Raw genomic sequence first — 56,295 nt, forward strand, 5'->3', positions numbered from 1 at the left:
CTTGTTCGAACCACCTTTGTTTGGGCGTTCTGGGAAGGGATTCTGGCTGGGTTGGTGATGGTGGGGGTGGCGATCAACTGGGTCAGGTTGAGTAACGATCCGGAGAGTTGGGCTGCGATTGATGCGGCATCGCTCTCTCAACGCTTCAGTAAAGCCTTCAAGTAGTGCTGATAGCCAGGCTTCCGTTCCTAGCGGAGGCTTCGACTAACCGACGTGGGATGTACATGGAAATCGATGGGGTGGAGCGCGAGCGCCGTCGTAAAGCTGTGGCAGCAGAGATCGCTTGTCTAGCGCTCGACGGAGGGCGGCTTGCAGCTGAGCGCTTGGCACAGTTGCAGCGCTACGTGGATGGCCGAGTTAGCCTCCAAGAGCTTCGAGCAGAGCTGATTGAACGTCTGCGATTAGATGATGAGGGAATTGCAGATGAAGACGAAATGCGTCGAGCCTGGGGTGACCTTGAGTGATTCGAGTCTCTCGACCGTAGGCGGCTAAAGCCGAATGACCGAGTTCTCGATCTCGATTTTGATTTACTGCCCCATTTGGACGCAACGGAGACACGATCAGCGTCGAACAGGAACCAACTGATCCGATGAAAATTTTGATTTACTCAGATCTGCACCTGGAGTTCGCCGACTTCCAGCCACCTGCGACGGAGTCCGATTTGGTAGTGCTGGCTGGCGACATTTCGGTGCGTAGTCGCGGGGTGGTGTGGGCCAACGAAATCTTCAGCTGTCCGGTGATTTACGTCTGTGGCAACCATGAGTTCTACAAAGGCCACATCGATCGAACGTTGATGAAGATGCGCGATGCGGCCGCAGAGCACGTACACATCCTGGACAACCAGTCTCTGATCATTGGCGACACCAGGTTTTTGGTGGCAACGGCGTGGACAGACTTCACCGCGACCGGGGACTACAAAGCGGCAATGAGGGTGTGTGCCGAGTGGATGAACGACTTCAAGCGCATCCGCATTGGAGAGGGCTACAGCAAGCTGCGTCCTGTCGACCTGATTGCTCGGAACATCACCACTCGAGAATTTCTGGCCGTCGAGCTCGCCAAGGGCTTTGAGGGAAAGACGATGGTGATTACGCATCATTGCCCTCTTCGAGAACTGGCCGGCGATGGCCATGAAGGTCACCTAGGTGCAGCCTACTTCAATGAATGGCACGACCTGGTTGCCCTGGCTGACGTTTGGATTTTCGGTCATACGCATCATGCAGTCGACTCAATCGTCTCGGGCTGCCGGGTCATTTCAAATCCGCGAGGCTATCCAGGGGAGCGCACTGGATTTTCACCGGATTTTACCATTGAGGTTTGACAAGGTTACGCCTGCAGGTGCGGGCAAATTGAGGTTCAAAAAGAAAGAGCTCATGTCAGCTGAGATCAACATTGAGTATCACGGCAAGAGCCTGTCGAATTTTCAGCTCAAGCGGATTTTACGAGCGATGGCTTACAAATATTCGCCACCTGTCACTGCTTACTTGAGCGATGTCTTCATCTCGTCGCAGTGTGCTGTCGGGATCGTTTTTGGTCACACCTCTCCCGGGCAGTTTGAGCAACGGGCGGATGGGCACATTCTGCAGACGTCCCCGATTCAGCTCCTGAAGAAGGTAGGGCGTTATTGGTCGATCACGACTGCGGAAGGAAGGTACGTGTTGACGTCATTCAAAAAGGGAATCGGTAGGGAGACCCTACGAGTTCTCATTGCGGAGCTCGTTGAAACAACGTAGCCAGGCGCTTCCGTGCGCAGGATGAACGACGCTGCCTAGGTCTCCGGGAGCAAAGTTCGGCGTTGGTGGTTGCTACTCAGGATTTTGTAATCCCGGATGCGGTCGTTGGAGAGGTGACCAGCATCCACCAGTCCTCGAATATAGCCTTCGGCTTTGCCACGAGCTTCACGCAGATCAGCTACAGAGGTGCTCTGGCGGATGTCATCAACGATCTGTTGCCAGCGCTGACTCTGCTGTAGACCGATGGATTCGGCGGAACAGACGGGAGCATTCAGAAAGAGTTTCGTAATAGCCAGAAACGGGTGGATTGCACAAGTCGGGTGCTCCTCGAGCTAAATATGGCTCGAGGTGATTATGCGCACGCTCAATCGCCTGTTGTTGGCCAGCCCATAAAGTGTCCGTTCTTCTTGCATCGAAGCTTGCGAGATGGGGGCACCAAAATGTGAGGTTTCACATGGTCAAACGCAGGACGCCGCTTTCCTCATCCAAGATCGTCGACACACCTTTAGCTGCCATGCCCAGCAGCGTGATCAAGGCGATGCAAATCGATTTTGGTTGGGATATCACAGCTTTTCTGTCATCAGTCGAGTACGGTAGTGGACAGCTCTTTCTGATGGGCTTCGTATTCAGTGATCGTGAGAAACGATTCGATGATGGTGATCCAATTCGAACCTCCTTCATCATGGGAACCCAAGAGATCCAGGGCTATCTTGTGGTTCAGACGCTGAGTAGTCGCTATGTAGTATGTGACTGGGCAGGTGAGGGGGCTCGAGGGGGCTCCAAAGTTCCTCACTGAGGAGGGTGTGAAGGAATGCTTGTTGCTCAATTAGTTGGTGTATCTCGCATTTCGTTTACTGGCGCCCTCGATCATGGCCCTCCCTCATTTACCGTTATAGTGGCCAAATGGTATGGTCTATTCATTGTCGCTCTTCGCGACTTGCCGGCATTAGGAGAAGCCAGCTTGGGAGCTCTAGGAAGTTCGTCTCAAACCTCGCCGTATCTTTCGAGATTCGCCACACCAAGGACAGGGGAAGACAGCATCCCTGGCTACTACTCCTCTGAGCTCAACATGTGGGCGATCGATTCGCCGGCGGGTGTAGTCCCCATCATCACTGATGGAGTTCTGAATGAGCTCATGACCAAGACCAAGGTCAACGCAGAACAAGATGATGAGGCGTGCTGGCAGGTTGAGCTCCTGACCAAAACCTACCAAAAGGTTGAGAGTGACGACGACGATCCCTCCCCCTATCGTGGGCAGTGCTCTTCTGAGCTGCGTAATTTCGACACCAGCAATCACCTGCTGCAGCTAGTGACCAAGACAGATGCGAATACCGAGCGCGATGATCGGTGCGAGGTCAATCATATTCTCGAGCTGATCACCAAGACCAATGTCGAGCTGGAGCGTGACGACAATGGCGATCCAACCTTCGGGCTCGACACTCGCTACTACTCAGACTGATCTGGACGCGCATCATGTTGCTGCTGGTTACGAATCGTCGTGACATCACGATGGACTATGTTGTGGCCGAGCTCCGCCGGCGCAGCGAACCTTACATGCGACTCAACACCGAGTTGCTTCCACAGGCGCTGTGTACGATGGCGGGGCATCAGCGTGATGCTTGGTCAATTTCACTGAATGGTGGGACTGTCCAGGGAGCGCAGATTTCAGCGGCCTACTTTCGTCGACCAGGAGCACCGGCGGTATCTGGCCAGGTAGAGGATGTGGGGGAGCGGGCCTATGTCGAGGCGGAGTGGAGCAGTTTTCTCAAAAGCTTGTACTCACGTTTGGAGGGGCGCTGGCTTAACTCTCCTGCCAAGATCTTCATGGCTGAAGACAAGCCGATGCAGCTGCTGTTGGCTCACGAAATTGGCTTCCATGTCCCCCAGGCTTTGATCACAAACGACATATCCTCAGCCCGTGCCATTACTGAGGCCGGCCAGGCCATCGGCAAGCCGCTTCGCCAAGCTGTGCTCACGGGTGAGACCGAACGTGTCATCTTTACCACTCGCCTCGGGCAAATTGAAGATGACCAGGCCGACGCCATCGCGTTGACTCCCTTTATTGTCCAGACCGAAGTCCTGAAGCAATACGATGTGCGGGTTACGGTGGTTGGTGAACGAGTTTTCGCTACGGCGATCTGGTCTCAGGAAAACCCCGAAACGGAAACTGATTGGCGTCAGGGAAACCGTCCTGATTTGCGGCATGAAAGAATTGTTCTCCCTGAGTTCGTGCAAAGGCAGTGCATCGAGCTAGTGGCGCACCTTGGACTCCGATATGGGGCCATTGACCTGATCTGCGATCGCTCCGGCAAGCTCTGGTTCTTAGAGATAAATCCTAACGGCCAGTGGGCCTGGATTGAGAACCTCACGGGGTATCCGATAGCGTCTGCAATCGTGGATGAGTTGACGGGGAAAACGGTTTCTCATGCTTAAGCAGCGACTCCAGTGGCTCTGGCCAACCATCATTCCATTGTCGCCCGATGAGCAGCAGGGGGACAATCAGTGGCGCCGTAGCATGGCGTTGTCCGTGCGCGATGGTGATTGGTCTCGAGACAGTGAAGTGATTCTAGAGGAGTCCCGTCGACTGTTTGATGCGGAGGTTGATCGACGTAAAGGGGCTGACGCCAAAGCTGGTATCTACCTCGCTGCGATCACGGCGCTGATACCTGTCTTAGTGTCTTTGATACCCAGCTTGTGGAACGACAAATCAAGCAAGTGGCTGAGCTGTCTGGGGCTGTTTATCTTCGCTTGGGCTGTTGCCTATCTGTTGAGAGCAGGGGGCTGGGCGTTTAAAACGCTCAAGGTCGATGGATTTGATGTGGTGAGCCCAGCAGATCTAGCTCAGAGCTGGAAAAAAGGATCACCAAAGGCAGCGTTGGCTAAGGAGCTATCCCACGCTGTTCTTAACAACTACCCCAAGGTGAACCGGAAAGTGACGGGCATCAAAATGACCCATGAATTTCTTCTCCGGGCTTTTCTGACCTTCACGATCTTGATGGTTTTGCAGGTGGCGTGGCCGGTAGGTACTTGGGTTATTGGAGAGGTTACGAAGCTGATCAATCCGGAAGTGATAGCCCCCCTGATCATGTGCTTTTCGTAATGCGACTAAGCCTACGGCTCGAAGGTGCGGCTGATTCCTAGGTAGGAAAGCTCATCAAAACTTAGCCAAAAAAAAGTGGCCACCACCCGCGTGGAGGTGATGCCCACATGGCACTGAGCTTCGTCAGAACATTGCCAGTCCGGTCAGAGGGGGAGTAAGGCGACTAGCCTTACTTTTGAGCTGACCATCCTCCAAGATAGAACTGGCCCACCTCGGTCTGGCCTCGTTGTGATACTTAACAGACGATTCAACAACGAGATCTGCGGTCGTGCATCACAGGGTAAGCATTAGCAGGGAGACCACAGACTGGTCAGGTTCGAGGTTTGTTCGATTGCTCCGCATGCGATGGGTTGCCCGCTACCCGGAGTAGGCGTTCCGTTCATCAGTGGATAGGCCGCCTGGTCTACAGGCAGATGCTGTAGCGTTGCTCTATTTCAGGAGGCAGCTAAGCTTGTAGGCTGCAAATAGCGCAGCGGTGGCCTATTTCGCCTGCGGCATAACCAGTTCGCCGCGTTTCGCCTGTGGGGTGGTCGTCCCATGGAAGAGAACCTGCAACAACGTGCCGAGCATCTCGTAGGGCTCCGTACACAGAATCCCGCGTGGTTGATTCTCGCCTCGCCGCGAGCACCATTTTTCCTGGCCAGCCTTCGGATGCTCCTTGAGCTTGGCCATGATGGTGTCGAGATGAGCGACGCGCTCCGATCTCTAGCTGACACCTTCGCAAATTGCCCTGATCCTGAGTTTTACAAGATCGAGCGTGGGGCTGAACTTCAGCAAGCAAACCGAGAGCTCAGGGAGTGGATCAAGCGCCGGCTGATAGTCGAGCGTAACGGGCGGATCTACGCAACAGACTTCTTGGAGTCAGCTTTTCGGTTCACTGAATCTCTCGAAAACCGCGTAATGACGTCAACTGCCTCTCGGTTGTCAGTTGTGCAGCGTGAAATTGAGAATCTCGAGACGCACTTGAATTCGGATCTGAAGAGCAGGACGCTTGCACTCAAACGGCGTATCAAGGAGCTTCTGGCTGAGCTGGAACGAGCTAAAGCTGGGCTCATCCCCGTACTTGATGAAGAGAAGGCCATCGAAGGCATCAAAGAAGTTTATGCCCTCGCTATGAGCTTGCTGGCGGACTTCCGAAGGGTGGAGGACTCCTGGCGGGATGCTGACCGATGGCTACGCCAGTCGATTATCAGCGAAAGGTTCCACCGAGGAGAGGTCGTCGACAACCTGCTGAATGGCCAGGAGGCCTTGCTCAACACGCCGGAAGGCAGGGTCTTCGACAGCTTCCAGCAGCAGTTATGGGCTCCACTTGAGCTTGAGCGTATGAGGCATCGCCTTCAGAACATCATGCGCCATCCAGCTGCTACCAAAGCGCTGACGAAGACCCAACAGGTTGAATTGCTGCGGTTGGTGCCGAGGCTACTCCGAGAAACAGAGCTGGTCTTACAAGCCAGGGCTCGGAGCGAGCGAGACGTCAAAAGCTTCATGAAGACCGGGCTTGTTGCTGAACACCACCGCGTTGGGCACCTACTCAACGAATTCTTCAGTATGGTCGTGAACATTGATTGGAGTCGCCAGTCGGTGCGGCACCTGCAGGTTCCTCTACCTCCAGTGGGTACGGCATTGGTGAAGGTACCGGTGGTTGAGCGACTGCGCTTCAAAGGTATCTCCGGAGAGATAGTTCCAGAGCTTGATCTCAGCCGGCGCTCTGCAGATCTCGAGGAAATTGAAGAAGAATTCTGGCAGTCCTTCGATGGGCTAGATCGAGATGCATTCATCAGAGAAACCTTGAGAATACTGGCTGAGCAGCAGCGCCCCCTTTCACTTGTGGAGCTGGCCTCGCTTCTTCCTCCGACCCACGATCTTGAGTGCTTCACGATTTGGATCACCATGGCTCGGGAGGTTGGAATTGACGTGTATGAGGATCAGACCGCTCCGTTTGATCTGACTGACAAAGACGATCGTCAATGGCGCTTCCATCTGCCCTTCACCCAACTTGAGAGCGAGAAGCTTCGCGATATCAAATGGGAGCTTTGACATGCCTAGCATTTTTGATGAATTGACAGGCAGGCCAGGTGAGGACGAAGACCGCGATGAAGATTCGGATCTTGAGCCGGAGCTGGATGATGACCTGGAAAACGACGAATCAGACCTGGAAGGTGACGACCTGCGAACACCCCGGGTCGTTCGAGAGGTGGTTCAGGAACTGTTCAAAAACGGATTTATCGAAGAGGCCGACTACAAGCGTCTCTACCGTGCGGCATTGGCGAATGCTGAGCAAGTGGAGCAAATCTTCGAACCCTTCGATCTTGAAATTCAGTATGACGAATTTCGAGGCCTGGCCTTTGTCAGGGTGCGCCGTGAGTCAGGTGAGATCGCCGAGGGCTGGACGCATCCACTCATACGGCGGCACCCATTCAACCTAGAGCAGACGCTGCTAATCGCTGTGCTCCGACAGCATTTAATTGAGTGCGAGATGGAAAGCGGGGTTGGGGCGGCTATCCCTCAAATGACAGTAGACGACGTCATCACACAGCTGCGAGCCTATCTCGGGGAGCCTGGTGCAGACTTCAAAGATCGCCAAAGGGCGGTGAAGCTGCTTATTCAACTGAGGAGTCATCATCTCATTTCTATGAGTGAGCATAGCGATCACTTCACCATCCGTCCGCTGATTGCTCACGTGGCAAATCCCGAAAATTTGGCGGCATTGCTCCAGTGGCTGGAAATTCACGACCTCAGTGCCGATCAGCTCCCGCCAATGGGTGAGGAAGGAGAGGACACCGATGAATAATCTAGAGAGGAGTCCATCTGGATACTTACTGAGGGAGCTGAAGATATTCAATTGGGGCAGCTTCAACGGTATGCACCTAGCGCCCATTGACCCCGCTGGGACATCGTTGGTTGGTGTAACTGGTAGTGGGAAAACGACGATCATCGATGGGTTTATGACATTGATTTGCCTGAGTCCCCGCTACAACCTTGCCTCGACCGGAGGGAATGATAGTGATAGGGACTTGGTGTCGTATGTGAGAGGAATGCCATCGCTGGGCGAGGGGCAGAATCTAAAGCAGAAAGGCACCCGCCTCGGGCAAACAATGTCAGGAATCTGTGCCACCTTCTCTCGAGGAGAACAGCTGGTACGCCTTGGCGCCGTGTTCTTTTTCGAAGGCACCAGTTCCGCGACAGCAGAGCTAGAAAAAAACTGGATTTACTGTACCAACCCGGAACAAAGCCTAGAGTCTTGGCTTGAGACTTTCCTCGACGAGGGAAAGCGTGGCCTGGAGCTGATTGAGAAGAACACCCAAGGTTTTTGGGTTCATTCTGTTCGAAGGGACTACATGGCGCGTGTCCGAGCCCAATTCCAAGTCAGTGACAACGCCCTCTCGTTGTTGAACCGCGCAGCTGGCATCAAGCAGCTCACCGACATTGACGCGATTTTTCGTGACCTTGTGCTGGAAGACCGGGCCGCCTTCAAACGGGCAGACGAAGTCGTAAAAAGCTTCGACGACCTCAACGTCATCCACCAGGAGCTGGAGACTGCTCGGGCTCAGGAGCAAAAGCTCAAACCCATCGCAGAACTGTGGGTTCGCTACCAGAAACAAGAGGAAAGCCTCGCAGAGCTCAGGCTTGTCAGCGTGCTAGCACCGATATGGTTCGCTGAGCAATCGCATGATCTCTGGTCGGCAGAGAAGAGGAGGTTGGAACAGGAAATAGAGAAGGCGCTCTTCGTAATGCATCGCCTCGGTGATCAGCGCAACGTGCTGAAGCAGCAATGTGATGTCTTCCTGCAAGCCTACTTGCAGAAGGGAGGCGCTAGCATCGATCAACTGCAAAGACGTGTGGAGGAATGGATAGCTACCAAGCGTGTCCGAGCAACCACTTCCGCCCAATATCAGTCACGGATGCGTAGGTTAGGCCTTAGCGAAGAGCTATCAGAAGAAGGGCTGAGGCAAAACAAAGAGTTGGCTCATCGGCGTTGTGATGCTTTAACACAGCAGATTTCAGAGCAACGCTCCGAAGCATTCCAGCTTGGGATCAACGAGTCAGATATTCGCGCTCGCCTCCAGGCCCTTCAACAGGAGGTTGAGGAGGTCAAACAACGTCCAGGTTCAAACCTGCCTACTGGGTACCATCAGTTCCGTACCCAGCTAGCGGATCACTTGGAGGTGGATGAAGCCCTGTTACCCTTTGCGGCAGAACTGATCCAGGTGAAGGCAGACGAACAAGAATGGCGTGGGGCAATCGAGCGCGCGATCGGTGGGCATAGGCTTCGCGTGATGGTTCCTTCTGACAAAGCCAAGGCAGCGCTGCGCTGGGTCAACGGGCGCGACAACCACCTGCATGTAAGAGTGCTTGAGGTGAATCTCGATACCCCAAGTCGCGAGATCTTTCCGGACGGTTATGCACGGAAGCTCATTCTCAAGCCGCATCCGTACAAGAAAGCAGTAGAAGCTCTGATGGCGGAGTTAGATCGCCATTGTGTTGAAAGCTCAGATGCGTTGCTGGCCACCCCCCAAGCAATGACCAAAGAAGGGATGATGTCAGAGCAACCCAGCTTTTTTGAGAAGCGAGATCAGCGCTTGCTGAGCTCTGACTGGTTCACAGGGTTCGACAATCGAGATCGGCTGACGTATCTGCATCAGGAAATCTCTGATTTTGACGGCCAACTGGAACATGCCCATGAAGCGCTTTGTGCTGCTAGGGATCGCCTGGGTGATCTCGAGGAAGCGAGCAACGCCTATCAATTGATCAACGATGTTGAGTTCGATTTCATCGATCTCCATGGGGCCGAGAGTCAGGTTATTGATCTCCAGGGGCAGCTTGAATACCTGACTCGCCCCGGCACAGACGTCTCTACTGCCAAATCACAGTTGGATGAGGGAAATCAGAAGGCAGCTGTGCTCGAGGCGTCGTTTTTCGACGCGCGTGATGTTCATACCAGGCTGGTGGTTCGGCTCAGCGCAGCTATACAGAAGGTCAACGAAACACAAGAGAAGGCCAAATCGGGGCTTTCTGCTGAGCAGTGTGCGAGCCTCTCCAAATACCTTCCTATCATCAGCCCCGAAGAGCTGAGCGAGCTCAGCAATTTGGAGATGAACTGCTATCACGAGCATTCCAAAGCTATTGAAAAATCGCGCGATCGACTCGAAGAGCTTGAAACCGAATTGATCAGGAAGATGGCTGAAGCCAAGGCTGTGGATAATGGTGCTTTGGTTGAAGTAGGCCTCGAGGTGGCTGACGTACCCGAATACCTTAAGCGCTTGACCCTCCTGACTACTGAGGCGCTGCCGGAGAAAGTCGAGCGCTTCCTCACCTACCTTAACCGCTCCTCCGATGATGGCGTCACTCAGCTTCTGAGCTTTGTCGAGCAAGAGGTCGTGATGATTGAGGAGCGCATTGAGGAACTTAACAGCACCTTACGTCGCGTCGAGTTTCAATCAGGAAAATACCTTCGCCTCGTTACCAGCAAGGTCATTCATAAGGATCTGGTCGCTTTGCAGTCAGCGCAACGGAGACTTAACACCGCTCGCTTCAAAGATGATGTCGGTGAGACCCACTACCGAGCGCTCAGGAATTTGGTTGAGAACCTCAGGAACGCCTGTGATCGGAAAAAGACGACTGGCGCGCGGGCCATACTCGATCCAAGGTACAGACTGGAGTTCTCCGTTGCTGTGGTAGATAGCGTTACGAGAGAGGCAACCGCAGGCAGGAAGGGCTCGTATGGTGATAGCGGCGGGGAGAAGGAGATCATAGCGTCCTACATCCTCACCGCTGCTCTCGGGTACGCGTTGTGTCCTATCGGTGAAAGCAAGCCGATTTTCAGCACCGTGGTGCTCGACGAAGCCTTTTCTAGAACCTCTGTGAGCGTCGCTGCGCGGATCATTGCGGCCCTGAATGAATTCGGACTTCACCCGATTTTCGTTACCCCCAATAAGGAGCTGCAGCTTCTCAAGGTGCACACCCGGTCTGCCATCATCGTTCATAAAAAAGATGGAGCCTCGACGATGCTGTCTATGAGTTGGGAGGAGCTGCAGAACTATTCCAACAGCAGAAAAAACAGGGGCGTCAAAGACGGCGCCGGTGGTGACGCTTGAGCCTAGGTGAAACGTATGAAGTCGCCAGAAGATCTGCGGCAGAGGCTGATACAGCTATGGCTTAAGCCAGGTGTTCGTTCCAAACAGCTTCGCAATCCTGCCTCTTGGCCCTGGGAGCTGAACATCGGTAAGCCTCCGCCCCGGTGTTTCAATACTCGAATATCAGAGGTTCAGAGACACGTAGAGGCCTGGCGTGCCGTGAAAGTGGGCAAGGTTGAGTGGTCGAGAGTTTCTTACAGAAATGGAGCTGACACAATTCTCGTCCCTAGTAAGTGGTGTCTCCGAACCCCTTCAGAGTGGGTGGCCGCGACAGAGGATAGGCCAACCATCGAGGAATTTGAGGCTCTGGGGTACCTGGTCGAGCATGTCCCTAAGCACTTCCATACCTTACTCATTCAACGACGGCTTCTATGGAAGGGTAAGCCTAGCGAAGAGGTATTACAGGCTGCAGTACTGGCTTCCCAACTGACTCCAGGGTGTGCGAAGGGGCAGCCTTTGCGACTGCTTTCTGGATACGGTGTTGATACCAAATTCTTTGAGCGAAACGAGCTGCTACTGAGGAAGTTCCTAGATGTCCTGTTTGAAGGGGAAGCCTCTGAGCAAAGCCTGTGTGGCTTTCTGGACGCTTACGATGAGACAAACCACTGGGTATTGGTGGTGCCTCTAGAGGACGGGCTTTTGCCCTTCAAACGACAGAGGGTGACAACCTCAGAACTTGCTCAGGTGGAGTTGCCTGGTTGCAGGCTTCTGGTCGTAGAGAATGAAAAATCTTATCACCAACTCCTTGATGTACCTGGAACAGTCGCAGTCTTGGGGTGTGGCCTCGACTTAGCATGGCTCGACTCCCCCAAACACCGCGAGAAGGCTGTGGCCTACTGGGGGGATATGGACACCTGGGGGCTGCGTATGCTCGCGCGGGCCCGGGTAAAACATGGCAAGGTCACCTCAATGTTAATGTCCAAAGCTCTCTTCGACGAATACAAGCGTGGCTCAGCCGTGAGGGAGCTAGTTCGAGCACAAGATACCGCACCGCCTGGACTGACGGCATCTGAGAGCGAGCTGTTCTGCCATTTGGTGAAAAGCTCAAAGGGAAGGTTGGAGCAGGAGTTCATTCCAAGGCAACTGGTGCACAAGGCTTTGCAAGCCTGGGTGAGTTCAAGCAGCAATCCTTGAGGAGGCCGCATTGAATACCTCGAGACCGATACGGTTGTGCAGGCGGTGCTGAATATAGTGAAAAATGCCCAAGAAACTGTGGGGGCATTCGTTCCCTTCAGAAGCGAATCCCTCACCAGGTCATCATGTATTCGCTTCATGCTCAGCACCTTTCAGCCGGACTGCTACACCGACTGCCAATCGACGAGTTGCCACGGCTGCTGAGGGCAGTCGTGCTGCAAAACGATTTAAATTGTAGCCTGCGTTGAGATGTTGGAGTGGCTGCAAGGATGAAGCGGGGCGGCGGGCGCCCCTCAGTGGTTCCAATCGGAGATTCTACAGCAGAGCTTCTTTTCCACGGCTCTTAAAGAACCTTTGAATCAGCTTGGTCAGCCGCGATTTGGGATCGCTGACCACAATGCCTTTACAGGCTGCAAGAAATCGATCCGCCACATCGCCGAAACTCGAGGTATACGAGTCCTTATGGATCAGGAACTGCATGCTTTGGTACATAATCGCTTCGAGGTCATTGCCGCGTGCCGCGCGAATTTCAAATGCGTAGTCCACTGCACTGATGGTTCTAAATAGATGCTCTTCAGCGGTATTCCACCCTCTGCTTGTGCGTATCAGATTGCATGCATCCACAAGCGTTGTAGCGTTCGAATGACGAGCGTAGGCATCATTGAGCACTGCTTCGACTTCAGGACGCAGCGGTCTGGACAATTCCCATGGTGAGTGTTCGAGGCCTTGCGGATATGCTTTGTTCAAGGCCGTTGACCAGGCGTTCAACAGCTTTTCGCTTAGGGTGGTGCTGCCCGTGAGCTCCTCAGCAATGTCAATTAAATAGCTGAGGGTTGGTGCTTCGATGAACTGTGCTTCAGGAATCAGTCCCCCAAGCTCTTTGCTGAGCTGGATCTCATCGATGTTAGGGTGCCAGTTGTAACGCTCGAAGAAGGTTGAGACCTTGTTCATGGCACTCAGAACTCTGCCATCTTGTTGATAGCGATCAATCAAACCGCTGACCTTTTTGGTATCCAGCAACCCGGTTTGGAGAACCTCGACTACGAGCTGCTCGAATTCACCGCCATTGTGGATTTTTAGTTTGCGCAGCAGGGAGTCCCATTGGCCCTGAAGCGCGTCTTCCTCGCTCTCCTCTTGGTCACCATTCTGACTACGAACGGCCTTGGTCATTGCCGAAACAGCGGCGTTATGACCCAGAACGTATTCAAAGGTCGGGCCGTTAATTAAGCCTTTGTAGTAAATGGCGCTTAGCAGCGTTATTGCTGGGATGACGCGAGCGATAACGTTCTCGGAAAGCTGATAATGCCCTTCAAGCAACCGATTCGCCACGCGGATAATCCTACAGAGGATGCGAATGTTCGTAATGCGGCAGGCTACCGTCGCTGTCCTCAGCTCGTCAGACCAATCAGTGCTAATAATGCTTTGTGCAATGTTGAAAGCCTCCTCCGGAGAAGTGTCAAGGCGAAGCTCCTGGTCGATCACCTTCTCCCTGAACTGCTCCCATATTTCTTTGTCTTTGAGCTTGTCATCATTTAGCACTACAAGAATTCGGCAGCCGTAACTCTGTACGCATTCATCGATAAACCCTAATATTTCATCGATGCTGAGCTTTTCGTGCTTTCGTTCAATGTCGTCAATGATCAGAAACTTTTCTTTGAGGAGACTCGGGAGGGCGAGGAGCGGGAGGTCGTCCAGTGCACTGAATCCGCGATGAAAGGATTGAGCTATTTTTTTCATCCCAGACATCGCAGCGGTGACCTGGGCTAGTAGCACGTTGTCGTCCTTCAGTTTGGGAAGTAGTGCTTGAGCGACCTTGATCTTTAGATCGCCTAAGGCACCTACACCGAAGAGTGATACTGCAGCAGAGTTTTTGATCGCATCATCTCGAGACTCATCTCGAACCTGCCTCCAAAGGTGCGTCTTCCCTGTACCCCATTTACCAGAGAGCGCAATGACACTGTTCTCAGGATCGTTCAGGGCCTCTAGGAGGTTTTGCTTGCAGCGCTCGATGGTCATCACGGCTCCTTGTGGGCGAGGTAGATTGGTAGTCCGAGGTAAATGGAGACAGTTTGGATGGCCTTCAAGGGCGATCCATAGTTCGAACATCAGGATTGGGCGTTCAGGGCATAAGCCCAGATGGCCTGGGTGGCCTTGACTCACGGTAGCCTTCGGTGTTCAGGCGGTTCATCAGCAGAGACAAACGGGCTGATCCATTCGGCGGCAAAGCCGCCCCGGTAGCTTCACAGGCCTATGCTTAAAGGGTTGGACTGTCTTAGTGGAGGTAGTGCCGCCATGTCCGATCCATTCACCAAACCATACCTGAACCCTCGCACTGGCAAGGCAAGCTCGGGAGGGGCCGCAAGAGAAGGGCGCATCAAAACGCTTGGAGGCGTTGACGAGATCATTAGCCAAGCCGTAACCAAGGCGCTGATAGCGAACGCGGATCAGATTCAAACCGCCAGAATGCCCGGGAAGTGAGATTAGCCAGCCATGTTGGGTAAAGTGATCGAATTCAAGCCGCCCGCAAGGCAGAAGGAGTCAACCTCTCCTGCCAGAAGTAGCTTGGCGGATGCAATCCTTCAGCAGTTTCTGACGGAGGCTGACGCACCCGCCAGATGCACCCATGCGCCGGCGCAAATCTTAGCGTTCCAAGACGGAAGAGGCAGAGGCCTGAGAGTGGCCTCGCAGGTGCAGATACACCTCACGTCACCCTTCACCTTGGCGTACTGGCTGAATGAACTGCCCGACCCGTCGACCTCACGTCTTAATGGGTAAATAGCACAAGGAGTACATATGTACTCCTTGTGTGTTTTTGGGTAATGGCCCATCACCTCAGAGGTGGATATCAGACTGAGCCAGGCGCTCAGCCGAGCTGTCAGCAAAGAGACCAGGTCTCACTGCCGAAGAGTTCTGGCTTGCTCGCCGTCGCACTACGAAGCTTGGCGCATAAGGCGAGGGCCCGCCCCACCTGATCAAACTGTGGCCTCGCCTCCAATCTCAGGCATGCCCTGTAATAGTTCGTTGAGCCCAGTGAGGTTTTGCTGATGGCCTGCGAAATCCGGGCTCCAATTGTTAGGCAGCACGTAGGCTTCTGATTTGCCCATCCGGCGCTCTTGGTCGGAAGACCAAATCTCCACCGAACCGTTGCAGTAGATGAGGAATTTAAACTCCTCTAGGGAGATCTCGGACTGGATGTCGCTTCGACTCTCCCGTGTCGCGTTGAGTAAGCCACAGCCCTGGATTGGATCGATGATTAGTCGTTCATTTGTGAAATCCATCCAGAACGCGAAAAACGCTCGCCCATTGGCGGACTCAAGCTCGATGCCTACCTTTCCATCATCCATACAACTGGCTGTCATGTGCATGAGGCCGAGGTGAACAGCTGTTTGCCCCTTACGAGCCATCACATAGAGCTCGTCAGGAAGTTCGTAATCTCGGCCCTCGGTGAAGGCACCTCTACGAAGCCCTTCTAGCTGCTCGTCGTCAAACAACGCGCGAAACCCCTCAAGCTCATACAGGTGATCGCGTTCATATGCCGACGGTGGCGGTACACCGAGTCGCTCATCCATCGCGAGCTCCGCGAGATGGCGCATCAGCGGTTTGTCTAGGTGGATTCGCTGGTGGTCATCAGGATCGTCTGGATCGACGATATCCTCGCGCTCAGCATGTGCGATCGCGTGACGTCCTTGGGTGGCCAGGTACTCGGAGATGTTGTCACCTTGCGCCTGCAGCTCTTCACGCCGGGAGATCGCATCTCTGTCCGTCATTCGGGGCAGTGCCTGCTCAATCCATGGCCCTCGTTCCCGGCCATTGGGAAGAGAGCGTGCGAAGGCCTTGTAGAAGCCTAGGAAGGAGTAAAACGGATTACCGAGTGATAGCCCTTCACGGTAGTAGGCCAGCGCCTTCCGAGCCTCACCGCTCTGTGGGACATGAAGGTTCTCGCCCGAGAAATACTCGGTAAAGGCGTTGTTGAGCATCCTGCCCACACGATGGGGGTGGCTACCTTCACTCCACATCACGATGTCCACTTTCTTGCCTTCACGCCAAGCGATGGCCGTGGCTAGGCGCATGACAGCTGCACGACCCTCGTTAACCGTTAGTCCATAGCCATTTGCTCGAATCGCGATCGCAGGAAGGCTGCGGTGCTGGTCGTCGACTACTGCCGACTGCAGAAGGAAATCAAGGTTCTCAAATCTGACGAGTTGAGGGCTGTTTGGCCAGAAGACCTGGGTCTCTAGCCCTCCCACCACCCATTGCCCTCGCTGGTTCTGGTACCGCTCGGCTAGTTTGAAAGGATCGTCCGATGCCAGCATCGAGGAGCTCCTAAAAGTTGTTGGCGGCAGTGTGTCACTCCAGATTATATTCAATGCGCATCAACGGGGCGAACGGCTCGCATCGAGTGAGGGGAGATTACGTAATGACTAAAGGAGCGTGGTTATGCTGAGTCAATCTGTGATAGAGAAAGCTTTTGAGGATGTCAGCGATACGATAAACAGGGAAGCGGCAAAAAGTAAGAGTTTCAAGTTTGAAATGAGCATTTCTAGAGGGGATGACTCGTCGGCTGAATTCTATAGCTTGATGAACGGTTTGGAGCAACGTCTGCTTGGGCGCTACAAAGGGTACCATGTGCGTGCTGAGATGAGTCAGTGTGTCACCGCAATTCAGATTTATGTCGCTAGCTTAGATTGAGAGAGCAGGAAAATGTCAATAACTTGGCCGGAGCTTGACGGTTTTATATCTGAGGCTATACGAGGCAATATTATCCAAGCGTCTAGGCGGCTAATATTTACCCACTGCAATGAAGAGCTGGAGCAGCGGGGGGTTTACTTTGCGGACGTGCTTTATAATTTTGGTGGGACTGGGCTTCTGATAAAATATGAGGAGAAATTTTTTCTTCTCACGGCGCAGCATGTTATCAATTCTCACTACTCAGAGCCTCAGAATGAATCGCCATTTTTTACAAATGCTTTAGCGAAAAGTCAGTGGGATGACTTGAGTAAGCTCTTGTACCCAATTCGAGGCTGGAAAATTGGATCCTTGATCGAGAGCGATATTTCCTGGATTGATGATGAGGATATCGTGCTTGTAGAGATGGGGCATCCGATGCCTGGGGGATACCCCGAGCACTTCTTGGATCTTGATACTCCAGGTGATGTTGTTTGCGTGAGGCAAGATGAGTTCCAGGAAGGATTGATATTCCTAGCAGCGGGGTACCCGATTGAGGAAAATCACGTGATGCCTGCTGAAAATGGTGAGCACGACTTTGCAACCAATCTTCATCGGGTAACTTATCCTGGTTTCTGTGCAATGGAAAACGGGAAGCCATACATCAGGTTTGAACGCGAGTATACTCATGAAGAGATGAATGGGTTGAGCGGTGGCGTTGTTACAAATGTAGAACCTAACGCTGAGCAGACCCGGTGGGTGGGGATGATCCAAAAAGCTGGTAATGGAACGCTTCGTTTCTATCCGGCGTATCTGATTCTGCCTGCAATTTTGAAATATCGAGATGCGCAGACGTATGTTATTGATCCGGCAGCCAATCTCGTAGATTTAGAGATGCAGGCTAGTCCAGAGGCGATTCAAGGTCGGAAAGAATTCAACGAGATGATTAGGCAGATGGGGGAGTGCAAACTCCTCAAGCAGAATAGTGGTGAGGTTTAGCTTTGCTTACCTAGCATAGGCTTCTAGAGCCTTGGGTATTACTCAGGGCTGACTGTGAGGTGTAGGTTCAGGGACGCGGCCCATAGTGCAGACTGGTTTTCCATGCCTAGTGATCACAAACGCCCAGCCGAGCTCAACGAGCCGAAGGATACGACGCCATCGGCGCCGAGCCTGGCTCATGCTAATGACCTGTTCTATGCAATCACCCTATCCAAATAGCCTGCGTAGCAAGGCATTCGGTCTGGCTTCCGGCATGCTTGCTACAAAGCTCATCGAGCTTGGCGTTCCACCGCTCACCATTGACCAGACTTCGGCCGTGAAGAGCATTTACCAGTTTCTGCTGCTTACCACGCCCTCTTGCAACTCCAGCCACATTGAAGTCACCTGCTTCACGATCACTTCAGCTGCGGTAACTTGAATCTGTGACTCGATGAGCTTGTTTCCGTTCAGAGCAGTCTTGAGTTGCTGAGCTTTGTCCTCAAGCATTTACAGCTTTTCAACTAGACGCTCTGCTTGATCGAGTGATGCCAGTACCCCATCAATGTAAGTCGTGTCGTCGTGAATGCAGTAGATCGCTAGCGAACCATCACCGCCACCTGTGATGTCCAAGACGACGACGTTACCGAGCCTTAACAGTCGGGGCACCCAGGTGTGGCCTGTACAAACTCACCAGGCATCCGGTACGCCATCTCGATAGTGCTTCTTGATCCGCTCTCGTCCCCAAAACGCCACGTCCTCAAACGCGTGGTTGTTCAGTTGAGCTAAGAACATGGGCCAGGTTATTCCTCCTGGTACATCTGCGTGCACCACCCCAACGATACCGTTCTCGGTTTCGATTTCGATTGCTAGTGGGAGGCTGCTCAGCTTATCGATGATCATGCTTTTCGATTTGTCAGCGATCGTAAGCCACCAGCTGGCACCATGAGTTGCATTGCGGGCCATTGGATTTTCACGGTAAGCGTCGATCAGCATCCTTTCGACGGTGTAGAACCAGGGGTCACCCAGGAGCTTCACGCCGTCCAGCACGCCGGGCCCGCGATCAATCAGGTCAACTATAGGGGCCAAGCTGGGATGGCCACGGTAGGTTTGAACCAGGACACCGGGTGATACCCAGTCCAAAGGCCAGGCAGCTTGAGATGCCAACGGTGAGGGTGAGGGTGGCTCTAGATGTGTTAATTTCTGCGGCTCAAGCGAGTCACATATAAAAAGGATTTCGTGTGGATAGGGATTGGGTAAGAGCCTTCATTGAGAATTTTGCGTCAGCCACTATTGGCGATATGGACATCCCTAAGCTAGTTAACGGGAAAACCCTACACACGCCCAATCGGCTTTTCAAAATCAGAAGGTGCGGCGAGTACGCACTCAAGAATTTGGCTGAGAAAACTCTCTATCTGAGCGTAGCCAATGAGTTCAACGACCCATACGACACTGCCTTCTGGATTGACTACCGTAAGCTCGCTGCTTGGGAAAAACTCGATGAGCTTGGTTTCAGCGATGGGCAGGTCGCCACTGCTCTTGTGTCCGATGATCCCATTGCAGCGGTAGTAGCACTGGCATCGGCTCAAGAGCCATGCCCCCTGAACGTTGACCAATGGCTTCACGAAGTTGGGGTCTTGGCGCCGAATCACCAAGCTGGGCAGCTTCCCAACCTCATTGATCAGCTCAAAAGCAGCTACAAAATCTGCAGCCTGAGTGAGCGCATAGATTCGGTACTGATGTGGAGCCACTACGGCTGCGACCATACTGGATTCGCCATGGAGTACGACTTCACACGGCTTCACCGGAACGAGCTTCCCACCCTCACGCTATGGCCGGTTGCCTACACAGATAAGCTGTTCGACATCACCCACATCCTCAGAGCCCACCGCTTGGGCAAGGACTACAACGAGCTTTTTGGCATTGCTGCATCGTTGTGCAAGGCTGTAGATTGGCAATACGAACGTGAATGGCGCTGGGTAATTCCAGATGGCGATAGAGAGGTCAAAGGCTTCAACCGTCGAGCGCCTCTCAAGGCTGTTCATCTCGGGGCTAAAATCTCGGATGCTCATGCGCTTGAGATCTTGAACATCTGCAGCGAAATCGACATCCCGGTCTACAAGGTTAAGCTCGCGCCCAATGAGTTCCGGATGATTTCAGTGCCTACTAGCCTCGATGATTGGTGTTCCATGAATGGACGGCAGCAGGGTAACATGCCTCGGTAGTGGATGATGCAGAAGTAACCATTTTGGAGCGATCTGACAGAAGAAGGCACTGACACGGCCTAAGTGCTGAGGTGGTTACTGGTTCGAGGTGGCAGGCATGGCGAGAACTTCACGAGCCGCAGCAGTACGCGACTCGTGAAAGCCGATCGGAATCTACGATTCGAGCCCCAGCGCTTGTCTCATTCGTATGATCGCCATATCCGCCTCGCCGTTGGGCAGCGTCTCTGCTCGGTAGGGTACGTCAACACGTGAGCCTGGAGGTACTTCAGTCAAGGTGACCTCGATCCCAGCCGTCCTAAGTGCATCCACAATGACCTCTACGATTGGATTAAGGCTGGTAAGGCCATTCCAAGAGGTTCTTGTTTCCCATGCTTCCCGCAGTGCACCTAACAATGCATCGAAGTGCTGGGTCAGATCGCTGGGGACTTGGCAGCGTTCCTCAAGGTCGACAGGTTCGTCAATGCCATCCAGATGACCCATGAGGTAGGCCACCATTTTCAGTGGCATTGCGGTTTCGCGCCCTGTCTCTACCAACAGCCTGGCAACGTCGCCATGCATCCTGAACTCTTTGATCGTGGTGCGCGCCCTGTCTACAGCGCCTTCGAGAGATGTTTCTAGGCCTTGGACATAGCTATCAGTCACGAGCGTTCCCCGACTGATCAAAGCGCTAAGTCGGCAGGCTGCATATTCTTCCCAGATCGTGTGAGCTGTGTCCTGCAGGGTGCTCGTAGCCCAGTCCCCCTGATGAGGTTCCAGCATCACTCCCGGGGAATGATTCTCGAACCAGCCTGCTGTCTGAACGTGGCCTAGCTCATGCGCGAGAATGTTGGCCGCAGCCCAAAACTCATCACTCTCCAGGTCTCGTAAAGCCACATCGAGAAGGATGCTTCCTTTCAGCACAACGTGCATCTTGATGGCGCCATCCCGGCGAACCCTAAGGCATTTACCGACTCCCACGAGACCACCTTCGTTGGTGTATTGCTTAGCTATTGTTGACTCATAGCCCAAGTTCAACGAATCCAGCGCTGCATCGTAATCGAAGCCAATCGTGACACCGTCCAAATTCGACAGATCCATGACTCGACCACAGGTAACGACGACGTCACTGACGGCAGAGATGAATTTGTCTTTCCATTCAGCACCCTCAGGAATATCCCTAAAACTAATCTTGCACGACGCAGGAATGGAGCAGGGTGGTAATGGCTGTTCTGCAGCGTGAGTGTCTTCAGTCACGTTGATGCCTCCGTGTTCACTCCGACGATTCCGCCGGAGCAGGTAGCCTTGTATGGAAAAAGCGCCCACGACTGCAGGGCGCTTACTTCAACGAGAGACGATAATTCAGAGAGTCAGTTTGCGAGTCCATCCGTGCGTGGCGTAATCAAGGGTCACAATGGCAGCCGCTTCGGACGCCACTTTGTGGAAGGTGTTGTCCTTGCTTTTGTCACCGTAATCGCTGATGCCGCGTACCACCAAGACGGGCACGCTCTGCTTTTCGCAGGCTTCGAAAACGCCATATGCTTCCATCTCGGCGACCACTGCTTTGTCGTGAAGCCCTTGGAAACTCTCGAAAAGCTTCGGGTCTCGAATCAGTAGTTCGCCAGAAGCAATGGTTGCTGGGGATACCTTCAGATGGGCCGCGACGTCGCCGGCTTTGGACTCAGTCGGCATCGCGAAACCAAGCTCGCTCGCAAGTTGTTGCAGGCGATCAGGTAGGGATGCGGTTGCGAAGTAAGCGTTTAGATCTTGCTGGGTAGAAAGCCCAGGTCGAGGCATCTCCGGTCGCGCAGCAAGCTTGCCACCGGCGAGCGCTGCCGCCCCTTCGTAGTACACGACGCGCTCGGACAAAATGACTTCACCGAGGCTCAGCTTTTTACGCCGGCCCGCTGCAATCCCCATCATCAGAACCTTTTTAGGCTTCAGCTCCGAAAGGAGAAGCGTTGTGATGGCGGTTGCATTGACGTTGCCAGCATTGCCCAGAGAAGCGATGACGCAAGAAAGTGGGCCGTCAGCTCGCTGAATAGTCACTGGCCAATAGTGGACACCGTGGGCGGTGAATCGCGCTGGAACATCTTCGCCGACACCGAACACTTTTTTTGCAGCTGCCAATTCAATGGCAATGGCTGTGATCACCAGAAGGTCAGGAGACCGTGCCGCTTCTCGGGCCTCAATTTCAGCCTGGAAGAGGCCTACGGAGAGCTCAGCGATTTTGTCCAGATCGTAGATGGGTTCCTGCAAAGACATGCTATCCAGACGTCCCTTCACTTGCTCGCCGGTGAGGGGGAACATTGTCAGGGGCTCTTTGAAGAAGTTTGCGTGCAGGCCGAGCGCTCCTTGGCCGTCCTCGCTGAATCCACCCAGCTGGAGGTCGAATGGCAGCACGGGAAACTTATGTCTGCGCATTTTGCGGGCGCGGTCTGAGACGCCCTTGCCGCCACCCAAGGCGATCATCGCTGTGGCGACTTCAACTTGTTCGTCTCCAATGTTCCCGCCGGTGATCACGTCGTCCTCGAGGTAGATGATCTCCGCGAAGTCTTCAGCCGAGAGCCGGCGGATCAGCATCCGCTGTTCTGGAGTCATTTTTTCCTGCATGGACGACTTAGAGGTCACGATTTTCAGCTGACGGGCAGGGGTGCAACCAGCCAACAACTTTTCCACCTCGTACACCACCGTCCAATCGAAGGTCAGCGGATCGCCTCCCTCATTGCTAGGAAGCCCTGCGAGGTAAACCACCAAGCCACCCTGTGCGGCCAGGACACTTTTGGTGACCGCGCGAGTGAAGTCGTGCGCGAGATCGATCGAGGCCTTCTCTGTCTGCTTGGAGATGCTGCCCGCAATCAGAATGAATTCATTTTCAAGCGTTGCCATCGTGACAATTCCGGTAGCTGAGGTGTTGAGTGTTGGCTGATTTTTGGGGTGTTAATACTGGATGAGGTCTTTGATCTCATCCCTATTCTTCAGCGCCAGCTGGATGACCTCGGGCCTCTGATCGGCTTGGTCTTCATTCAGGTTGAGCTGGAACAGAAGGTACAAGAGAAGGGCTCGGCGACACTCGACGTGCATCTCACCGTTCTCCATCAGAAAGTCGGCCTCGATCAATTTTCGCTGGGCGGGGGTGAGGCCAGGGTGGGGGGTGAGAATCACATCCACCATTCTGTTCCAGGCGTAGTCTTCATCGACCCGATCACGATCTTGCCCACCAGATTTGCAGTGTTTGATACGGGTCAGAGAAAAGTCCCGGAAGGCTTTGCGTTTGTGGCAGTACGCGCGAACGTGCCAGCGGTTCCCATCGTGTACCAAGGCATGGGGTGACAGTAGCCGCTCCCCACCTTCGGGGTCGTTCATAGACTGGTAGAAGACCTCAACAAATTCTGTCTCGCGAATCGCACGGAGGATTGCCCCAACGATGTCTGCGTTCAGGCGACGGCCTAGCTTGGGCACGGCTGCGACAGGGGATTGCCAGCCCAGGAAGCTGCCGTAGGGGATCTCTGGCTGAACGGCGACGCGCAGCAGATCATCTAGGTACCGCTCCACTGAGGTGGACGAGAAAACCGCTTTGAATGTGTCAGTCGCCCTGTAAACCCTGGCCCGGGTGTCGTACTCCAGGTTGCTCTCAGCGAGCTTCGAATACTCAGTGATGTCCAGCGAAGCTTGTGGCACCGAGATGCCAAAGAAGTCCGTGAGGCTGCTTCGGTTGATCTGGCCATCCCATCGCAGTCGATAGTCGATGAATTCCAACCGACGTTCCTGGCCCCAACGTGCTCCTTGCCGTCCCTTGCTGGTGGGTTGGTCGTCCGTGGGTTTGGCCTCGTTTGTCATGATCGAACCTCAATAGCGTATAAAAACTAGACTGCAAATAAAAACTATGCGTATAGTAATAATACGCTAGAGGGCTGCGGTTCGCAATTTTCCTTGCCGAATTCTTCGGATGGTGCTGGGAGGGTTGAATTGCAGTGAGCCGTAAGGGCGATTCGGGCCTTGTGCTCGAGTGGCCGCGCCATCTCATCCGTCGGCATGTGGTGTAGCTGCTGGTAGGGAGGCTTTGCGACTAACACAACATTTCTAGGAGGGGATGGCACATGCCACTCACCAACACTCAGATCAAGTATTACGACAGTAACGTGCTGCGCCTGCCGAAGGAAAAGCGGGAGACCTACAACGCCCAAGTCGACCGGTTGATCGCAGCGCTAAAGGATAGCCTGAAGAAGCAGGACAAAATCACCATCAAGAAGGTGGTGAAGGCCGGCTCATTTGCCAAGCACACCATCCTGCGGCCCAACGCTCAGAACCCCGCCGACGTGGACGTGGTTTTCTACATCAGTGGCCAGAAGGTGGATGAAGAGACCTTCGCGACCCTCAGCCAAAAGATCTACGATGCGCTGGTCAACCTGTACCCCAACAAGTCTGTTGAAGACTTCGAAATCCAGCGCAAGGCAGCGAAGGTCACCTTTGTGGGTACCGGGCTGGAGGTTGATATCGTTCCGGTCATCGAGAACCCGAACAAGGACGGCTACGGCTGGCAGTTCGACCGTATCGATGGCTCGAAAACTGAAACCTGCGCGCCGTGCCAGGTGAAGTTCGTAAAGGATCGGAAGGATGAAGATCCAGACTTCCGCATCTTGGTGCGCCTAGCCAAGCGCTGGCGTACCTGGAAGGAAGTACCACTCAAGTCCTTCCACGTCGAGCTGATCATGGCCCACGTGCTTGAAGTGAACGGCAAGGCTGGCTCGCTGGAGAAGCGCTTCCGGGACTTCCTGCTGTACATCGTGCAGTCCGGGCTCAAGGAGGTCATCAAGTTTCCTGAGAACGGCTGGGTGCCGCAATTCAGGGATACGGTAGTGATCATCGATCCGGTATGCGACACGAACAACGTCGCGAGTCGTATCACCGAGGACGAGCGCAAGGAAATCGTTCAGCTCGCCGAGGAGTCGTGGGAAACCGCGAACTTCGCTTCGATGGAGGATGACTTCGAGGTGTGGAAAGAACTGTTCGGCAAGGGCTTTAAGGTGGAGGACGCAGCATGAGTTCTACCTCCACCCAAACCAGCACCTTCACCACGACTGATATTGAAGCGGTCATGCGGCGTATCACTGCTGACCTCGTAATGATCGCGTCCAGCAGCGGTGCGATCACTGAAGCCGAGGCTCGTGAATGGGGGCATGACATTGAGGTTCTGGCCAAGTACGGCTACCTCGAGTATGTCGATATCACCTTGTCGAGCTACGGAGTCGAGTACAAGGCTGCTCGATTCTACGTCAATGAATCTGGCTCGCTTGCGAACCAGCGGCCAGGAAATGCCCTCTGGCCAAGACTCTCGAACCCAGAACTGCGGATCGTTCTCGCCACCACTGACGCCTACGATGCGAGAGCTCAGGAAAAGATGGCCGGCAAAATGAAAGGCAGTTGGTCGACCAGTTACGCAGATATTTCTCACTCTCAGCTGACCCAGAGTGGTGGGCGTGAATACTCCAGCAATGGCTATGGCATGGAACGTAAGGACTATACCCGATGAGCACTACCACCGTTTTTGACTCGGCCATTGAGCTGCCGGACATCCAGCTGACTGATCGCGAGAAAGTCTTGCTCGGGTTTGCTGGCCGCTATGAACGTGTGCAGAACCAACTCCAGCTGTTGCTGAACCAGGGCCAGTTGTCCGAGTGGAGCAAGCAGTACCATAAAAGTGTGCTGCCGATCTGCAACCTCGTGGCCGATCAGTATCCCCTGGTGATCTTCCATGGCGACGTCGGTACCGGGAAAACTGCAACAGCGGAGTGCATTGCTAACCGTATCGTCCGAGACTCTCGCGCTGAGGACTCGGTACTGTTCAAGTTGAGCAACCGCGTTCGTGGTTCCGGTAAGGTCGGCGAGATGGGCACTTTGTTGACGCAGGCCTTTGCAGAGGTTGCTGAGGCTGCGGGTAAGAAGCGCCGGGCAATTCTGATCATCGACGAAGGTGACTCGATTGCGGCTTCCCGATCGCAAAGCCAGAGTCACCACGAAGACAAGGTGGCAGTAAACACCTTGATTCAGGGCGTCGATGAGCTGCGTAAGTACGGCGGCCGCATCGTGGTGATCTTGTGCACCAACCGACTTTCCGTTCTGGATGCGGCCCTTCGCCGTCGTGCTGCCATCGTTGAAGAGTTCACTCGTCCGGATGCAGCAGAGCGGAAAGAGTTGTTCAGCATGGATCTTGCGGGTATGGGCCTTTCGGATAAACAACTGACCGAATTGGCAACTGTCACCGGTGAGCGTAACGGTCAGCCAGCGTGGACTTACTCTGATATCCGGACTCGCCTGTATCCAACGGCAATGGCGAAAGCCTTCCCAAATCGTCCGCTGGAGTTTAAGGATCTGACCGAGTCGATTCTGGAGATGAAGCCATCCCCGGTCATGGAAGACAAGTAAGCGGCTGATGGTTTGATTGGGACGGAGGAGGGGGCTTCGCTCACACTCTTTACCGACTAGTTCAGTGATCTTTCCAGGGGCTTGGTGTCTGGTAGTGGTACGCGCGGTAGTCATCCAGACATCAGCTCAAACGGAGTAGTTATGAAAGCCGAAAAAGAAATATTCGTCTCGGTCGACATCGAGGCATCGGGCCCTATCCCGGGTAAGTACAGCATGCTGTCGATCGGCGCGTGTCTGGCGTCGAATCCGGCCTTGCAGTTTTCATGCTTGCTGAAGCCCATTTCCGAGGCGTTCGTTCCGGCTGCACTGGAGGTCACAGGGTTGTCGCTGGAGAAGCTTCGCAAAGAGGGCTTGGAGCCTCGTGATGCAATGGCACAGTTCAAAGCGTGGGTTGAGTCACTCGCCGGCGCTGGCCAGGCGGTCGTGTTCGTAGGGTTCAACGCTTCCTTCGACTGGAGCTTCGTGAACTACTACTTCCATCTGTACCTGGGTGAGAACCCCTTTGGCATCGCAGCACTCGACATCAAGTCAATGTTCTTCGGTACCGCTCAGTGCACCTGGAAGTCGACTCGGTCGAGTGAGATTGAAAAGGTTGTGAATCCTGAAAACTCTGGCAATCATGATGCGTTGGACGATGCTGTGTACCAGGCAGAGCTGTTCAATTTGATTCGAGAGAAGTTGGTAGCTAGTAAGCGTTCATAGACTTTTCTGGAGGGGGGGCTAGAACTCCACCTTGCCCCGACCTGCCTTGACAGTGCTGCGCCTGGCTTTTCCTTCGAGGCGGCGGGTCTTCGAGCCGAAGTTCGGCTTGGTGGGACAGCATTTCTTCTCGGTCTTGCCGGCAGTGATGATCAACTCGGTAAGACGCGCCAGTGCGTCAGCGCGGTTCTGCTCCTGGGTGCGGTACTGTTGGGCCTTTATGATCAACACGCCGTCGCCGGTGATGCGACTGTCACGCAGCGCCAGCAGCCGCTCCTTGTAAAACTCGGGCAGTGACGAGAATGTCGAAGCGCAGGTGCACGGCGCTGGACACCTTGTTGACATTCTGCCCACCTGCGCCTTGCGCTCGGATGTATGTCAGGTCGATGTCGGCATCTGGAAGATGCACGTTATTAGAGATGGTCAGCATGGCATGGCCCTTGTGATTGCCCTCCATTATCACAGCCTTCGCCGCTTGCCCACATAACAAAACGCGTTGACCTCAACCACACTGATCGAGACGCCCCACTCCGCCATTGCCAATTCTGTGGCCTAGAGCTTGATCGGTAGGCTCGTCAGGCACCCTTTGTCGTGACGCGCAGCGATGCGTGGATCGCGCTTTCCGCGCAGCGGGCTCGTTGTTGCTCTTCGACTGGGCGTTCAGCTTGGCAAAGTACCTTTTGCAGCCTATCGCGCCTTTTGGTTGTGGGACTCTCCAAGGAGGTCTGCTGGCTGATAACGCCATTCCAGTGTTGCGGTGCTAGCGGGTCATATTCGAACCCATGATGAACTCGACCCCACCATACCTGGGCAGGAGGGCCCAGATGCTCGCGTCATGGTTTGATCATGGCTGAGGGTGCGCATGCGAGGGGCTGGCCCTCGACACAGTGCTCATTCCACGATGCCTGGCCCGCGAGCGATCCAATCCTGGCGAGTAGCTATCATGAGGTGTGTACTGAGAACTTGGCAGCTTTTGGACTCGTATATGACGTATCCCAGCAGACCAAGAAAGGTTAAGCATGAGCCTGGGGAGGCACGGATGGCATCTGCGATACACGACTATCAGCATTTCGTACGCTGGCTTCACGAACCAGCGACTGGGGCATCGGATGATGCGCGGCGTATGGGCAATCTGGTACTGCAGCATTTCGACTCAATCAGTTCTACATCCCGTAATCGCAGCCAGCGGGCCATCCGCATTGTTGAGCTCGCTCGGGGCCAATTCGCCGAAACCAACAACGGGTTGCCCTGGTTGAACGCTATCGCGGCGGGGGGCGGTTGGCGTTGGCGAAGCCTTTCCGAACTCACGATCGGCCCGTTTCGAGGATTTCGAAATCCTGAGACGTTTGATCTCACCAAGCGCCTGATTTTGTTCTATGGCCCTAACGGCAGCGGAAAAACCAGCCTGTGTGAAGCGCTGGAGTACGCATTGCTGGGTGCTGTGGATGAAGGGGCCCAGAAGCGTATCGATGCCGGGCAATACCTGCGCAATATCCATGAGAATCGCTATGTTGCTCCCCAGCTTCGGGGTATCAACTTGGCCGGCCAGCCCATGACGATCGATGCTGATGCAGACGCTTATAGGTTCTGCTTCATCGAAAAAAATCGGATCGACTCGTTTTCAAGGATTGCGGCTAAGCCTGCTGGCCAGAAGACCGAGCTCATCGCGGCGCTGTTTGGTATGGATCATTACAACGAGTTTGTGGCGCAGTTCAATGAGTCGCTGACGGATCAACTCAATTTGGCGCCGCTGAGAGCCCAGGAGCTGGAGCTCCGGCAAAACTCCATTGCCAATGACATGGGAGTGGTGGCGGGTGAGGCGATGGCAGGAGCTGAATTCCAGCGAGTCGAAGAAGCTTACGCTCATCAGTATGCGGGTGACATGTCCTACAGGCAGCTTCAGGAAGCCGTGGGTCTTTTCGGTGTGCCTGGACGGCTTCAAGAGCTGGAGCTAACGCTCAATCAGACACCTCCCATGCTGTACGGGGTCAGCCAGCAGAACCTGTTGGCTGCCTACCAGAGAGCTGATGAAGCTCACAATGAAGTTGAATCGCTGTCGCAACGGCTTGCACAGCAACATAGCGATGTTGATTACCAAGCGCTGTTCACTGCTGTTCAGCGTTTGCAGGCCGTCTCCCCCGATCGCTGCCCGGCCTGCGATACACCATTACAAGGGGTACCACATGCGCAGGTAAACCCTTACCAAAAAGCCACGCAGGGCCTCGAGCAGTTGCGTGAGCTGACGGCGCTGCAGCAAAGCTACCAGGCTGCGATAGGGCGCCGAAGGGCCGCATCCGATGCGCTGAGTGCTTACCTGACCCACTTTGCTCAACGCGCGACCCCAAGGACTGAAAGTGAGAACACGATAGCTCGTTACTTGGCATCTCCCGGCGTAGTCGCAGACACCGCCTGGTGGCGACTAGGCTATATCCAAATCGAGGGTGCTCCATCACTTGCACAGCAAGCTGTGGATTGGGCAGCGCTCTTGGAGCAAGAGGATGCTGCGACTCAACAGAATCTTGCACGCAGGCAGTCCCTAGTCGCTGAGCGAGATCGGCTGAACGGCGTCCGAATAGCATTGGCCGAGCATGCCGCCAGGAGGCAGCAAGCCCAGACGCTTGTCGCCACTGCAAGGCAACGAATTGTTGAGTTCGAGGCGCAGAACGCTGAGCTGATCGCAGCAGCTGCAGCTGAGCGCGAATTGATTATCGCTGAGTCGAAAATCCAGGTGGCTTATGCCGAGTTCTTGGCTCTGCTGCGAAGACACCGTTCTGAGCTGCCTGGCACCCTAATGGCAGGTTTGAATGCGCAGGCGTTGGAGCTTTATAACGAGTTCAACGTGCGCGATGCGGACGAGGACAAACTCGCCGAGTTGCATCTGCCGTTAACTGGCGAAGGACGGATAGAGCTGTGTTTTCGTGGAGCTCCAGAGCGCCTAGTCGACGCTCTTCAAGTGCTCAGTGAGGGGCATGTCAGATGCCTGGGACTGGCGATACTGCTGGCCAAGGCATCGAGCATTCAGGCGCCGGCAGTGATCTTTGACGATGCAATCAATGCGATCGACCACGAGCACCGACAAGGGATTCGGGAAGCTCTTTTCGAGAGCGAGCGGTTCGCAAATACCCAGATCATTGTCACCTGCCACAGTAACGAGTTCATCAAGGATATCCAGAACCATGTTGAGCAGAGCCAATGGTTGGCCTACGCCTTCATACACCATCAGGGGAATTATCACCCCCGAGTGATCCGCAACGTTCCACCTCAGGCATACCTTGTATTGGCCAGATCTGCAGTTGATCGTGGTGATCACCGGGCGGCATTGCAGTTCTCCCGGCAGGCACTGGAAATGCTCACTTCGAAGATCTGGAAATGGTTGGGGAAATGCAGTCAGGGAGTACTCACCGTCCAGTTAGCCAGGGACGGAGATCAGCCCAGCCTGAGCAACCTGTGCACATCTATCTGCTCAAAGCTGCGAGGGGCCAATAGCTTCGAGCATCCCGATAAACAGCCGCTGATAGATGCGCTGGTTCAGATTCTGGGCATTGGTGAACAGACACTGGTCTGGGGGTACCTGAACAAAGGCACCCATGAGGAGGCCGACCGAGAAGATTTTGACGCGGGCGTGGTCGTGCAGGTGGTTGCGCTGCTGGAGGGCATTAACACCCTTCGTCTGCGTGGGCCATGATCTCGTGGGATCGTGATAGTCCCTGCCTTCTGGCGTCGCCGCAGCGGGCAGGGGGGCTCAAGACCTGACGTACAGGCCAGTATCGAGATGAGCCACTCAGCGGCAACAGATCTTCTGGGCTTTCTCAGACCCACAGGTGCAATCACTTTCGGTCTCAGTCGCCATACTAAACAAGATCGGGGCATTCGTGGGTTGCTGGTGTGTACCTGGGGGGCTGTTGGCATAGGGCAGGAGATCAAGCGATGATGGCACTCCCAATGTGTGGAGGTGCAAGGTGCCGATCAGCAACAAGGATGTCATCGAAGCGTTCATCGAAGACTTTCAGTCGATGCACGAATCAAATCACCAGCCCAACGTGAAATGCGATTTTGACGGTGACCCGGCAGTCCTTGCCGAGGTGGCGAATGTTGGAGGTATCCCGACACTGAGGTTCTCCTACCGCTTCGCTGACGATGCTGTGAGCAATCACGCCGACCTGTTTTATTGCCTGATTATCGCTGGCCATGAGCTTGCTCATTGGGCCAATGCTCATACCAAGCACCTGGACAAGGATGACTTGGACAGCAAGGCAATCGAGATGTGGGCTGACTTCTTCGGCTCCCGGCTGGTACTCACCGCCGTTGCAAGGTGTCAGAAGGTTCAAACGATAATTCGGAACATGCGCACTCCTGCTTTCGATGCTGAGCGTGAGAATGCCCTGCTGCCGGCATACGGGGAAGCCCTGCGCCGTGTGTATGACCGCTTGTTCGCGCCTGCTAGCGCATCGCCCAAGTACCCATCGGCGATCGAGCGTGTGCAGATATGCGGTGCCGGCGTAACGTCGTTCTTCTACCGGCATTTGGGGAAAATGCACCAAGGGATGACAGTCTTGGCGCTGAGGCGGGTGATCCTCGAACCTTTCGCAGATATCGCCGACCTCTTCTCGGGGGACATTGACCTAGAGGAGAGCGGAGCTTTGGCGTTTCGCAACATCGAGATCCATCTTGGGCTCAAGAAGGGCAGGCCGTTGATCACTCCGGGCATACTCCCCCAGTTCAACCAACTGGTTGGTACCCATTACCTGGGTCACAGCGAGAACATGGCGCACCGTGAACAGCTGCGTGAGAAGGTTCGGGCTTGGGGAGTGGAGATCTAAGCTTTCGATGATTTGACCGGAAGCGGGCGTTCGCTTGCGCGCACATCACCTGGTGAGCGAGACTACTGGAGCACCTCGCTCATCTTCACCCCAAGCACCTGAAAGTCCCGAAGGCGGTGGCTCAATTGGGCTCTATCCTAATTGCGGTGGCCTCAGGCGGGCACGCCCAGGGTTACTTCAGCTTGCAGCGCAGCCACTTGAAGAAACGGGTCATGCTATCCAAACTGCGGTAGAAGCGGTCAGCCTCCATCAGGAAGCCCAATCGCTTTCGTAGCTGAGCCTCCTCGCTGATCACTGCCATGTGCATGCTCGTATCCACCAAGCCTACTACCACCATCCTCTGTCCAACCTTGATGAGTTGGCTGTGGCGATCGATGTCTGCTGCGTGGTGCTCGAAGTGTCGGCGGTTGAACTCGCGATGGTTCATCAGTAGCAGGGCGTACGCCCCGAATGAGTTCAATGGTGTGACGGTGACCATCGGCTTGCTGTGGTGCACGATGGCCACCAGGGAGCCCCGCCTCCCTCGTGGCCCATGCCGGCAGTAATGCGCTCGGCGGACGTTTAAAATGACACGTCAATTTATGCAAAACTCGACAGCGAGGAACGCGGGGGAATTGAGCATCTTGTGTTAGCTGGTTGCCGCTACCTGGCAGGCGATAGTGGGTGAGGGCAGGCAGCTTTCGTGCTGCCTGGTGGTGTTGCGGGCCAGGTTGATCAGGGTGGCAAAATGCTGGGGTTTCTCGGATCATCGGCTAGGGCCTCTTCTTAACCCCCATGTGGATGACCCTACGCCGACCTGACAAGGACACTGGAATGCAAACCCAGCAACCGACCGTCATCTATCTCGACAGCTGCGACTACTCCAACTTCAGCCATCCTTCGCTCGACGCAGCAAAAGCCGAACAACTTGCTGCGCTCAGGACACTCAAAAAGCGTGGCGGAGTACGGTTTGTGTACTCCGGCGCGCATATCTCCGAGATGTCGCCCCTGGATCAGCAATACGCCAACGCCGCTGTGGCACGTACCGAGCTGATGGTCGAGCTCTGTGGCCGTTCGACGATGATTGCCTACGACCGACTGATGCGGGCGGAGCTGACTCGCTTAGTAGAGCGTGACCCGCACCCAGTGAACGTCTTTGACAGCAACGGTGGCTGGTTCCCCGACATGGGCTCATTGATAAGTCCGCTGGATAATCTGGACTTGAGCAGACGGTTAAATGAAGACCCAGATTGGAAGCAGTTGAACCGCCAGCAGCGCAGGATGGCCGAGGCCACCATGATGAAAAAAGGTGGTTTCCGAAGCAGCTTCGAGCAGCGTGCTGGTGAGATGGATATCAGCGAGTTGCTGGCCAAGATCCCCATGCGACCTAAAGATGCTTTAGTGATGAAAAGGTATGTAATCGGCAAAGCGACGCGGCAGCAGGCTGAGAAGGCCTTTCTCGAAAGCCTGCGCGACCCGACTTTCATGTCACAGTGGTTCATCAATCACCACGATGAGATGGGCGCTATTATCGAATGGGTCAGGCGGCCTGCCCAGGAACTCCTCGACAGCTGCAGTAAAACACTCTCGGAGCTCGCCGAGAATCTGACTAATCTGTCCGAGGCTGAACGCGCAAACGCTATGAAGGGAGCCAGCGGTGAGCGCTGGACGAGGTTGAAAAAGCAGGGAGTGATCGATGTCGTGAACAGATTGATCGCTCGTCTATTTCCCGATGCGCCGGCATGTGAAGACGCTGCGCTGGTTGAGCAATACTGCCCTGGCATCTTCGTCTGCCTGAACGGATTCTACAATTCGCTCCAGAACTCGCTGGGGCTGAAAGGGCGCGCGCTGAAAGGCAGTGATTTCGTCGACATCATCCATGCACTTTACATTCCATACGTCTCGTTCTTCCGAGCAGATCGTTACATGTGCAGCGTGCTGCAGCCGTTGGCCAAGCGCTTCGGAACGCAGGTTGTGGAATCGCCTGCGACACTCCTCCAGGCTATTGATACAAGGGATGCATTAGAGCCCGGCACTTCGTAACTCGGCAGAGGTAGATAACGGCCTCCTAGCAGCGAACCGGAACCTGCTCTTTAGAAAAATTATCGCTGAGCCATAATTTCAAATAATTCCCCAGCCTGTAGATCAGCCCTCCGTTATTTGGCAGCTGACCCGACCTGAAAGGAGCACAAGCGATTTAGCGTGGTGGCGTGTTAGTCGGCGTCCCGCCGAATTCTCGAAGGGGCTGTTGGTATACATCTGCACACTTCCGTCTCAGCACTGCATCGGTTATTCGGGCACGAGCCCGCCTAAGGCTTTACGCTCGCCGCTACCAGCTCCGCTATGTCTTGCCGCACGGCATCAATGTTGTCGTCGAGGGTCGTCAGGACACCGTTCACATTCCCAGCCACAGTGCTGGCTCCTCAGCGGCTGTCCGTAGCTCTTTCATGATTAGCGTGTCCTGGTGAGGTTGGCAGCAGACGTTGTATCACGGTTTTCCATCTGCAACAGTGAGAGTCGGCCGGGGTAGTAGGCATCACCAACGGACTGGCTCATCCACACGTTAGCCTATCAAGGCGCTGTAGCAGGGTTAAGGAATGATTTGGTTTCTCGGCGATGTTCATGGGCGCTTTGATCATGTGATCCGACTGGTGAAGCTCCATCGTCCCGAGGCAGTGGTCTTCCTCGGTGACCTCGAATGCAGCTTGCCCTTGGACATTATCCTGCGACCGATCCTTGATATCACTGAGGTCTGGTTCATCCACGGTAACCACGATACTGACAGGCCGGCCTACTGGCATAACCTCCATGGAAACAGCCTTGCAGAACGCAGCTTGCATGGCCGGGTCGTGGAGATTGCCGGCCATCGCATTGCAGGGCTAGGTGGCACATTCGAAGCCCAAGTCTGGTTGCCCGGTAGCCCCGATACGGGAATCCAGAACTATCAGGGTTTCCTCGATCACCTAGCCTTCAGGCCGCAGCATGCAGATATCGTAGCGACGAAAATGCAGCACGCGCTATCAGCAATCTTCCCTGACGACTACTTCACGTTAGCCATGGAAAAGGCGGACATCCTGGTATGTCATGAGGCCCCCACTTGCCATCCTTATGGTTACTCAGAGATCGATGAGCTCGCCCAGGCAATGGGTGCGAAGATGGTCGTGCACGGCCACCATCATGACTGTCTGGATTACAGATCTGAATGGCCTCGGCTGGGATTTGAAGCTTACGGCGTGGCGTTCAGATCCATCATGACCGTCAACGGCGAGGTCATCAGCTGACTGGTGGTGAGTGAGCTTTAAGAGCTTGGCTTGCGGTCAAACAATGAGGAAATTTGTGTTAAAGACAGCAGGGCATGGAGTGACTGTGTAGTGCGGCGAGGAGAGGATGAACCTTTGGATGAGGCTTCATGACTGCGGAGTGATTTACACTGAGCACTCATACGATTGCTCATCAGGCCGGTGCCTGGGCCGCCGGTGGGTAGGCCTCCAGCCAGAAGGCACGGCTGGCACAGAGCTTCATGTGTGCGACCTATGCCGGAGAACACCGCTAATCCGCCAGCCCTTTCTCACTCCAATCGAACTGGAAGGCCTCGTCCAATGCAAATGCCAACGGCACAAAGGCCCGCACGGTTTTGTATTGTTCATCCCACCAGTGGCGAATGCGGCGTGGTTAGCGAACTACGTCAGTATGGGTCAGGTGTGAAGCTCAATATTCCCGTCATCATGTTTTCAGCTTGTAATTTACTTGAGCATTTTTGGCGGCGCTCTAAACTGTCGAGGACTTCAGGTGAATTTAGGTGAGTCGCCAAGGCCAGCTTATTAAGCAAGGTGCGGAAGTGCTCTAGTTGCTGGAATTCAATTGAATCGATTTCAATAAATCCATGGTCTGCGTGTCTGGATGTTAACGTCTGAAGCCGCGCATCTATCCAATGGTCAATATCATGGGCGGACACTATATGTAATGTGTGGCCTCTGTTCGAGATGTCTTTGAGCATGGGGCGTATCCGCTCGGAAATGTGATGGCTATTAAAGTCTGCCTGTGGAGTGTAAGTTGGGTCTAGTCCCGGTTCGCACATTTTTATAGGTGCCCATTGTCTGATCGGGTCGTCAGTACGCCCGGAGAGGCAAATGCTGAGCCAGTGTCGTCTAATGTAGGGCCTGTGCTGACCCGAGCTGAGCCGCTATTGGCTAGCATTGGGACAGATGTTTTAGTGATATACACTATTTTTCTGGGGGGGTATTTTGTGTTGATTCTGAAGCTATACCAAGAAACAAGTTATGTCGGTGATATACGCCGACGGTAAATTTCTTTCGAAATATCCTGATGCTCACACCCTTGTGGGGTTGCGCTGAGTGTTGCTCCAGGAGCGATACTTAAGAAGTAGATGCAGTCTGTGAGTGGGAGGGTGCTGTATGAGAGATAAGGTTATCACCCCTAAGCCGATAAGGCCGGCTAAAAAAGATAAAAGTTTGCTAATCCGCATGACCGCTGATGAACGTACCATTTTTGATGAACGACTCAAGGAGTCGGGCTACAAAGCTGCTGGAGCTTTTGTCAGGGACTATATAATCAATTCTAAACCGAAGCGCAGATACGTAATTGTTCCTCAGGCTCAGAAGGCCAACGAGCATCTCGTTGAGCTCGCACAGATGATCTTGGATGAAGAAGAGAAGGAGCTGTTAATAAAAAAGATAATGCACGTTGCCGTTAACATTTTCGGAGAGCTAGAAAGGATTAAGCTTGCTGGAAATGGAGAGGAGGGTGAGAACTATGATTGGTAAGGTTTTAAGGTCTTCAACTGGGTCTAGTACCAATCGTATAAAGTACGTTTATGGGGCGAAGAAACACGATCACGAACTTGCTGGAATTAAAACCATCGATACAAACTGCTTTGCTTTTTTTCCGGAAATTGGTATGCGGAAGGGAAGTGTGGAGGATCTCGGTTGTATGATATTGGACATGGATGTCGCCACAAAATTGAAGATTGGCGAACAAGGGAAGCCGAAGAGGAATTTGAAGCCGATATTCCATGCGGTTCTCTCGCTGGATGTCGGCGAATCGCTCACGGATGAGCAGTGGCAGGTCGCTGTGCGGCACTACCTGAAGATGATGGGTTTCAGTACTTCGAATAAATACGCGGCAGTCCTTCATCCGGATACTGGGAATCAGCACGTTCATATTGTAGCGAATCGCATTCGCTACGAGCCTGGCTTCAAGATGGTTCATGATAAAAATAACTTTGAATTAAACCTTCAATCGATAAGCGATATAGAGTGTCTGTTTGGACTCAGAAAGGCCCCGAGACCAGAGGAGAGTTGGAGCGTTGCTGTTAGAAGTAGAGACGTGCAGGGGGCCGCACGGGCCCACTCCATGCCCTACAGATCCCGTCTTGCTGCAAGGGTTGGAGCTTGTGTCGAAAGTACCAAGGAACGTAACGGAGATATTATCAATCTCGTTCGGGCTTTGAGGAGGCAAGGCGTCTATGTTCATCTGCGATATGACAGTCAAGGCCTGCCGAGGGGAATCGCATATGAGTTCGACGGGCGTGTTACTTCCGGAAAGGTTTTGAAAAAAGCTCGATTTACATTTCAAAAACTCACCTTGCAGGAGGGCATCAGGTATGAGCCGCATATGCTTCTACAGCTACAAGCTGAGATTTCAAAACGAGTTCCAACAAGTAAAGGAAAGTCTAATCCGGCAGAGCAGCGCTACTGGGTCAACGGAGGTTGGATCTACATGTACTTCGTCCCGGAAAACACCGCTCGCGCACCCTTTATCAAACTAAAAGTGAAAAAATCCGGGGCTCAGGTCAGGCAGGAGATCACCTATGAGGAAGCGATGGCGCTTATCAGGGCAATTTTACAAATCCTAGCCGCGCTTTTTGGTGCCGACGCCGGCTACTCGGCTAAGCCCGGCAACCCAAGGGGCAAAGGGTACGCCGAATACGATCAAGAGAAAGAATTCCCATTCTTGCTTTCCAATGAGCCTGATGGCGATCCACTGCATTCCCCTCTGGCTGTCAAACTCTCATCGTCGGGTGTGGGGCAGACAGCAGAATTGGCATGAGTAGGTGACCTGAGGTTTAGGACAAAATTAGTACAAAACCCAGGCCGGCTTGGGCCGCTGCAGGCCATTTATTTCAGGGCCTCCTCCCGAATTTATCGGCCTGGAGCGGCCTGGGAAGGAACCCGTAAGGGTTCGAATCCCTTCTTCACCGCCACTTTCGTAATACCGAAAAGCCCCTGGAAACGATGAGTTTCCGGGGGCTTTTTGCATTCCGGCTTTCCATGCCGGTGCTCCCTCGAACCGCAGCGATGGGGCCCGTAAGAGCCCCGCCCCCCTCAGAAACTGACCGAAGCCGACACCCGCGCCGTTCGCGGCGCGCCCTGGAACAGGTAGTTGTCGCCCAGGTAATCCCCCACATCCCGCCAGTAGCGCTTGTCGAAGACGTTATCCACCGTCAGTCGCAGCACCGTGTCGTACCCGGCGATTCGCGTGCGGTAGCGGCTGCCCACGTCGAATACGCTGTAGCCGCCGACCGCCACCGTGCCTTCCTGGTTGGCGTACTTGCTGGCGCTGTAGCGCAGGCCGCCGAGCAGGGCCAGGCCGGGTACGCCGGGGATGCTGTAGTCGGCCTGCAACGCCGCGCGCAGTCGCGGGACGTTGAGTGCCTGATGGTCGTCGTAGGCATCGGTGCCGCTGTCCGCGACCCGGGCACGGATCGCTGCGGCGCTGGCGTTGATCTGCAGGTCCGAGGTCAGCCAGCCGCTGGCACCCAGTTCCAGACCGATGTTCTTCTGCTGGCCTTGCTGCACGTAGGTGAAGTTGCCGGCACCGTCTGGCTGCGTGTACTGGTAGGCCTGCCGCAGCTGGAACAGCGCGGCGCTGAAGCTCATGCGCTGCCAGTCGCGCTTGACGCCCAGTTCGATCTGGTGCGAGGTGGTCGGGGCGAGGATGTCCTGGTTGTTGAGGACGAACCAGGGCGCCACGCCGCCGGAAGAGAGGCCCTTGCTGTAGCTGGTGTACACGGAGATGTCCGGCCGCGGCTTGTAGATCAGCGCGGCATTGGGCAGCAGTTGGTATTGGCGGGTGTGGCGCAGTGAATCGCCGGCCTGATTGAACGCTTCCTCGTCCAGGCGCACCACGCGGGCGCCGATCACGCTTTGCCATTGCTCGGTGAAGCTGATCCGGTCACTGAAGAACAGGCCGTACTGGCGGCTGTCGAGGCGGCGCTCGGTGTGGCCGGGCGTTTTGTCGGACGGGATGACCGCGGGCGTGTCCTGATAGATGTTGGGTTGGCCCGAGATCAACCCGGTGGCCTCGTTGAACATCGGACGCTGATCCACGGTACGGCGCTGCGCGCTGGTGCCGACGGTCAACTCATGGCCGACCCCCAGCGCATCGAAACGTCCGGCCAGGGTTGCCTGTGCCTCATCGGTGCGCCGGGTGTCGTCCGGGCTGCGGAAGTCATAGATGTCGTAGTCGCCTTCGGGGCTGAAGGTGTTGCCCAGGCCCGGGCAGTTGCTGGTGTAGTAGCAGCCCCAGGCAAACGAACTGTAGTCATCGATCACCACCCGACTGCGCGACGCGCTCAGCGCCCCGGTCCAGGCCTCATTGAAGCGGTACTCGAAACGCCCGCCAAGATTCAGCGAGTCGGATTTCACCGGTCTGGCCCAGTCCTGCCAGGCCAGGCGGTCCTTGGGGTCGATGCCGTGGGGCAGGCTGCTGCCGCCGAGCAACTGGTAGCCCGGCACCGAATACTGTTCGCGGCTCTGGTACTCGACATCCAGTTGCAGCAGGGCATCCGGGCTCATCTGCCAGTCGAAGGCCAGGGAGGCGAAGTCGCGCTTGCCGTCGGCGTGATCGACGTAGCTGCGGATGTCTTCATGGGCCAGGTTGGCGCGCAGACCGAACTGGCGCTCGCTGCCGAACCAGCCGCCGAGGTCGGTGGCGATATAGCGTTCGCCCTCGGCGCTGCCGGAGACCGTCAGCGACCGGACATCCTCCGCGCGCTTGGTCACGTAGTTGATCACCCCGCCGGGTTCGGACACACCGCTCTGCAGGCCGGACAAACCCTTGAGCAGCTCCACCTGCTGCTTGTTCTCCAGCGCCACGTTCTGTTCGCCGGTGATGGTCTGGCCGTTGATCTTGTAGCTGTGCGCCGCATCGAGGCTGAAGCCGCGCACATTGAAATTCTCGTAGTAGCCGATCGGCGCGTAGGACTCGCCCACCGAGGCGTCGCTCTGCAGCACTTCGCTGAGCAGGCGCACCTGGCGGTCCTGCAGCAACTGTTCGGTGAACACCGAGACCGAGGCCGGGGTGTCCAGCAGTGGCGCGGAGGTGAAGCCGGCGACCTGAGCCTGGCGCGACTGGTAGCCATCGCTCCAGCTATCGGAAACCGTGACCGGAGCAAGGGTGACGCTGCCTTCGGCGAAAGCGTGCGGGGTGCTCAGGGTCAGGCCGACCGTGAGCAGGCTGAGGGGCAGGCGAGGGCGTTGCAGGGACATGCGGCAAAACTCCTTGAGGGCCCGCAGCGGGCGCGCCGTTATGAGTCGGCAGCTACCCCGAAGCTGAAAGCCCGGTACGGCGAAAGGAAGGCGCAAAAAGGGCGCGCAAGTGCGAAAGGCTACTGGCATTGCGCCAGTGGGCGCCGCAGCGCGGGCACAATCTTAGCAGGGGCGACCGCGTTGCGGTGCCCCAATTGCAATACATTCGTATCTGAAGGGATGAGCGGGTGACGCTGGAATTCAGGTTTTCGCTGGCTGCTGCTGGGTGCGGCGGCGCCAGTTGCCGTCCAGTTTCGACCAGGTCTTGCCGTCGGTGACCGCCAGCAGCTTGCGGCCATCCTTGAAGGTGGCGAGGAAGGTGATTTCCTCGTCCTTGCTACCGAGCCAGAGCCCGGCGAGCAAGCCCAGCGGACCGGCCATCAGGCAGCCGGCCACGCCCCAGCCGAGGGCACTGCTCAGGTTGCGACTGGTTTCCTGGTTGGCGACTTTCATGTCCTTGATGCGGGAGAGTGCGATCTTTTCGCCCGGTGAGGGGCTTGTGGCGGTCTTGAGTGTGAGCGATCCATTGCGGTACTCGCCTTCACCTTGCAAGAAATCGCCGGACTGAACGGTGAGTCTTGTCATAGGGGTAATCCAGGTTGAGAGGGCTTTTTTGACCAATCGCTACTGAGCGCTCCGGATACCCTCAAGTCAATCGTCAGGCGACGGAGGGTATGAAGTCTGTCAGACGGTTCTGACGTCCATCACCTTTCTTCCGGCCAGCCACCCGATCATCAGCGCCAGTGCGCCCAGGGCCAGGCCGGCCAGGACGATCGCCTCCCAGCCCCAGTGCTGGAACAACTGGGTCCCCAGCAGCGAGCCCGTTGCGCCGCCGATGAAATAGCAGGTGATATAGCCGGCGTTGAGGCGGTTGCGCGCTTCCGGGCGGAGGGCAATGACCGCGTTCTGGTTGCTGACGTGCACCAGTTGCACCGCCAGGTCGAGCAACAGCACGCCGATCAGCAAGGCTGCCAGTGAGGTCGGGGCGAAGGCCAGCGGCACCCAGGCGAGCATCTGCATGAGCAGACCGAAGAGGGTGCCCTGGGCACCCTTGCCACGGTCGGCCAGGCGTCCGCCCCAGTTCGCCGCCAGGGCTCCGGCGGCGCCGGCCAGGCCGAACAGACCGATCGTTCCATCTGAATAGTTGTAGGGCTCGGCCTTCAGCAAAAAAGCCAAGGGTGTCCAGAACAGCGCGAACAGGCAGAAGGAAAATGCCCCGAGCAGTGAGCGCAGACGCAGCACCGGCTCCTCGGCGAACAGACGGAATACCGAACCGATCAGTGCCGGATAGGCCAGCCCGGCATGTTGCCGCCGCTGCGGCAGCGCCCGGAACAGGGCGACGGCGCTGAGGGCCATGAGCCCGGCGGCGAGCAGATAGATGCTGCGCCAGTCGCCGAGGTTGGCCATGAATCCGGCGGCGGTGCGCGCCAGCAGGATCCCCAGCAGCAGTCCGCCCATGAGGGTGCCGACCACGCGCCCGCGTTCGGCGGGATCGCTGAGGCCGGCGGCCATGGGCACCAGTACCTGGGCCACCACGGAGAACAGGCCGGTCAGCGTGGTGCCCAGCAAAAGCCACGGCAGGCTTGGGGCGAAGGCACTTATCAACAGGCCGATGGTGGCGATGGTGATCATGCTGACGATCAGTCGGCGTTGTTCGAACAGGTCGCCCAGCGGGGCCAGCAACAGCAGGCCGGCGCCGTAGCTCAGTTGCGCGGCGATGACGATGCCGCCGGCGCTGGCGGTGCTCAGGCCGAAATGCGCGGCGATGCTGTGCAACAGCGGTTGCGCGTAATAGTTGCTGGCCACCGCGAGACCCACGGCGGTGGCCATCAGCAGGATCAGGGCGCGGCTCAGGGGCGGCGTGACGGTCATGGCCGTCTCCATTCGAGGGATGAGGAGGGCAGTATGGGAAATGCGCTAGGATGACGCCAATGCATCGTTTTCATCGAATCAATCTCGAAAGAAGATGAATGAATGAACCTGAAACAGATCGAATACGCCCTGGCGGTCGCCGAGACCGGCAGCTTTACCCGTGCCGCCGAGCGTTGCCATGTGGTGCAGTCGGCCCTCAGCCATCAGGTCGCCCGCCTCGAAGAGCAACTGGGCGCGGCGTTGTTCGAACGCAGTTCGCGCTGGGTGCGCCTGACCGCGGCGGGCGAGGCCTTCGTGCCCAGCGCGCGCACCGCGCTGGAGGCGGCGCGGCGTATCGCCGACGAAGTGGCCGCGGCGTCTGGCGAGGTGCGCGGGCGCCTGTCCATCGGTGAAATCAGTTCGCTCACCGCGCTGGATCTGGTCGACCTGCTGGCGGGCTTTCATCACCAGTACCCGCGGGTGGACATCCGCTGGCTGATGGGCAAGAGCGAAGTGATGATCGGCGATGTCCGCGAGCGCCGCCTGGATGTGGCGTTCATCGGGGTGTGGCCGGGTGAGTCGCTGGAGGGGGTCGAATGGCGCCTGCTGGCCAAGGAGGAACTGGTGGCGGTCTTGCCGCCGGAGCATCCGTTGGTTATCCACAAGCGCCTGGCCCTGGCGGATCTGGAGGACCAGCCGCTGGTGGACTTTCAGGCCGGCACCGGAGCGCGGCGCCAGACCGACGAGGCGTTCGCCGCCGCCGGCTTGCGTCACCGGGTGCAATTCGAAGTGGGCACCACCGGCCTGATCGAGAAGTTCGTTCAGCGCGGTCTGGCCTTGGGCCTGGTGGCGGAGCGGATAGCCAACGGCTTCGAGCGGGTCGCGGTACTGCCGGTGAGCGATGCGCCGGTGCGGCATCTGTACGCCATCTGGTCGAAAACTCCGACCCCGGCCGCCAGTGCCTTTATCCAGTTGCTGGAAAGACAGCTGGCGGCGGGATAGGGCATCAGGCGGCGAAACCACCGTCGATGGTCAGGCTGGCCCCGGTGATGTAGGCGGCTTCAGGGCCGGCCAGGTAGGCGACGAAGCTGGCGATTTCCTCGACATGCCCGTAGCGACCTACCGCCATCAATCCGATCAGGCTGTCGGCGAATTCGCCATGGGCCGGGTTCATGTCGGTGTCCACCGGGCCGGGCTGCACGTTGTTGATGGTGATCCCGCGTGGCCCGAGGTCACGGGCCAGGCCACGGGTCAGGCCGACCAGCGCCGATTTGCTCATGGCGTAGGTGGCGCCGCCGGCGAAGGGCATGCGCTCGGCATTGGTGCTGCCGATATTGATGATGCGGCCACCCTGGCCCATATGCCGCACGGCGGCCTGGGTCGCGACGAACACGCTGCGCACGTTGACCGCCACCGTGCGATCGAAGTCCTCCAGGCTGAACTCGGCGATATCGCCGATCGCCAGCACCCCGGCGTTGTTTACCAGGATATCGAGGCCGCCGAAGTGCTCGACGGTCAGTTCGACGGCCTGTTGCACCGCCGCGGCGTCGGCGCTGTCGGCCTTCAGCGCGAGGGCCTTGCCGCCGTTCTGGCGAATTTCGTTCTGCAACTGCTCGGCGCCGGCTTGCGAGCTGACGTAGGTGAAGGCGACGGCGGCGCCCTGTTCGGCCAGGCGTTTGACGATGGCCGCGCCGATACCGCGCGAGCCGCCCTGGACCAGTGCCACTTTGCCGCTGAGGTTCTGTTGAATCGACATTGCTGGTGCTCCTGAAAAGACAAGGCTGGGTGCCTTGTGGATGGGCCCAGTATCGGGGGGAGATTGGCTACTGATAATCCACTAATCGCTATAGTCTGAATAAACTCCTGGTTTGGAATCTCGTGATGGAAACCTTCAGCAGCATAGAGTGCTTTCTGCGCAGTGCCGAAGTGGGCAGCTTCGCCGAGGCCGCCCGGCGCCTGAGCCTGACGCCGGCGGCGGTGGGCAAGAATGTCGCCGGTCTGGAGGCGCGGCTCGGCGTGCGGTTGTTCCAGCGCAGTACCCGCAGCCTGACCCTGACCGAGGCGGGGCAGTGCTTTCTCGGCGAAGTGCGTGACAGCTTCCAGACGATCCAGCATGCCGTAGCCAACATCGCCAGCATCGAGGGGCAGCCGGCGGGCACGTTGAAGGTCAGCATGGGCACGGTGTTCGGACGGCTGTACATCCTGCCCCTGTTGGGTGAATTCCTTCGGCGTTTTCCGGCGATCACGCCGGACTGGCACTTCGATAACCGTCAGGTGGATCTGATTGCCCAGGGTTTCGATGCGGCCATTGGTGGTGGTTTCGACCTGCCGCCCGGGGTGGTGGCGCGCAAGCTGACGCCGGCACATCGGATTCTGGTGGCGTCCGCGCAGTACCTGGACCGTTGCGGGCCGCTGCGCCAGCCGGAGGATCTGGCCGAGGCGGACGGGATCCTGATCCGCTCCCCGCAGACCGGACGTGTGCGCTCCTGGCCACTGACCAGCCGTACCGGTGAACAAAGTCCGCTGAACCTGCGCCCGCGCATGACCATGTCCGACTCCGAGGCCGCCTGCGCGGCGGCGGAGCAGGGGCTTGGCGTGGCGCTGGTGAGCATGCCGTTCGCGGTGCCGTATCTGGGGAAGGGGAGTCTGCTGCGGGTGTTGCCGGACTGGTATGTGGATGACGGGAATATTTCGTTGTACTACGCGCAGCACAAGTTGCTGCCGGGGAAGACCCGGGTGTTCGTCGATTTCGTGCTGGAGCAGTTCAGGGAGCAGGGCCTGGACAGGCAGTTCGATGCGCTGGCCTGACTGCCGGGGGGGCTCTTCAGGGCCTGATTGCGTGCACCACGGACCTTTGTGGGAGCGGGCGTTGCCCGCGATCAGGCCCGCAGGCACAACCACTCATTCGATGGATATCACCTCAAGCACCTGCCGCCCCCCACCCAGGTCCACCTCATCCCCCTCGGCCTTGCCCAGCAACTGCTGGCCCAATGGCGAACGCGGAGTGATCACCGTCACCAGCTCCGCCCCCTCGCCAATCTTCAAACCCGCAGCTTCCGGGCCGATGAACACCCGCTGCCGATTCCCCGTCTCATCCTCCAGCAGCACCAGATTGCTCACCTGGATTCCCAGCCCCGGGTCGAAATCCCGCAGGTTGAGTTGCAGGTAAGCAGCCCGCGCCTGACGAATCTCCTCCATGCGCCGGGCCTGGCCGGTCGCCAGGTAGGACGCTTCCAGGCTCAGGGTGTCGTACTTGTTCTCGGCGATGTTCTCCTCCGCGGTCGCCGTCTCGTAGGCGGTCTGTGCGGCGCGCTGAAGGACGTCCAGGTCCACGCCCAGGCGTTCGATGATGGCATGCAGCAGTTCGGTCTTGTTCATCTCAACGGCAGAACTCAAGGACATTGGCCCGGCTCTTCTCGGTCGGGGCGGTGCGGTTCTGTTGCAGCCAGAACTGGCACTTGGGATTGGACAGGTTGCGCGGGTTTTCCTCGGCGCGGTTTTGCGCATCTTCGATCTGCTGGCTCTGCAGTGCCTGCTGGTATTGCTCGAACATGTGGTTCTGCTCCGGCGACTGCTCCGCCGCGCCTGGCTGGCGTGCTGCTGGCGGCTGGCGCGCGGGGGCCGGGGCGAGCGGTTGGCTGAGCGCCGCGGTCACCGGCTCATGCAGCGACGGCAGCAGTTGCCAGGCGCCCCAGAGGGTCAGGCCGATGGCGACGAAGCCGAGCCACAGGCCCAGGGCGACAGCGACGATCAGCGGCAGCATTTTCGGGGAAACCTTCAGTTCACGACGACGTGCTCGGTAGGACATGGCAACCTCCTGGCCAGGACAGGGGCGGGATTGTCGCACGAGCGATCGCAGGCGGCACTTTTGTCGGCACGCGATAATCCGGACAATTGGCGAACATTTGTCTGCGGCGCAAGAGGTGCCTGTTATGAAACCGACCTGGGATATCTTCTGCCGCGTGGTCGACAACTACGGCGACATCGGGGTGACCTGGCGGCTGGCCCGGCAACTGGTGGCCGAGCACGACCTGACGGTGCGCCTGTGGGTCGACGAACTGCAGGCGTTCGCGCGGATCTGCCCGGAGGCCGAGGTGCAGGCGCCGCACCAGCTGCAGGCGGGCGTCGAGGTCTGGCACTGGGGCGCAGACTGGGCGCCGGTGGCGGTGGCCGATGTGGTCATCGGCGCCTTCGGTTGCCAGATCCCCGCGCAATACATCGAGGCCATGACCCGGCGGCCGGCGCCGGCCCTGTGGCTGAACCTCGAATACCTCAGCGCCGAGGACTGGGTCGAAGGTTGTCACGGCCTGCCATCACCCCAGGCCAATGGCTTGCGCAAGGTGTTTTTCTTCCCGGGCTTCACCCAGGGCACAGGCGGACTGCTGCGCGAAGCCGGGTTGCTGGCGCAGCGCGATGCGTTCGACCGCGATGCCTTCCTGCGCACGCTGGGCGTGGCGCTGCAGCCTGGTAGTCGCCTGCTGTCGCTGTTCGCCTACGAGAATTCCGGGCTGGCCAGCTGGCTCGATGCCCTGGCCGAGGATGTCCGGCCCAGTCACCTGCTGGTGCCGGAAGGGCGCATTCTCGGTGATGTACAGGCCTGGCTGGGTGAGGAGGAGGTAGGCGTCGGTGCAGTGCATCGACGTGGCGCGCTGACCGTGCAGATCCTGCCGTTCGTGCGCCAGGACGACTACGACCGGCTGCTGTGGAGCTGCGATTTCAACGCGGTGCGTGGCGAGGATTCCTTCGTTCGCGCGCAGTGGGCGGGCAAGCCGCTGCTTTGGCACATCTATGTGCAGGAGGAGTATGCCCACTGGGAAAAACTCGAAGCCTTTCTCGACCACTACACCCAGGGGCTGTCGCCCGTCACGGCGGCGGCCCTGGTGGAGCTGTGGCGGGCCTGGAACATGGATCGCGACATGGGCGCGGCCTGGAAACAGTTGTTGCCGCACTGGGATGAACTGGCCGCTCACGCCCGCCAGTGGTGCGCGGAGCAGGCCGCTCGGCCGGACCTTGCCACGGCGCTGGTGCAGTTTTACCGAAATTGGATATGATACGCGGCCTCGATTTTTATAAATCCATCCAGATTCGGATACTTCGTAATGAAAACTGGTAAAGAGCTGAAACCCGGTACCGTACTGCGGATCGACAACGACCCGTGGCTGGTTCAGAAAGCTGAGTTCACCAAATCGGGCCGTAACAGCGCGATCATGAAGACCAAGCTGAAGAACCTGCTGACCGGCTACAAGACCGAAACCGTCTACGGTGCGGACGACAAGCTGGACGACGTGATCCTGGATCGCAAAGAAGCGACCCTGTCGTTCATCAGCGGTGACTCGTACACCTTCATGGACACTTCCGACTACACCATGTACGAACTGAACGCCGAAGACATCGACGCCGTTCTGCCGTACATCGAAGAAGGCATGGAAGACATCTGCGAAGCCGTCTTCTTCGAAGGCCGCCTGGTCTCCGTGGAACTGCCGACCACCATCAGCCGTCAGGTCGTCTACACCGAGAACGCTGCTCGTGGCGACACCTCCGGCAAGGTCATGAAGCCTGCCAAGCTGAAGAACGGTACCGAGATCCAGGTTGCCGACTTCATCCAGATCGACGAGTGGATCGACATCGACACTCGCGACAACAGCTTCAAGGGCCGCTCCAAGAAGTAATCTTCCTGGCGTCCACGAAAAACCCGGCCTCGGCCGGGTTTTTTTGTGCCTGTGGAAAACTCAGACGCTGACGTGCAGGCGGACGTCGACGTTGCCGCGGGTGGCGTTGGAGTACGGGCAGACCTTGTGCGCCGCGTCCACCAGTGCCTGGGCGTCGGCCTGCTCAAGACCCGGGATGCTGATGCGCAGGTCGATGTCCAGACCGAAGCCGCCTTCGATCTGACCGATCCCGACTTCGGCGGTGATCGAGGTCTCGGCGGGCAGTTGGCGCTTGCTCTGGCCGGCGACGAATTTCAAGGCGCCGATGAAGCAGGCCGAGTAGCCGGCGGCGAACAGCTGCTCGGGGTTGGTCGCCGCGCCGCCAGCGCCGCCGAGTTCCTTCGGCGTGGCCAGTTTCACGTCGAGGATGCCGTCGCTGGAAACGGCACGGCCATCGCGGCCACCAGTGGAGGTTACGGTTGCGGTGTAGAGCGTTTTCATGGGGAGTTCCTCGAACCTTGTGAACGTTGTCTTGTGAACGTTGTGCGCCGGTGGCGCTGTCTGGGTACGGGGATAAAACTAGCGCGCAATTATTTAGTGCGCAAGATAAATTTTCAAGCGATCCGCCAAACGGTACTGCGACAGGGCTGGCTATCGTGGCTCAAGCCCCATGGCAGAGCCGTTACAGGCTTTTCTGCAAGTGCTCGCGCAACTCCAGCAATTGCGCTTGCAGTTGCCGCAGGCGCTCAACCGATTGCCCACTGGCGCCGAGAATGCAGTGCGGCACTGTGCGCGCCTTCTGCTGCAATTGACGGCCGGCATCGGTGAGTTCGACGATCACCACCCGCTCATCCTCACGGCTGCGGGTGCGCTTGAGCAGTCCCTCGGCCTCCAGGCGCTTGAGCAGCGGTGTGAGCGAGCCTGGATCGGTGAGCAGGCGCTGGCTGATCTCGCCGACGGTCAGCGCGTCCTGTTCCCACAGCACGAGCATCGCCAGGTACTGTGGATAAGTCAGGCCCAGCGCTTGCAGCAGCGGTTTGTAGACCTTGGTCATCAACAACGAGGTGGAGTGCAGGGCAAAGCACACCTGGTTGTCGAGCAGCAACTCGTCGCAGCGGTCGGGAGCTTCGGTGTCAGCGTTCATGCCAATCCTTTTCTTGGTTGGAGCTTTGAATTTTAGCACGCAAGTATTTAGCGCTATCGCCAGCTCAGTTCGCTCTGCAGTGCCAGATCCCAGGGCGGCACCGGACTGAACCGGCTCTTGAGGAATTCGAGCAGCAAACGACTCCGAGAGTTCGTTTCATGTTCCAGGCGCAGTGCATAGATGCCGGTGGACTCAGTTGGCGGCAGTCCGTTGTCGCAGAACAGTGGCAGCAGTTCACCGCGCAGCAGGTACTCGCTGATCAGCCAGGTCGGCAGGTGGGCGATGCCGAGGCCGGCCAGGGCGCCGAACAGCAGGGTCTCGGCGTTGTTGGCCGTCATGCGCATGCGCGAAGGGCGCCATACCCGCATCTGCCCGTCCATGTCGAAACGCCAGGCGAACGGCGGGGCGAGACCGTCCCAGTCCAGGCCGTCGTGTTCCGGCAGCTGCGCGGGGCTTGTCGGGACGCCACGCTGGCGCAGATAGGCCGGGCTGGCGCAGGCGATGCGCACCATGTAGGCCAGTGGCGTCGCCACCAGCCGGGTATCGGCCAGCGGGCCGGCACGCAGTACCAGATCCACCTCGCCGAGGTGCGCACCGTGCAGGTCGACGAAGCTGTCGATCAGGCGCAGTTGCACGTCGAGGCCAGGGTAGGCGACGAGGAAATCGGCGATGGCCGGGGCCAGGTGCCGACGTCCGAACGCCGCTGGCGCGTCCATGCGGATCAGGCCCTCCGGTGCATTGCTCAGGGACACCGCTTCGGCCCGGGCCAGACGCAGCTCCTCGACGATACGCCGGGCCCGTTCGGCGAAGGCGATACCCGCCGGGGTGGGGCGCACCGCGTGGGTGCTGCGCACGAACAGACGGCTGCCCACGGCGCTCTCCAGGCTGTCGATACGCCGCGCCACTGCCGAGGGTGTCAGCGGGTGGCGCCGGGAGGCGGCGGAAAAACTGGCGGTCTCCAGCACATCGAGAAACAGGCCGAGCTGTTCGGTCAGGGCATCGGGATTCATCAGGGGCTCGCTTATGCGAAATTGGCAAAGCCATTGTGCGTTGCTGTGCGTTTCCCCGCTAGCCCGGCCTCGGTAGCATGCCGCCAATGATCTGATTGACGAGGCCGGCATGATCGAGTGGTTGATGTATATCGCCCTGGGCGCAGCCCTGGGTACGGTGGGGGGATTGTTCGGCATCGGTGGCGGTTTGATCGCGATTCCGGCGCTCGGCGTGTTGTTCGGTCTGGACCAGCAACTGGCCCAGGGCACCGCGCTGGTGATGGTGGTGCCGAATGTGATGCTGGCGCTGTGGCGTTATCACCAGCGCAACCGAATCGAACTGCGCTATGCGGTACCGCTGGCGGGTGCCAGTTTCGTCTTCGCCTGGCTCGGTTCGATCTGGGCGGTGGGCCTGGATGCGCGCAGCATGCGCATCGGTTTCGTCGCGTTCCTGGTCGCCCTGGCGGCGTGGAACCTGCTGCGCATCTTCCTGCGCAGCACGCCGCCGTCCAGCGAGCTGCGGCAGCCGTGGCCGTGGCTGGGCGTGCTGGGCAGCTTCGCCGGCGTCATGGGCGGGCTGTTCGGGGTTGGTGGCGCTGTGGTTGCCACGCCGGTGCTGACCAGCGTGTTCGGTACCACCCAGGTGGTGGCCCAGGGGTTGTCGCTGGCGCTGGCGCTGCCGAGTACCTCGGTGACCCTGCTGACCTACGCCGTGCACCAGCACGTCGACTGGATGATGGGCATTCCCCTGGCCGTGGGTGGTCTGCTCAGTATCAGTTGGGGCGTGAAGCTGGCCCATGCGATGCCGGAAAAGGTACTGCGCTCGCTGTTCTGCGCGTTCCTGGTGGTCTGCGCGCTGATGCTGGCGTTCAAGATCTGAAAGCAGTCGCGGCCCCGCTTCGGCGGGGCTACTGTAGTGGGTCTCGCGTGCAGGGAGTTCGCCATGTCCACCACTCAATCGTTTTCAGCGGCCCAGGCGCGCCGTCTGGCCCTGGCCGCCCAGGGCTTCGCCGCGGTCGCGGGCGAGGGCTCTGCCAGCACCTCGCAACTGGCGCGGATGCTGCGCCGGCTTGGGGTGGTGCAGATCGATTCGGTCAACGCCCTGGTGCGCTCCCATTACCTGCCGCTGTTTTCCCGGCTTGGTCACTACGCGCCTGAACTGCTCGACCAGTTGGCCTGGGGCCGGGGCCGTCAGCGCAAGCTCTTCGAGTACTGGGGGCATGAAGCCTCGCTGCTGCCGCTGGAGTTGTATCCATTGCTGCGTTGGCGCATGCGCCGGGCGCGCCAGGGGCAGGGCATCTATCGGCAGTTGGCGGAATTCGGCCGCCAGCAGCAGGCCACCATCGCCCGGGTCCTGGCCGCGGTGACCGAGCAGGGGGCGCTGGGCGCTGGCAGCCTGTCGACCCGCGAGGAACGCGCCGGTCCCTGGTGGGACTGGAGCGCGGAAAAGCATGCGCTGGAATGGCTGTTCGCCGCGGGCGAGGTGGTGGTGGCCGGGCGCCGTGGTTTCGAGCGGCTCTACGATCTGCCGCAGCGTGTGTTGCCGCCGGCCGTGCTCGCCCAGCCGGAGCCCGCTGAAGCCGACGCCCAGCGCGCGCTGGTGCTGCATGCGGCCACGGCACTGGGGGTCGCTACCGAGAGGGATCTGCGCGACTACTTCCGTCTGGCCCCGGCGGACAGCCGCGCCCGTGTCGCCGAATTGCTCGAAGAGGGCCTGTTGCAGCGCTGCGAGGTTCAAGACTGGACATCGCCCGCCTATTGCCTGGGGGCGCCGCGCATTCCGCGCAAGGCCATCGCCAGCGCACTGCTGTCGCCTTTCGACTCGCTGGTCTGGGAGCGTGAGCGCACCGAGCGCCTGTTCGATTTCCGCTATCGCCTGGAGATCTACACGCCCGCGCACAAGCGTGTCTACGGCTATTACGTGCTGCCATTCCTGCACCACGGGCGCATCGCCGCACGGGTCGACCTGCGTGCCGAGCGCGCGCGGCAGTGCCTGGCCGTGCATGCCCTGCATGAGGAAGAACCGGGGCTGGACGAGGCGGGGATTCACGCCCTGGCCGCCAGTCTGGGGCGACTGGCCGGGTGGCTGGGGCTGCGGGTGGTGCAGGTCAATTGCCGGCGGGCCGGCACCCCGCGCTTGCGCGAGGCGCTGGCCCGGCTGGAAATCAGCGGCGAACCTGCTTGAGGGTTTCGGCGATGAGGAAGGCCAGCTCCAGCGACTGATCGGCGTTCATCCGCGGGTCGCAGTGGGTGTGGTAGCGGTCGGAGAGGGCATCCTCGGTGATCGGCCGGGCGCCGCCGATGCATTCGGTGACGTTCTGCCCGGTCATCTCGATGTGGATTCCGCCGGCGTGGGTGCCTTCGGCCTGGTGGACCTGGAAGAACTGCTTCACCTCGCTGAGGATCTGCGCGAAGTCGCGGGTCTTGTAGCCGCTGCTGGCCTTGATCGTGTTGCCGTGCATCGGGTCCGAGCTCCACAGCACCTGGCGGCCTTCGCGCTCGACGCTGCGGATCAGGTTGGGCAGGTGCGCGCCGACCTTCTCCGCGCCCATGCGCACGATCAGGTTGAGACGGCCCGGATCGTTGGCCGGGTTGAGGATGTCGATCAGGCGGATCAGTTCCTCGGTATTCATGCTCGGGCCGACCTTGACCCCGATCGGGTTGTTCACCCCGCGCAGGAATTCGACATGGGCGCCATCGAGCTGACGCGTGCGGTCGCCGATCCACAGCATGTGCGCCGAGCAGTCGTAGTAGTCGCCGGTCAGGCTGTCACGGCGGACGAAGGCTTCCTCGTAGTTGAGCAGCAGCGCTTCGTGGGCGGTGAAGAAGCTGGTCTCGCGCAGTTGCGGCGCGGTGTCGAGGCCGCAGGCACGCATGAAGGCCAGGGTTTCGTCGATGCGGTCGGCCAACTGGCTGTATTTCTCGGCCAGGGCCGAGTTGGCGATGAAGTCCAGGTTCCACTTGTGCACCTGGTGCAGGTCGGCGAAACCGCCCTGGGCAAAGGCCCGCAGCAGGTTGAGGGTGGCGGTGGCCTGGTGGTAGGACTGCAGCAGACGTTCCGGGTCCGGCACGCGGCTCTGCGGGTCGAAACCGATGCCGTTGACGATGTCGCCGCGGTAGGCCGGCAGGGTCACGCCGTCGATGGTTTCGTCATTGGCCGAACGCGGTTTGGCGAATTGCCCGGCCATGCGCCCGACCTTCACGACCGGGCAGCCGGCGGCGAAGGTCATGACAATCGCCATCTGCAGCAGGACCTTGAAGGTGTCGCGAATCTTCGCCGCTGAGAACTCGGCGAAGCTTTCCGCGCAATCGCCGCCCTGCAGGAGGAACGCGCGGCCCTGGGTCACTTCGGCGAACTGCCGGCGCAGTTCGCGGGCCTCGCCGGCGAAGACCAGCGGTGGATAACTGGCCAGGCTCTGTTCGACCTTCAGCAGGTGCGCGGCGTCGGGGTAGACGGGTTGTTGCTGGATCGGCAGGGCGCGCCAGCTATCGGGACTCCAGGGTTGGCTCATCACAGGCTCTTTTCGTTATCGGCTAAAGGCGAAATGCATGCCTGCCATGCTATCACCCGCCACACGCCTTGTTGCACTGCGCGCATTGACGGACAATGCCGGCTTTTGCTTGGGCAGACAGGGTTGCCGGGAGACAGCATGACAGAGCGGGAAGAGCGGCTGCTGGCGCAGGTGCACGACCAGTTCGGCACCATCAGCGTGTACGAAGTCGAGGACTACCGCTTTCTCGAATTCGGCGAGGCGATCGAGCAGAGCTGCGTGTTCACTGCCGATCCCAGCTGGCTGGAGTACGACTACACCCGTGCCATGCTGGTCGGTGCGCTGTGCCACGAGCAGCCGGAAAGCGCGCTGTTTCTTGGCCTCGGCGCCGGCACCCTGACCCAGGCCTGCCTGAAGTTCCTGCCCCTGGACGATGTCGAGGCCATCGAGCTGCGTGCGGACGTGCCGCGCCTGGCCATCGAATACCTCGGCCTGGACGACGACCCGCGCCTGTACATCCGCGTTGGCGACGCCCTGGAACTGCTGCCGACGGCGGAGCCCGCCGACCTGATCTTCGTCGACCTGTACACCGACCACGGTCCCGGCGTCGGTCACCTGGCCTGGGGTTTTCTGGAAAACTGCCAGAAGCGTCTCAATCCCGGTGGCTGGCTGGTGATCAACCAGTGGGCTGGCGACGATGGCCGGCCGCTGGGCGCGGCGTTGTTGCGCGGCCTGTATTCCCGACACTACTGGGAGCTGCCGGTGAAGGAGGGCAACGTGATCCTGCTGGTGCCCGCCGACCTCGACCAGACCCTTGACGAAGCCGGGCTGCGTGCCCGCGCCGAGGCCCTGGCTCCGCGCCTGGGCTATTCCCTGAACTCGCTGATCGAGGTGATTCGTCCGGCATCCTGAGTAAATCGTTTCAGCCATTCAGCCCCGGTTTTCGGCATCACAGGGGCCTTGGAGATCGACGAGACGCGTCGTTCCAAGGCTTGCGGTCGTCGTTTTCCGAAAAAAAGCTCTCACGGGAATGGCGAATTCAGGTATGATGCGCGCCGGTCTTTCAACGGACCTCGTTTAGGTAGTGCAATCTTCCCGAAGCCACCTTCGGCTGCGCGTCCGCATCGCGGACTCTCCTTGACGTTCTTTTATCTTCAATCGTTTTCGCAAATCCCCGCCGACAAAGCTGCCAGGGTGACCCTCGGGTCTTACAAGGCATGCGCAGCTTTGGAGCATGGGTCTTTGCGGATGCACTTAGAGGCAGACCCATGACCCAGGAAACCGCCGGCTTCGCCGCTCTCGATCTTCATCCAAGTATTGTTGCTGCCGTTCTGGCGACCGGCTACGAAGAGCCGTCCGCCATTCAGCAACAATCGATCCCGATCATTCTCGCCGGTCATGACATGATCGGTCAGGCGCAGACCGGTACCGGCAAGACTGCCGCGTTCGCCCTGCCCATCCTGAACCGCATCGACCCGAGCAAGCGCGAGCCGCAAGCCCTGATCCTGGCGCCAACCCGTGAGTTGGCGTTGCAAGTAGCTACCGCATTCGAAACCTACGCCAAGCAGATGCCTGGCGTGACCGTGGTGGCCGTATACGGTGGTGCCCCGATGGGCCCACAACTGAAAGCCATCCGCAACGGCGCGCAGATCGTCGTCGCAACCCCGGGCCGTCTCTGCGACCACCTGCGTCGCGACGAGAAAGTCCTGGCTACCGTCAACCACCTGGTGCTCGACGAAGCCGACGAAATGCTCAAGCTGGGCTTCATGGATGACCTGGAAGTGATCTTCAAGGCCATGCCGGAAAGCCGTCAGACCGTGCTGTTCTCGGCTACCCTGCCAGCGTCGATCCGTGCCATCGCCGAGCGTCACCTGCGCGAGCCGAAGCACGTCAAGATCCAGAGCAAGACCCAGACCGTGACCGCCATCGAGCAGGCACACCTGATGGTCCACGCCGACCAGAAGGTTTCCGCCGTCCTGCGTCTGCTGGAAGTCGAGGAATTCGACGCGCTGATCGCCTTCGTGCGTACCAAGCAGGCCACCTTGGACCTGGCCAGCGCGCTGGAAGCCAAAGGCTACAAGGCCGCCGCGCTGAACGGCGACATCGCCCAGAACCAGCGTGAGCGTGTGATCGACTCGCTGAAGGACGGCCGCCTGGACATCGTCGTCGCCACCGACGTCGCTGCCCGTGGTCTGGACGTACCGCGCATCACCCACGTATTCAACGTCGACATGCCGTACGATCCGGAGTCCTACGTACACCGTATCGGTCGTACCGGCCGTGCCGGTCGTGAAGGCCGTGCGCTGCTGCTGGTCACCCCGCGCGAGCGCCGCATGCTGCAGGTGATCGAGCGCGTTACCGGGCAGAAGGTTGCTGAAGTTCGTCTGCCGAACGCCCAGGCCGTTCTCGATGCGCGCATCAAGAAGCTGACCAACAGCCTCGCGCCGCTGGTTGCCGATGCCGAAGCGAGCCATGGCGACCTGCTGGATCGTCTGACCGCCGACATCGGTTGCAGCCCGCGTGCCCTGGCCGCGGCCCTGCTGCGCAAGGCCACCAACGGTCAGGCGCTGACCCTGGAAGCGGTCGAGAAAGAGCAGCCGCTGGTGCCGAGCTACACCCCGCGCGAGCGTACCGGTGAGCGTTCCGAGCGTAGCGGTGGCGAGCGTGAGCGTCGTGCGCCGATGCCGCTGGGCGAAGGTCGGGCTCGTTGCCGTACCGCGCTGGGTGCGCGTGACGGTATCGCGGCGAAGAACCTGCTGG

52 protein-coding genes and 2 pseudogenes (1 of these 54 only partly in view) are annotated in these 56,295 nt (G+C 57.7%); 34 read left to right on the top strand and 20 right to left on the bottom strand.

Annotated elements, in window-relative coordinates:
• Nucleotides 1–218: 218 nt before the first annotated feature.
• From CHB99_RS15610 to CHB99_RS15665, 11 genes are all read left to right on the top strand, one after another.
• Nucleotides 219–464, top strand: coding sequence for an antitoxin VbhA family protein (locus CHB99_RS15610; protein ID WP_042122404.1), 246 nt, complete (start codon nt 219–221; stop codon nt 462–464).
• Between the two features lie 125 nt (nt 465–589).
• Complete coding sequence (locus CHB99_RS15615) at nt 590–1,318, top strand: metallophosphoesterase family protein (protein WP_042122403.1); 729 nt, start codon at nt 590–592, stop codon at nt 1,316–1,318.
• A 52-nt stretch (nt 1,319–1,370) separates the two neighbouring features.
• Nucleotides 1,371–1,730, top strand: coding sequence for a hypothetical protein (locus CHB99_RS15620; protein ID WP_042122402.1), 360 nt, complete (start codon nt 1,371–1,373; stop codon nt 1,728–1,730).
• A 454-nt stretch (nt 1,731–2,184) separates the two neighbouring features.
• Nucleotides 2,185–2,526, top strand: a complete 342-nt coding sequence (locus CHB99_RS15630) for a hypothetical protein (RefSeq protein WP_042122400.1) — start codon at nt 2,185–2,187, stop codon at nt 2,524–2,526.
• Nucleotides 2,527–2,865: 339 nt separating this feature from the next.
• The gene (locus CHB99_RS15635; RefSeq protein ID WP_084702605.1) at nt 2,866–3,189 is read left to right on the top strand and encodes a hypothetical protein; all 324 of its coding nucleotides are present in this window, start codon (nt 2,866–2,868) and stop codon (nt 3,187–3,189) included.
• A gap of 14 nt (nt 3,190–3,203) precedes the next feature.
• The gene (locus CHB99_RS15640) at nt 3,204–4,163 is read left to right on the top strand and encodes an MvdC/MvdD family ATP grasp protein (RefSeq protein WP_042122398.1); all 960 of its coding nucleotides are present in this window, start codon (nt 3,204–3,206) and stop codon (nt 4,161–4,163) included.
• Nucleotides 4,156–4,830: a hypothetical protein gene (locus CHB99_RS15645; RefSeq protein ID WP_042122397.1), complete on the top strand. Its 675-nt coding sequence runs from the start codon at nt 4,156–4,158 to the stop codon at nt 4,828–4,830. The genes CHB99_RS15640 and CHB99_RS15645 overlap by 8 nt, the downstream gene beginning before the upstream one ends.
• Nucleotides 4,831–5,367: 537 nt before the next feature.
• The gene (locus CHB99_RS15650; RefSeq protein WP_084702588.1) at nt 5,368–6,867 is read left to right on the top strand and encodes a DUF3375 family protein; all 1,500 of its coding nucleotides are present in this window, start codon (nt 5,368–5,370) and stop codon (nt 6,865–6,867) included.
• Nucleotide 6,868: 1 nt separating this feature from the next.
• A complete protein-coding gene (locus CHB99_RS15655; protein ID WP_052419381.1) occupies nt 6,869–7,621 on the top strand; it encodes a DUF4194 domain-containing protein in 753 nt (250 codons plus the stop codon).
• Nucleotides 7,614–10,925 carry an ATP-binding protein gene (locus CHB99_RS30110; protein WP_052419380.1) on the top strand — a complete coding sequence of 1,104 codons (3,312 nt, stop codon included), beginning with the start codon at nt 7,614–7,616 and terminating at the stop codon, nt 10,923–10,925. Before CHB99_RS15655 ends, CHB99_RS30110 begins: the two co-directional genes overlap by 8 nt.
• A 15-nt stretch (nt 10,926–10,940) precedes the next feature.
• Nucleotides 10,941–12,098, top strand: a complete 1,158-nt coding sequence (locus tag CHB99_RS15665) for a Wadjet anti-phage system protein JetD domain-containing protein (RefSeq protein ID WP_042122394.1) — start codon at nt 10,941–10,943, stop codon at nt 12,096–12,098.
• Nucleotides 12,099–12,413: 315 nt separating this feature from the next.
• Here CHB99_RS15665 and CHB99_RS15670 read toward each other — a convergent pair whose 3' ends face one another.
• Entirely contained in the window at nt 12,414–14,114 is a 1,701-nt protein-coding gene (locus CHB99_RS15670; protein WP_042122392.1) for a P-loop NTPase fold protein, read from the bottom strand.
• A gap of 276 nt (nt 14,115–14,390) precedes the next feature.
• Here CHB99_RS15670 and CHB99_RS29555 point away from each other — a divergent pair, with 276 nt between their 5' ends.
• Nucleotides 14,391–14,576 carry a hypothetical protein gene (locus tag CHB99_RS29555; RefSeq protein ID WP_141137295.1) on the top strand — a complete coding sequence of 62 codons (186 nt, stop codon included), beginning with the start codon at nt 14,391–14,393 and terminating at the stop codon, nt 14,574–14,576.
• Between the two features lie 494 nt (nt 14,577–15,070).
• On the opposite strand, the gene mauJ is transcribed toward CHB99_RS29555, so the two are convergent.
• Nucleotides 15,071–16,411, bottom strand: a complete 1,341-nt coding sequence (gene mauJ, locus CHB99_RS15680) for a methylamine utilization protein MauJ (RefSeq protein ID WP_042122390.1) — start codon at nt 16,409–16,411, stop codon at nt 15,071–15,073.
• Nucleotides 16,412–16,535: 124 nt separating this feature from the next.
• On the opposite strand from mauJ, the gene CHB99_RS15685 reads away from it, so the two are divergent.
• The 3 genes from CHB99_RS15685 to CHB99_RS29565 all read left to right on the top strand — a co-directional run bounded on the left by CHB99_RS15685 (nt 16,536) and on the right by CHB99_RS29565 (nt 18,180).
• Nucleotides 16,536–16,787 carry a hypothetical protein gene (locus tag CHB99_RS15685; RefSeq protein ID WP_042122389.1) on the top strand — a complete coding sequence of 84 codons (252 nt, stop codon included), beginning with the start codon at nt 16,536–16,538 and terminating at the stop codon, nt 16,785–16,787.
• 12 nt (nt 16,788–16,799) lie between these two features.
• Entirely contained in the window at nt 16,800–17,762 is a 963-nt protein-coding gene (locus CHB99_RS15690) for a hypothetical protein (protein ID WP_042122388.1), read from the top strand.
• Nucleotides 17,763–17,958: 196 nt separating this feature from the next.
• Nucleotides 17,959–18,180 (top strand): hypothetical protein, encoded by a 222-nt coding sequence (locus CHB99_RS29565; protein ID WP_141137296.1) that lies wholly within the window; start codon nt 17,959–17,961, stop codon nt 18,178–18,180.
• Nucleotides 18,181–18,428: 248 nt separating this feature from the next.
• Here the strand turns inward: CHB99_RS29565 and CHB99_RS15695 are convergent, their stop codons facing one another.
• Nucleotides 18,429–18,827 (bottom strand): metallophosphoesterase family protein, encoded by a 399-nt coding sequence (locus CHB99_RS15695; protein ID WP_141137297.1) that lies wholly within the window; start codon nt 18,825–18,827, stop codon nt 18,429–18,431.
• Between the two features lie 152 nt (nt 18,828–18,979).
• On the opposite strand from CHB99_RS15695, the gene CHB99_RS15700 reads away from it, so the two are divergent.
• Nucleotides 18,980–19,963 carry a DUF2971 domain-containing protein gene (locus CHB99_RS15700; protein ID WP_042122387.1) on the top strand — a complete coding sequence of 328 codons (984 nt, stop codon included), beginning with the start codon at nt 18,980–18,982 and terminating at the stop codon, nt 19,961–19,963.
• A 153-nt stretch (nt 19,964–20,116) separates the two neighbouring features.
• On the opposite strand, the gene CHB99_RS29800 is transcribed toward CHB99_RS15700, so the two are convergent.
• From CHB99_RS29800 to CHB99_RS15715, 3 genes are all read right to left on the bottom strand, one after another.
• Nucleotides 20,117–21,196: a hypothetical protein gene (locus CHB99_RS29800; RefSeq protein WP_170946387.1), complete on the bottom strand. Its 1,080-nt coding sequence runs from the start codon at nt 21,194–21,196 to the stop codon at nt 20,117–20,119.
• A gap of 105 nt (nt 21,197–21,301) precedes the next feature.
• Nucleotides 21,302–22,828 carry a phosphorylase family protein gene (locus CHB99_RS15710; protein ID WP_042122386.1) on the bottom strand — a complete coding sequence of 509 codons (1,527 nt, stop codon included), beginning with the start codon at nt 22,826–22,828 and terminating at the stop codon, nt 21,302–21,304.
• A 51-nt stretch (nt 22,829–22,879) separates the two neighbouring features.
• Nucleotides 22,880–23,698 (bottom strand): WYL domain-containing protein, encoded by an 819-nt coding sequence (locus CHB99_RS15715; protein WP_084702585.1) that lies wholly within the window; start codon nt 23,696–23,698, stop codon nt 22,880–22,882.
• A gap of 341 nt (nt 23,699–24,039) precedes the next feature.
• Between CHB99_RS15715 and CHB99_RS15720 the strand changes: the two genes are divergently transcribed.
• From CHB99_RS15720 to CHB99_RS15735, 4 genes are all read left to right on the top strand, one after another.
• Nucleotides 24,040–24,984 (top strand): CBASS oligonucleotide cyclase, encoded by a 945-nt coding sequence (locus CHB99_RS15720; RefSeq protein WP_042122384.1) that lies wholly within the window; start codon nt 24,040–24,042, stop codon nt 24,982–24,984.
• Nucleotides 24,981–25,472 carry an HORMA-1 domain-containing protein gene (locus tag CHB99_RS15725; protein ID WP_042122383.1) on the top strand — a complete coding sequence of 164 codons (492 nt, stop codon included), beginning with the start codon at nt 24,981–24,983 and terminating at the stop codon, nt 25,470–25,472. Before CHB99_RS15720 ends, CHB99_RS15725 begins: the two co-directional genes overlap by 4 nt.
• Nucleotides 25,469–26,365 carry an AAA family ATPase gene (locus CHB99_RS15730; RefSeq protein WP_042122382.1) on the top strand — a complete coding sequence of 299 codons (897 nt, stop codon included), beginning with the start codon at nt 25,469–25,471 and terminating at the stop codon, nt 26,363–26,365. Before CHB99_RS15725 ends, CHB99_RS15730 begins: the two co-directional genes overlap by 4 nt.
• A 141-nt stretch (nt 26,366–26,506) precedes the next feature.
• Complete coding sequence (locus tag CHB99_RS15735) at nt 26,507–27,067, top strand: 3'-5' exonuclease (protein WP_042122381.1); 561 nt, start codon at nt 26,507–26,509, stop codon at nt 27,065–27,067.
• A gap of 18 nt (nt 27,068–27,085) precedes the next feature.
• Here CHB99_RS15735 and arfB read toward each other — a convergent pair.
• A pseudogene (arfB, locus tag CHB99_RS15740) lies at nt 27,086–27,494 on the bottom strand (alternative ribosome rescue aminoacyl-tRNA hydrolase ArfB).
• Between the two features lie 693 nt (nt 27,495–28,187).
• On the opposite strand from arfB, the gene CHB99_RS15745 reads away from it, so the two are divergent.
• Complete coding sequence (locus tag CHB99_RS15745; protein ID WP_245655582.1) at nt 28,188–30,749, top strand: AAA family ATPase; 2,562 nt, start codon at nt 28,188–28,190, stop codon at nt 30,747–30,749.
• A 274-nt stretch (nt 30,750–31,023) separates the two neighbouring features.
• The gene (locus CHB99_RS15750) at nt 31,024–31,884 is read left to right on the top strand and encodes a hypothetical protein (RefSeq protein WP_245655581.1); all 861 of its coding nucleotides are present in this window, start codon (nt 31,024–31,026) and stop codon (nt 31,882–31,884) included.
• Nucleotides 31,885–32,056: 172 nt separating this feature from the next.
• Here the strand turns inward: CHB99_RS15750 and CHB99_RS15755 are convergent, their stop codons facing one another.
• Nucleotides 32,057–32,389: a hypothetical protein gene (locus CHB99_RS15755; RefSeq protein WP_042122379.1), complete on the bottom strand. Its 333-nt coding sequence runs from the start codon at nt 32,387–32,389 to the stop codon at nt 32,057–32,059.
• Nucleotides 32,390–32,697: 308 nt separating this feature from the next.
• On the opposite strand from CHB99_RS15755, the gene CHB99_RS15760 reads away from it, so the two are divergent.
• A complete protein-coding gene (locus tag CHB99_RS15760; protein WP_042122378.1) occupies nt 32,698–33,906 on the top strand; it encodes a hypothetical protein in 1,209 nt (402 codons plus the stop codon).
• A gap of 554 nt (nt 33,907–34,460) precedes the next feature.
• The gene (locus tag CHB99_RS15765; protein WP_042122377.1) at nt 34,461–35,144 is read left to right on the top strand and encodes a metallophosphoesterase family protein; all 684 of its coding nucleotides are present in this window, start codon (nt 34,461–34,463) and stop codon (nt 35,142–35,144) included.
• Between the two features lie 196 nt (nt 35,145–35,340).
• Here CHB99_RS15765 and CHB99_RS30610 read toward each other — a convergent pair.
• Both CHB99_RS30610 and CHB99_RS29570 read right to left on the bottom strand, forming a co-directional pair.
• A pseudogene (locus CHB99_RS30610) lies at nt 35,341–35,526 on the bottom strand (IS21 family transposase); the annotation flags it as partial.
• Nucleotides 35,527–35,548: 22 nt separating this feature from the next.
• Nucleotides 35,549–35,860, bottom strand: a complete 312-nt coding sequence (locus CHB99_RS29570) for a hypothetical protein (RefSeq protein ID WP_141137298.1) — start codon at nt 35,858–35,860, stop codon at nt 35,549–35,551.
• Nucleotides 35,861–36,278: 418 nt separating this feature from the next.
• Here CHB99_RS29570 and CHB99_RS15770 point away from each other — a divergent pair, with 418 nt between their 5' ends.
• A complete protein-coding gene (locus CHB99_RS15770) occupies nt 36,279–36,647 on the top strand; it encodes a hypothetical protein (protein ID WP_141137299.1) in 369 nt (122 codons plus the stop codon).
• Nucleotides 36,637–37,932, top strand: a complete 1,296-nt coding sequence (locus CHB99_RS15775) for a relaxase/mobilization nuclease domain-containing protein (protein ID WP_167335843.1) — start codon at nt 36,637–36,639, stop codon at nt 37,930–37,932. Before CHB99_RS15770 ends, CHB99_RS15775 begins: the two co-directional genes overlap by 11 nt.
• A gap of 275 nt (nt 37,933–38,207) precedes the next feature.
• Here the strand turns inward: CHB99_RS15775 and CHB99_RS15780 are convergent, their stop codons facing one another.
• The 3 genes from CHB99_RS15780 to CHB99_RS15790 form a co-directional block, all read right to left on the bottom strand.
• The gene (locus CHB99_RS15780; protein ID WP_042122375.1) at nt 38,208–40,373 is read right to left on the bottom strand and encodes a TonB-dependent siderophore receptor; all 2,166 of its coding nucleotides are present in this window, start codon (nt 40,371–40,373) and stop codon (nt 38,208–38,210) included.
• A gap of 240 nt (nt 40,374–40,613) precedes the next feature.
• A complete protein-coding gene (locus CHB99_RS15785; RefSeq protein ID WP_042122374.1) occupies nt 40,614–40,997 on the bottom strand; it encodes a hypothetical protein in 384 nt (127 codons plus the stop codon).
• A 99-nt stretch (nt 40,998–41,096) separates the two neighbouring features.
• Nucleotides 41,097–42,284 carry an MFS transporter gene (locus CHB99_RS15790; protein WP_042122373.1) on the bottom strand — a complete coding sequence of 396 codons (1,188 nt, stop codon included), beginning with the start codon at nt 42,282–42,284 and terminating at the stop codon, nt 41,097–41,099.
• A 102-nt stretch (nt 42,285–42,386) separates the two neighbouring features.
• Here CHB99_RS15790 and CHB99_RS15795 point away from each other — a divergent pair, with 102 nt between their 5' ends.
• Nucleotides 42,387–43,265, top strand: coding sequence for a LysR family transcriptional regulator (locus CHB99_RS15795; protein WP_042122372.1), 879 nt, complete (start codon nt 42,387–42,389; stop codon nt 43,263–43,265).
• Nucleotides 43,266–43,269: 4 nt separating this feature from the next.
• Here CHB99_RS15795 and CHB99_RS15800 read toward each other — a convergent pair whose 3' ends face one another.
• The gene (locus CHB99_RS15800; protein ID WP_042122371.1) at nt 43,270–44,019 is read right to left on the bottom strand and encodes a 3-oxoacyl-ACP reductase family protein; all 750 of its coding nucleotides are present in this window, start codon (nt 44,017–44,019) and stop codon (nt 43,270–43,272) included.
• A gap of 125 nt (nt 44,020–44,144) precedes the next feature.
• Between CHB99_RS15800 and CHB99_RS15805 the strand changes: the two genes are divergently transcribed.
• Nucleotides 44,145–45,071, top strand: coding sequence for a LysR family transcriptional regulator (locus CHB99_RS15805; RefSeq protein WP_042122370.1), 927 nt, complete (start codon nt 44,145–44,147; stop codon nt 45,069–45,071).
• A 93-nt stretch (nt 45,072–45,164) separates the two neighbouring features.
• Here the strand turns inward: CHB99_RS15805 and CHB99_RS15810 are convergent, their stop codons facing one another.
• Together CHB99_RS15810 and CHB99_RS15815 are read right to left on the bottom strand one after the other, a co-directional pair.
• Nucleotides 45,165–45,641 carry a GreA/GreB family elongation factor gene (locus tag CHB99_RS15810; RefSeq protein ID WP_042122369.1) on the bottom strand — a complete coding sequence of 159 codons (477 nt, stop codon included), beginning with the start codon at nt 45,639–45,641 and terminating at the stop codon, nt 45,165–45,167.
• Between the two features lies 1 nt (nt 45,642).
• The gene (locus tag CHB99_RS15815) at nt 45,643–46,071 is read right to left on the bottom strand and encodes a hypothetical protein (RefSeq protein ID WP_042122368.1); all 429 of its coding nucleotides are present in this window, start codon (nt 46,069–46,071) and stop codon (nt 45,643–45,645) included.
• A gap of 124 nt (nt 46,072–46,195) precedes the next feature.
• Between CHB99_RS15815 and earP the strand changes: the two genes are divergently transcribed.
• Both earP and efp read left to right on the top strand, forming a co-directional pair.
• Nucleotides 46,196–47,314, top strand: coding sequence for an elongation factor P maturation arginine rhamnosyltransferase EarP (earP, locus tag CHB99_RS15820; RefSeq protein WP_042122366.1), 1,119 nt, complete (start codon nt 46,196–46,198; stop codon nt 47,312–47,314).
• 48 nt (nt 47,315–47,362) lie between these two features.
• The gene (efp, locus tag CHB99_RS15825; RefSeq protein WP_008092676.1) at nt 47,363–47,932 is read left to right on the top strand and encodes an elongation factor P; all 570 of its coding nucleotides are present in this window, start codon (nt 47,363–47,365) and stop codon (nt 47,930–47,932) included.
• Nucleotides 47,933–47,992: 60 nt separating this feature from the next.
• Here efp and CHB99_RS15830 read toward each other — a convergent pair whose 3' ends face one another.
• The 3 genes from CHB99_RS15830 to CHB99_RS15840 form a co-directional block, all read right to left on the bottom strand.
• Nucleotides 47,993–48,412 (bottom strand): organic hydroperoxide resistance protein, encoded by a 420-nt coding sequence (locus tag CHB99_RS15830; protein ID WP_042122363.1) that lies wholly within the window; start codon nt 48,410–48,412, stop codon nt 47,993–47,995.
• 181 nt (nt 48,413–48,593) lie between these two features.
• A complete protein-coding gene (locus CHB99_RS15835; RefSeq protein WP_042122361.1) occupies nt 48,594–49,055 on the bottom strand; it encodes a MarR family winged helix-turn-helix transcriptional regulator in 462 nt (153 codons plus the stop codon).
• A 53-nt stretch (nt 49,056–49,108) separates the two neighbouring features.
• Nucleotides 49,109–50,065 carry a LysR family transcriptional regulator gene (locus CHB99_RS15840; RefSeq protein ID WP_042122359.1) on the bottom strand — a complete coding sequence of 319 codons (957 nt, stop codon included), beginning with the start codon at nt 50,063–50,065 and terminating at the stop codon, nt 49,109–49,111.
• Nucleotides 50,066–50,174: 109 nt separating this feature from the next.
• On the opposite strand from CHB99_RS15840, the gene CHB99_RS15845 reads away from it, so the two are divergent.
• Nucleotides 50,175–50,924 carry a sulfite exporter TauE/SafE family protein gene (locus CHB99_RS15845; RefSeq protein WP_042122357.1) on the top strand — a complete coding sequence of 250 codons (750 nt, stop codon included), beginning with the start codon at nt 50,175–50,177 and terminating at the stop codon, nt 50,922–50,924.
• A gap of 63 nt (nt 50,925–50,987) precedes the next feature.
• The gene (locus CHB99_RS15850; protein ID WP_042122355.1) at nt 50,988–52,229 is read left to right on the top strand and encodes a winged helix-turn-helix domain-containing protein; all 1,242 of its coding nucleotides are present in this window, start codon (nt 50,988–50,990) and stop codon (nt 52,227–52,229) included.
• Here CHB99_RS15850 and CHB99_RS15855 read toward each other — a convergent pair.
• On the bottom strand, nt 52,210–53,556 hold the full coding sequence (locus tag CHB99_RS15855; protein ID WP_042122352.1) for a class II 3-deoxy-7-phosphoheptulonate synthase: 1,347 nt from the start codon (nt 53,554–53,556) through the stop codon (nt 52,210–52,212). The two genes, CHB99_RS15850 and CHB99_RS15855, sit on opposite strands and share 20 nt — an antisense overlap.
• Nucleotides 53,557–53,694: 138 nt before the next feature.
• Between CHB99_RS15855 and CHB99_RS15860 the strand changes: the two genes are divergently transcribed.
• On the top strand, nt 53,695–54,447 hold the full coding sequence (locus tag CHB99_RS15860; RefSeq protein ID WP_042122351.1) for a spermidine synthase: 753 nt from the start codon (nt 53,695–53,697) through the stop codon (nt 54,445–54,447).
• Between the two features lie 356 nt (nt 54,448–54,803).
• Nucleotides 54,804–56,295: the 5' portion of a DEAD/DEAH box helicase gene (locus tag CHB99_RS15865; protein ID WP_042122350.1), read on the top strand. 176 nt of this gene lie beyond the right edge of the window; only the first 1,492 of its 1,668 coding nucleotides appear in the window; its start codon is at nt 54,804–54,806; its stop codon lies off the right edge, out of view.

This window comes from Pseudomonas japonica (genome assembly GCF_900188455.1).
Classification (GTDB): domain Bacteria; phylum Pseudomonadota; class Gammaproteobacteria; order Pseudomonadales; family Pseudomonadaceae; genus Aquipseudomonas; species Aquipseudomonas japonica.

Bases quoted from the DNA above. Each gene is read 5' to 3' on its own strand.
- CHB99_RS15610 (WP_042122404.1), top strand. From the start codon at position 219: ATGTACATGGAAATCGATGGGGTGGAGCGCGAGCGCCGTCGTAAAGCT.
- CHB99_RS15615 (WP_042122403.1), top strand. From the start codon at position 590: ATGAAAATTTTGATTTACTCAGATCTGCACCTGGAGTTCGCCGACTTC.
- CHB99_RS15620 (WP_042122402.1), top strand. From the start codon at position 1,371: ATGTCAGCTGAGATCAACATTGAGTATCACGGCAAGAGCCTGTCGAAT.
- CHB99_RS15630 (WP_042122400.1), top strand. From the start codon at position 2,185: ATGGTCAAACGCAGGACGCCGCTTTCCTCATCCAAGATCGTCGACACA.
- CHB99_RS15635 (WP_084702605.1), top strand. From the start codon at position 2,866: ATGACCAAGACCAAGGTCAACGCAGAACAAGATGATGAGGCGTGCTGG.
- CHB99_RS15640 (WP_042122398.1), top strand. From the start codon at position 3,204: ATGTTGCTGCTGGTTACGAATCGTCGTGACATCACGATGGACTATGTT.
- CHB99_RS15645 (WP_042122397.1), top strand. From the start codon at position 4,156: ATGCTTAAGCAGCGACTCCAGTGGCTCTGGCCAACCATCATTCCATTG.
- CHB99_RS15650 (WP_084702588.1), top strand. From the start codon at position 5,368: ATGGAAGAGAACCTGCAACAACGTGCCGAGCATCTCGTAGGGCTCCGT.
- CHB99_RS15655 (WP_052419381.1), top strand. From the start codon at position 6,869: ATGCCTAGCATTTTTGATGAATTGACAGGCAGGCCAGGTGAGGACGAA.
- CHB99_RS30110 (WP_052419380.1), top strand. From the start codon at position 7,614: ATGAATAATCTAGAGAGGAGTCCATCTGGATACTTACTGAGGGAGCTG.
- CHB99_RS15665 (WP_042122394.1), top strand. From the start codon at position 10,941: ATGAAGTCGCCAGAAGATCTGCGGCAGAGGCTGATACAGCTATGGCTT.
- CHB99_RS15670 (WP_042122392.1), bottom strand. From the start codon at position 14,114: ATGACCATCGAGCGCTGCAAGCAAAACCTCCTAGAGGCCCTGAACGAT.
- CHB99_RS29555 (WP_141137295.1), top strand. From the start codon at position 14,391: ATGTCCGATCCATTCACCAAACCATACCTGAACCCTCGCACTGGCAAG.
- mauJ (WP_042122390.1), bottom strand. From the start codon at position 16,411: ATGCTGGCATCGGACGATCCTTTCAAACTAGCCGAGCGGTACCAGAAC.
- CHB99_RS15685 (WP_042122389.1), top strand. From the start codon at position 16,536: ATGCTGAGTCAATCTGTGATAGAGAAAGCTTTTGAGGATGTCAGCGAT.
- CHB99_RS15690 (WP_042122388.1), top strand. From the start codon at position 16,800: ATGTCAATAACTTGGCCGGAGCTTGACGGTTTTATATCTGAGGCTATA.
- CHB99_RS29565 (WP_141137296.1), top strand. From the start codon at position 17,959: ATGCAATCACCCTATCCAAATAGCCTGCGTAGCAAGGCATTCGGTCTG.
- CHB99_RS15710 (WP_042122386.1), bottom strand. From the start codon at position 22,828: ATGGCAACGCTTGAAAATGAATTCATTCTGATTGCGGGCAGCATCTCC.
- CHB99_RS15720 (WP_042122384.1), top strand. From the start codon at position 24,040: ATGCCACTCACCAACACTCAGATCAAGTATTACGACAGTAACGTGCTG.
- CHB99_RS15725 (WP_042122383.1), top strand. From the start codon at position 24,981: ATGAGTTCTACCTCCACCCAAACCAGCACCTTCACCACGACTGATATT.
- CHB99_RS15730 (WP_042122382.1), top strand. From the start codon at position 25,469: ATGAGCACTACCACCGTTTTTGACTCGGCCATTGAGCTGCCGGACATC.
- CHB99_RS15735 (WP_042122381.1), top strand. From the start codon at position 26,507: ATGAAAGCCGAAAAAGAAATATTCGTCTCGGTCGACATCGAGGCATCG.
- CHB99_RS15745 (WP_245655582.1), top strand. From the start codon at position 28,188: ATGGGCAATCTGGTACTGCAGCATTTCGACTCAATCAGTTCTACATCC.
- CHB99_RS15760 (WP_042122378.1), top strand. From the start codon at position 32,698: ATGCAAACCCAGCAACCGACCGTCATCTATCTCGACAGCTGCGACTAC.
- CHB99_RS15765 (WP_042122377.1), top strand. From the start codon at position 34,461: ATGATTTGGTTTCTCGGCGATGTTCATGGGCGCTTTGATCATGTGATC.
- CHB99_RS29570 (WP_141137298.1), bottom strand. From the start codon at position 35,860: ATGCTCAAAGACATCTCGAACAGAGGCCACACATTACATATAGTGTCC.
- CHB99_RS15770 (WP_141137299.1), top strand. From the start codon at position 36,279: ATGAGAGATAAGGTTATCACCCCTAAGCCGATAAGGCCGGCTAAAAAA.
- CHB99_RS15775 (WP_167335843.1), top strand. From the start codon at position 36,637: ATGATTGGTAAGGTTTTAAGGTCTTCAACTGGGTCTAGTACCAATCGT.
- CHB99_RS15780 (WP_042122375.1), bottom strand. From the start codon at position 40,373: ATGTCCCTGCAACGCCCTCGCCTGCCCCTCAGCCTGCTCACGGTCGGC.
- CHB99_RS15785 (WP_042122374.1), bottom strand. From the start codon at position 40,997: ATGACAAGACTCACCGTTCAGTCCGGCGATTTCTTGCAAGGTGAAGGC.
- CHB99_RS15790 (WP_042122373.1), bottom strand. From the start codon at position 42,284: ATGACCGTCACGCCGCCCCTGAGCCGCGCCCTGATCCTGCTGATGGCC.
- CHB99_RS15795 (WP_042122372.1), top strand. From the start codon at position 42,387: ATGAACCTGAAACAGATCGAATACGCCCTGGCGGTCGCCGAGACCGGC.
- CHB99_RS15800 (WP_042122371.1), bottom strand. From the start codon at position 44,019: ATGTCGATTCAACAGAACCTCAGCGGCAAAGTGGCACTGGTCCAGGGC.
- CHB99_RS15805 (WP_042122370.1), top strand. From the start codon at position 44,145: ATGGAAACCTTCAGCAGCATAGAGTGCTTTCTGCGCAGTGCCGAAGTG.
- CHB99_RS15810 (WP_042122369.1), bottom strand. From the start codon at position 45,641: ATGAACAAGACCGAACTGCTGCATGCCATCATCGAACGCCTGGGCGTG.
- CHB99_RS15815 (WP_042122368.1), bottom strand. From the start codon at position 46,071: ATGTCCTACCGAGCACGTCGTCGTGAACTGAAGGTTTCCCCGAAAATG.
- earP (WP_042122366.1), top strand. From the start codon at position 46,196: ATGAAACCGACCTGGGATATCTTCTGCCGCGTGGTCGACAACTACGGC.
- efp (WP_008092676.1), top strand. From the start codon at position 47,363: ATGAAAACTGGTAAAGAGCTGAAACCCGGTACCGTACTGCGGATCGAC.
- CHB99_RS15830 (WP_042122363.1), bottom strand. From the start codon at position 48,412: ATGAAAACGCTCTACACCGCAACCGTAACCTCCACTGGTGGCCGCGAT.
- CHB99_RS15835 (WP_042122361.1), bottom strand. From the start codon at position 49,055: ATGAACGCTGACACCGAAGCTCCCGACCGCTGCGACGAGTTGCTGCTC.
- CHB99_RS15840 (WP_042122359.1), bottom strand. From the start codon at position 50,065: ATGAATCCCGATGCCCTGACCGAACAGCTCGGCCTGTTTCTCGATGTG.
- CHB99_RS15845 (WP_042122357.1), top strand. From the start codon at position 50,175: ATGATCGAGTGGTTGATGTATATCGCCCTGGGCGCAGCCCTGGGTACG.
- CHB99_RS15850 (WP_042122355.1), top strand. From the start codon at position 50,988: ATGTCCACCACTCAATCGTTTTCAGCGGCCCAGGCGCGCCGTCTGGCC.
- CHB99_RS15855 (WP_042122352.1), bottom strand. From the start codon at position 53,556: ATGAGCCAACCCTGGAGTCCCGATAGCTGGCGCGCCCTGCCGATCCAG.
- CHB99_RS15860 (WP_042122351.1), top strand. From the start codon at position 53,695: ATGACAGAGCGGGAAGAGCGGCTGCTGGCGCAGGTGCACGACCAGTTC.